Raw genomic sequence first — 57671 nt, forward strand, 5'->3', positions numbered from 1 at the left:
GGTTCTTCGTGACTCCAAATCGAGCGAGAAGACTGGTGTTTTTCCAGTCTGAAGCGTCCCCACAGCAGGCGGAATCCCTGGCAGCCGTAGTGCGTACAATTTAGATGAATTTAGCGGTGCGAATACTTATCAAGTACAGATATGCTTTCTTTCAACCGGTTGTTTATCTAGATAGAAAATATCCCCCAAGACATCGATCAGTCTTGGGGGATATTTTGGCGATTTTTTTAACACCTAGTTGGGTTATTGTGGCTTATTCCACGCCGTTCTTAATCTCATTAATCCGGTTAAACAGGATACCATCCCGCAAGCCGGCGTTAGAGAAGGTGATTTGTTGGGAATCGAGAAGTCGCATCAACAGTGTGACGGGGATGAGCCCGCCGATGATGATGTCAGCCCGGTCCTTGGACAATCCAGGGACCTTTTTGCGTCCCGCCAGATCAAGGCCCAGCAGTTGGACTAAGGTGGCGTAGACGTCTTCGGCAGAGAGCTTGTAGCCGTGAACATCCTCAAAGTTCAGGAAGTTCTTCTTCCGCCGATTAATCTTGGCTAGTGTCCGGTTGGCACCACCTAGGCCAATGATAGGCAGGTTGGTCGCTTCTCGGAGCCACCAGACGTCGTTGAAGACGCTGTTGACGAAGGTCATTGCGGCGAAGAGGGAGTCGGCCTTGACCACATCACTTTCCAGGTAGCTCTGTGACAGGGTCACGGAACCCAGGGGAATTGAGACGACTTGTTTCATCTGCTGGTTCTGCACCAGAATTAACTCGGATGAGGCGCCACCGGTATCGACCAAAAGGCCATTCACGATGGGCAGGGTGTTGACCACACCCAGGTAGTCATACCGCGCCTCAGTCGCACCCGAGATGACATTAAAGGTTAGCCCAAGCTTGTCCTTAACCAACTTCAGAAATTGCTTCTGATTGCTGGCCTGACGAACGGCGGCCGTTGCTACCGCTTGGATATCAGGATTGTCGAGCTGACTGTAAATCTTTTTAAACTCACCCAGTGCGGTGAGGGTACGGGCAATTGATTCGGGCTGGAGAACTTGTTCTTCACCCATGTTTTCTGAAAGACGTACGTAGCGTTTAACTTGCTCGATGGTCTTATGGTTACCAGCACCGTCAATTTCGCTGATAGTCATACGCACTGAGTTTGAACCTAAGTCGATAACGACTAAGTTTTCCATTACTGAGGACTCCGATCAATGGGGGATTTTGGTTGATTCTTGGGACTAAGCATCGGTTTGAATTGGCGCGGCGCATTGGCGGCGTCGAGGGGGTTATCCTCGCCGCGTTGCCGTTTATTGGTCGCCTCTTGCATGAAGGTCGACTGCGCGTCCAATGGATCGAGACCGCGCCGATCCACGCGGGTGAAGGTCCGATCTGGGAGAAGGACCCGTGTCTTGACGTTATCATGCCAGAGCGTGGCAAAAATGTCAAAGACCCGTTGCCGGAGGTTGGCCTGTAGGATTGGGAAGAGCAATTCCACCCGGCGGTTCAGGTTCCGTGTCATCAGGTCGGCACTGGACAGGTAGATCAGGGGATCGCCATTATTGGCGAAGCCGTAGATCCGGCTGTGTTCCAGAAAACGGCCGACAATCGAATGAACTTCGATATTTTCGCTGATATCGGGGATGCCCACGTTGAGGCAGCAGATCCCCCGAACGAGTAGCTTGATGTGAACACCGGCGTGAGAGGCTTCATACAGCTTGGCAATCATGTCGGAATCGGAGAGGGAGTTCATCTTCATCTCGATCCAGGCGGGGTGACCCGCCTTGGCGTTGGTGATTTCCTGGTCAATCTTGCTGACGATGAATTCACGAATGCCATCGGGGGACATGTGCAACTGGTGGAAGTAAGGCGGTTCGGAATAACCGGATAACATGTTAAAGATGTTGGAGGCGTCGATTCCCATATCGGTGTTGGTGGTCATCAAGCCCAGGTCGGTGTAGAAATGAGCGGTCACATCGTTGTAGTTCCCGGTTCCCATGTGCATGTACCGCCGAATACCGTCGGGTTCCCGCCGGACAATCAAGGTCAGCTTACAGTGCGTCTTTAGCCCAATCAGACCGTAGATCACGTGACAGCCCATTTTTTCCAGTTGTTGGGCCCAGTGAACGTTGTTTTCCTCGTCAAACCGCGCCTTAACTTCGACCAGCACCGTGACTTGCTTCCCGTTCTGTGCCGCCGATCCCAGGTACTTGATGATGGGGGAGTTGGCGGAGACCCGGTACAACGTCATCTTAATGGCCAATACCTCATCGTCATAAGCGGCTTGCCGGATGAGCTCCGTAACCGCCGAGAAGGAATCGAAGGGGTGGTGAACCAGGACATCACTGTGCCGAATGGTTTTGAAGATATCGTCTTCGGCAGTGACACCAGGTGTTTGTGCCGCCGTGAAAGCTGGATAAAGTTGGTCATTGTGGTTGCTGATTTGCTTGACCCATTTGCTCAGGAAGGTCAGATCAATTGGACCACCGATGTTGTAGACGGCATAGTCCGCAATCTTGATGGACGTTGCCAGACGCTTTTCCAGGGAATCAGAAATGCCGGCCTCGACTTCCATCCGTACGGCGCCCCCATGTTCCCGGCGCTTCAGCTGTTGTTCCACTTCCTTCAACAGGTCGGAGGTGTCCTCTTCAGCCACGTCGAGGTCCATGTCCCGGATAACCCGGTAATTGGCGGCTTCCTTGACTTCGTAGCCGATGAACAGGTTGCCGATAAAGGCCTTGATAATGTCTTCCAACATAATGAAGTCATTTTCAGCGCCCGGTAACCGTACCGTTCGAGGGAAGATGTCGGGTACCTGAACCGTCGCGAAACGCTTGTCCTTCTTGTTACCGTCCTTGAATAGGCGCAGGGCGATATTCAGGGTGTTGTTGCCGATAAACGGAAATGGCCGCGAGCTGTCGACCGCCATGGGTGTCAGTGCGGGTGAAATTTCATCATTAAAGTATTTCTGAATGAAGCGGAACTGCTGTGAGGAGAGTTCCTTCACGATCTTGAGGTGAATGTTGAGGTTGGCCAGTAAAGGTAAGAGCATCCGGTTGAGCGTTGAATACTGCTTCACCACTTGGTCATGCGCCTTGGCGTTAACCCCGAGCAGTTGATCTTCTGCCGTCATGCCGGAAGCATCGGGCTTGGGATAGTTCACGGCTGCCAATTTGGAAAGTGAGGCGACCCGCACCATGAAGAATTCATCAACGTTACTCTGCGTGATGCCGAGGAACCGAACCCGTTCTAACAAAGGATTGGCCTTGTCACGAGCTTCTTCCAAAACGCGGTCGTTGAAATCCAACCAGCTGAGTTCTCGGTTGGTGTAATACTGCGTGTCTCGATAATTCACTGTCATTTGTGTAACCTCCTTTGTTTAAACACCGGTTGCAGGCCGAAGACGTCGGTGAAAAATTGTGCTTTGTAGTTGAATGCCCAACGAATCAAGGAAAGGTCGTCGTCGCTAAAGGCGGTAATGACCACCTTATTGGTTCGCACGGAGACGGAGATCCGCTGAATGGTTTGCTGATGAGCATCGTCTAAGGCATCGGCCAGGCGCAGGATGGCTGCCAGTTTGGCCACGGTCAAGCGCTTTTCAGTCGTCAACTGTCGAAAATGAGTGATGTCTTCGGCTGGTGTGCGCGTGCTGTGATAGCGGGAGACGGCCGCGATGATCTGAGTCTCTTCCGCGGACAGTCCCAGCATCTCGGATTGTTTGAGCACGTAATCTGAGTGGAGGTAGTGCTCATGTGTATCGATGAACCCACCAATATCGTGAACGATAGCGGCAATCTGTAAGAGCAGCCGGTCTCGTGAGGTGAGATGGTGCAAGGTCTTGAGTTGATCAAAGAGGTGCAGCGCAAAGTGGCGAACCAGTTCCATGTGATGGGGTTCAACCCGGTAGCGTTGAGCCAGATCGTTGGCGGAGGCCAGAATCTGGTTCTCGAAGTGATACGTATGATTGCTGACCGCGATCTCTTCGTTGGTGGTTAAGCCGTCGAGCACGTTCAGGTTGACCAGGTGGAGTTTGTCCGCGTGAACCACGGTCAAGAGTTTTTGAATCAGCAGGACTTCGGGCAAGACTAATTCGACGTTTTCTTCCGTCAAATGAAGACGTTCCATCAGGTATTGGTCGGAAGCGCCAATCACCTCGCGACTGAACTCATTGAATTGTTTGAGCGGCAGGGTATAGCTGATGTCGTCTTCCGGGATAAAGTAGTTATTCAAAGGTGCCGCACCAATCAAGATGACTTGGTTATTAGCGGTCTGTAGTTGCTCAGGTAAGAAACGGTAGAAGTCATCAACCTTACTATTAATGTAGTCATCGAGGACATCAACGGGGTTGGGTGCCGTGGCACGCAGGCTTTGCAAGACCTCTTTGATTCGTACGGGACCTAACTTCATGTTGTGGGAGGAAACGAGGTTGTCGTGAGCGAAAAAGGACAACGTGGCACTCCCAGAGTTAAGCCCGATAATGGCGGCATGTTTTTTAACCAGGTGATGGTAACCGTCGAATTTCAAGGCGATGGCTTCGTTACGCACGAAGGACTCCTCCCCCAAGGAGAGCCAATTAATGCTTAGACCAGTTCGAACAAAAATCTGGTCCCGAATGAACTCGGCGTTAGGTGCCGTGGACAGTGCCTGCGACCCCCAGAGCTTGTAGTTGGTCACGCCGTAGTCCTTGATAATTTGCAAGAAGCCACGGAGGGCCTCAGCCGCCTCGGCGACCGTTTCAAAATCAATTTCTTCATGGTTGTAAATATTTTCCCCAATGGCGACGTTTGACTTCACCCGCTCGGTCTGAGCACCGGTTTTCAGGTTCACGATTGACAGTTCCATACTGGAAACATTAATGAGCATTGCGCCAAAATAATTATCAGCCATAAACTTCATCTACTTTCTATTAAAATTGTTTGCCGTTAGTGGTTGGCTAGTTGACGGCGGTGGATGCGGACGAGGTGAAACCGCCGCATTAAAAATGAATCGTGACCAGTGGCTGATGATTAGCTGTCGCCAAGCGACTTAGTTGGTTTCTCATCATTCCGTAAAGACCTGATTATCCATAATCACTTTGTCCAAGTGTTTTTCGGTTCGCTGGTTTTCCGGTGGTAGGGCCATGTAGTCACCGTACATACCCGTTAAAATGCTAGCATACATCTTGGGGACCTGAACCGTCAGATGCTCGAATGGCATTGGCGTTAGGTCGGATACTTCCGCAACGGTAAAGACTTCGCGATTATAACCGTATTGAGAGGCTAAGTTTTTGACTTGCAGGAGTGTATGATCATTCTGGTACGTGGTCATCAGTGCCTGGCGCTCGGCCTTTAAGACCTTGACGTCGGCCAGTTGCTCGGTGGACAAGGGACTCTGCAGTTTTCGCAGGGGATTATCGACCAAGTGGTATCGCAGTTGAAAGAGAATCCGCGTGTTGAGCAGTTGGAAACGGGTCATCTGTTCGCGCTGAAGGCTGGTATCCAAGGGAATCCGATCCAGCGGGAAGATGTCAATGAAAATTCCCTTGCGTGCCGCGTTCACGTTGTTCTTCTCCTCAATGTAAGTGTTGCGGTCTAGGAGTTTGGCATAGCTGAGACCATAATTTTCGTCGCTAGCCGGTGTCTGCAGGAAGTAGTGGGTATCCGCTAAGTATGCGGGTGCTGCGGCCAACAGACGATCGTAGTCGGCGCGAAGCAGGCCAACATCGACGTCGTCATCCCAGGGAATGAAGCCCTGGTGACGAATGGTTCCCAATAGTGAGCCGCCCATCATGAAGTAGGGCAGGTCAAGGTCGTTACACAAAGTGATGAATTGTGCCAGGTTGCCCAATTCTACTTGGTGAATCCGGTCAATTAATCGCGTCATAAAAGGTTCCTTTCTGAATACAAAATAAAGTCGAAGTTTCAATTGTTCTTAATGGCTATGGCGGGTCGCCTTGCCGGTTGGCAGAGATGGCCTGTATCAGCGTGGGCCCAACGTCGCTACAAGCTAACTAATGCTCGTTCAGATTGTAGTGGCTGGTGTGGACAAGCTGACCGTTGGTGTCCTTGAAGCTCACCGTGACGGGGTCCAGATTCTTGGGTTCAAATGTGGCCAAACCGGTCACTGACTTACCCGCTTTAACCGGCATAACGGTGTGATTTAACAGGTTGTTGTCTTTAGTCTGGTTCGTCGTGAAGGCCAGGTTGCCCGTGCCTAACGTTTTGCCGTCTTGCTTGGCACTCACCGAACTTTCCCACAGATCGGCAGGCACGATCGCCTTACTTTGCTGGTTAGATACGGTATAATAGATAACGAATAAATTGCGGTTCGCCGTAGCGCTGGCCGTCACTTCAGTACCGGTCAATTTGTAAGTCACCTGATTGATGGTGAATTGTGAATTGGCAAATGTCGCGGTTTTAGCCTGTGACTGACTGTGACTCGATTGGCGACGGCGTGAACGATTGGTGTTGCTGATTTTTTTAGCCGTTTGGCTAGTGTGCTGACTGCTACTCGACTGGGCTGCCTTTTGGTTTGAAGCACCACAGCCGCTCAGCAAGAGTAACAAGCTTAAAGCGGTTCCAATTTTTATTGATTGATTCATAGTTTTCCCCCCAAATGCTACTCCTTTATTTTAGCATAGGTTGGTCCAGACCACCTGCTAATTTGGATGAAAAAAACTGGTATTTGCTGGGCGTAAATGCTAAGATAAAAATCGTATTTTGAGAAATGTAGGTGGGTAATCATGGCTGAGCAGGAGCAGTCTCTATTGGACGCGTTTATTGACGTCTACATGAGTTCACTCAAGTATTTGGATGAATTTGTTTCGGAACCAGCAAAGGAGTTTCATCTTTCTTTCGAGCAATACTTGATTCTAAGGGAGATTACGCGGAACCATGACGTGACGTTGATGGATATTGCCAGTAAACGTCAGGTGACACGGAGCGCCATTTCACGACAGATCAAGGTGTTGTTGAAGCAGGGATACTTGCGCCAACAGTCGGATGAAAATGATCGTCGCCGGTTGTACTTAATCGCAACCGATGCTGGTAAGCGAGCCGAGCGTGTGATTCGTCAGCGCATCAATCAGCGGTTTCAAGGTTGGGTTGATGTCTATGGGAATGAACGGGCACACGATATTCTGGAATTCATTCAGGACTTTAGTCAGGTTACCCGCATGAAAAAGTAGTTAACGGCTACTGAGAGCCCCCACATATTAGGCGTGAGGGGTAAAAGGAGATTGAAGTCAATGAGCAAAAAGCGCATGAGTGACGAAGAGGCCAAGCGCTGGCGCAAGATTGTCTTCATGGATGATGACCACGCTGACAAGCGGTCGCCACGGTCCACGCGATCTTACGTTTATGGTGAAAGCACCGAGCGCAAGACGTGGTGGCACCGGCTAAAGGGACGGTTGACCCGTCGCTAATTTAAAATGGACCACACGACCCTCACGATATGTCAGGGAGTGTGGCCCATTTTTTGGTTTAGCTCTCGACTGGTGTTGCGGGAGAAAATTCAGAAACTAATTGGACGGTGACGTTGTCGCTACTTCCCAGCAACTTTGCGACGGGACAGCGCCGTTCGGCCAAGTCAACCATGGCCACAGCAGTGTCGTGGTCCACGCCCGGAATCTTGACTTCGGCGGTCAGATAGAATTGAAAGCCCCGGGTGTCGCGTGCCAACTCAACAATCGTGTGGACTTGCGCGGAATGAGGGAGATCACGTCGTTCCTCAATCGCTTCTAAGGTGGCATTGAGACAGGTGCTGAGGGCGAGCCCGATAAATTGTTCCGGGTTAGCGCCAGGCGCATCGTTGAGGGGATGACTGGTTAAAACATCGAGGCCACCGGGAATGTAAGAGTGACTTTCCAGGCCAGCATCGTTTGCGGCGACGGTTCGGTACAGTGGTGGAAATTTTTCGCGGTCAATTGCCACGGATGGCACCTTCTTTCGTGAATTTAATCACCTTAAGATTACGCTGTTTTCAGGTAAAAAACAATCGAAATGCAGCAAAATGGAAAGGCTTTCTAAATGAGGTAAACCACTGACCGTTAATATATTAAAATATTACGTTAAGACAAGACCTGATAGGCAAACAACCGCTTGCACATATAACTATACCAATTTATGAAAAAGCATCTCACATTTAACGGGTTTCGGCCATCACTATTCGCAGAAACCCGCAATTAGCAAGGCGAATTATCAAAATTGGTCTATGTAAAAGTTTTGTAATAATTTGCAATTAACACTAGACCGCTTGTCCAGAAATGCTATAATGGGGTCAACAGGTAGTAGAACACTGGCGCAATGTTTGGGGGAAGCCATATGTTAACAGAAGAACTGTTGGATGAACGCAAGAAGTTTCAGATGATGACGTGGCGCGCGCAGAAGCATGGGGCCCAAGTGATTGAACGGGACGTCATGCAACAATTTACGGCGACAATTGCGCAACAAGAGGCGATTGTTGCGGCTGCAAATCGGCGGGAAGCCTCGCCAGTTGGTTAGTCTACCGGGGATATTAAATCCCAGTTGGGGTAAACGTTATGGGTTAAAAGATGTCCTATGGTAAGCTGTGCCCAATAGAAGGGGGCAACATCATGAAGCATCCAGCAATGTATTACGTCTACTATGCATGTGGGTGGCTATTCGTGGGTACGATGGCCGTGGTGGTTTATCACATGCTGCTACTTTGGTTGATTGCCAGTCATGTCTAATGGAACCGAAAAAGACCGATCTGCTATGCGGAAGATCGGTCTTTTATGTTGTCAAAATAAATTTAGACACAAAAAAGCTAGTTACGAATGGACGCAACCAGCAGAATAGAAGTATGTGTACGGCTTCAACGGTGTTAATAATGGCTAAATGTCTAATTAACTCCTCCAACGATTGAAGATCCGTGGCAGGCTCTCACCTGAATATGTAAACTCATTATAACCTGCCGACTAACTTCTGTAAACCATATTTTAAAGATTCGTTTAAACTATTAAAGTTAGTAAAACGAGTAACGTCACGAGGGCTGGCATTCCCTGAATCCAAAAGATTTCTTTTTTGGCGGTGAAACTACCATAGATGGCAACAATGACAATGAAAATGAGTAAAACGGCAGTTGCAATCAAACTGGCATGGCCGGATAAGACCCATTGTAAAGCGATCAGACTGAGTCCCAACATGCCATTGTAGATGCCTTGGTTACCTAGGGCGGTCTGGGCTTCCGGACGCTGCACGAAGCTAGGCGACATGCCAAAGGCCTTTGATTGCGTGGCGGGACTGCCCCACATTTCCAAGCCCATGATACCTAAATGTTCAATAGCGACAATGTAAATTAGAGTAACAAGTAGAATGTGCATTAGTAATTCCTTCTTTCTGTTAGCGTAAGGTGGTAAAATTAATAGTGTCCAGGGGTCACCGGTTAAACATGAATTTGTTGAGACTTTAAGCTAATTTTTAGTTTGGCGTGTAGAATAATAATTAAGTAATATGTGCCAGGGGAGCTCAGACGTTTTGGGGAGACATGAATCGCTTCACATCAACCTTTATGGCAAATTTGAATGGAGGAATTATTTATGAGACTCCTAGACTTAAGTGGACAACAATTCGGCAGACTGACGGTTATCCGGCGGGATGGTACGGCAAAGAACGGGAACGCAACGTGGCTGTGTAAGTGTAGCTGTGGCAATTTAGTCACGGTTGACAGTTATCGGTTACGTCATGGGATTACCGTGAGTTGCGGGTGCTACCGGCGTGACATCAGTAAGGCTCGGCTCACCAAGGATCCCCGGACGCGCAAGCAGATTGGCAATGCCACAAACTTGCCATTAGTGAATGGGTCTAACGTTGCCGCACTGACCAAGATTAGCTCCCGTAATATTTCGGGGGTCATTGGGGTCAGTTTTGATAAGCGCTCAGGTAAGTGGGCAGCACGTTTATTTTACCATGGCCGTTACGTTTTGAACCAAACTTTTAGTGATTTTAACGATGCCGTCGCCGCAAGACGTCAGGCAGAACAACAGTTAAACCAACAAGAGAGTTTTAAGATTGAAGAATCCGCTGAAGGCTAATCAGCGCGTTTTACCAGTCAGCATAGAAGCCAAGCAGTCGGTCCGTTGTGGAGCGGCTTTTTTGGTGCTTCCGGGTGAGAATCATTGACGTTTTGCGGTTAGATTGGGTATGCTGGAACTAGTTGAGAATGTGAGAGGAAGGGTAACATGGAATATCGTGAAGAAGCGGATACCTTGGGGACGGTGCAGGTGCCAGCAACGGCCTTGTGGGGGGCACAGACGGAGCGTAGCCGCCATAATTTTACAACGGGACCGCTCATGCCACTCCCGATGATTCGGGCCTTGCTACAGATTAAGCGGGCCGCCGCGACGGCCAACCGTGATTTGGGCGAGATTCGCGAGGAAAAGGCCCAGCTGATTATCCGGGCCACCACGGACCTACTGGCTTTACCGGATGCCCAATTGCGGCCGGACTTCCCGCTTCACGTCTATCAGACGGGCTCGGGGACGCAGACCAATATGAACGTCAACGAGGTCATTGCCCACCAGACGGCGTCCTACGATCCCACGAGTGGCGTGTTACCTAATGACGACGTGAATCACGGGCAGAGTTCCAATGACGTGTTTCCCACGGCCATGGCAATCACGGCGAGAGTGGCGGTTCGCCAATTGGAGGGGGCCGTGCAACACCTCATGGATGAGTTGGCCGTGAAGCAGGCGGCCTACCAGAATGTGGTGAAGATTGGTCGGACTCACCTGCAGGACGCGACGCCACTGACGTTTGGTCAGGAGGTCAGCGGTTGGGTCAGCATGTTGGAACACGACTGGGATTATCTAAAATCCCTAGATGATTCATTGCTGGAATTGCCGATTGGTGGGACCGCCGTGGGCACGGGACTCAATGCCGCCCCGGGATTTGCAACGATGGTGGCTGAACAACTGAGTAAGGCCTACGATCAACCCTTTACGGCTAAGACCAATAAGTTCTTTGGTTTGGCCGCGCATTCTGGCCTGAACGTGGTCCACGGTGGTTTGAAGACGTTGGCGAGTGATCTCTTGAAGATTGCCAATGATGTGCGTTTTCTTGCCAGTGGTCCGCGAGCGGGATACAATGAGCTCAATATTCCCGCCAACGAGCCGGGTTCGTCAATCATGCCGGGGAAGGTCAATCCCACGCAGGCCGAGGCACTGACCATGGCGGCGACGCGCGTGATGGGAAATGACGTGACCCTAACGATTGCCGCCTCCCAGGGGAATTTTGAAATGAATGTCTATAAACCCGTCATTATTGAAACTTTCTTGGAATCGACAGACCTTTTGACGGGAACGGTGATGGGCTTCGCAGATAAAATGATTCATGGGTTAACCGTGAATGCCGATCATATGGCCGAGCTCGTCGATCAGTCGCTGATGACCGTGACCGCACTGTCACCTTATATTGGCTACCATGCGAGTGCCGAGATTGCGCAGTTAGCCGAGCGGGAAGGCCTGACGCTTCGCGATGCTGCCGTCCAATCGGGAAAGGTTTCGGCGGAACAGTTTGATCAGTGGGTTAAGCCGCTGGCGATGACGAATAGTAAACGACCGATGAACTAACTGATGAAAATATAATGAAAAGTTTGGCCGTAGCTCTTGAGAAAAATGTCTAGAGCTACGGCCTTTCATATGAGTTATGCGAATGAGAAGAAGGAAAATGGTTTATTGTGTATAATGCAGCTAAACGATGGATTGAAAAAGTTTGTTACCTTTTGATGTCGCCATACGTTGGTTAAGTGTAGGGGGGAGGAAAGTATGCGGCTAAACCAGTACGAGAACCAATTGGCGCAATTAACCGTTGATCTACGGCATTATTTGGTTCACAGGGGTGTACAACCGGAGACCGCTGAAGATATTTGCCAAGATGTTTTTATTAAACTACTGGAGATGGAGCTGGTGTTACCGATGAGTGAGCTACGACCCTATATTTATCGTGTTGCGTGGACGACCTATCTCGATCATTATCGCCGAACACGTCGATATCACGAATTGGTTGCAGCTTATTTACGGCCAGTCGAAGAAGGCTCGGAGACAGAACCTGAGTTGCCATTAGCTGACCAGTTAGAGGGCGTTTCGCCACAAGAGCTTCAGTTGTTGCTTTTACGTTACGATCAGGACTTACCACTTCGGGAAATAGCGGTCAGATTGGGGATTAAAACTACTGCAGCTAAAATGCGTTTACATCGGATTCATCGGAAACTAGAAAAGAAGATGCGGAGGCACAAAAATGAATGAGAGTAAAAAATTTCGACAATTAGCTTTAAGGATGAAGCTGCGTCGGTGGATAGTTACGGTGCTGATCGCCGTGATCGTAGTCCTGGTAGCTATTCCGGTGACCTACAAGTTGACGCAGATGCGAGCAGCTAAGGTATCAACTGAAATTATGCGAGATATGGAAATGAATGATCAGTTGATTTCGCCGAACATCGAAGTCAGCGATCAATACTTAGGAAATACTTCAGTGCTGGGGGGACAAGTGATTAGTCACAGGTATAAGGAAATTGAGGGGTATCGCGTGCCATGGTCTGCGGTCACTCGCGATTATTCGTGGTTGACTGGGGGGAGTCGTTCACTTAGTAATGCCACGGATCAGAATGAAGCAAGTTTATACGATCGTGAGACTGAACAAAAAATTCCAATGTTTTTTAATCAACGGGCTACGAGACCTAACTTAAAAGCAACTCATGATCTCACCAAGATTGCGCAGGCAAAAAATGCCGTGGTTGAGATTGCCCTGACTTTTGACCGGCCGTTAACGTATCAACAGGTGCAAGCAAAATTACCAGCTGGTTTGCATTCACAATGGTACTGGATTGGTGTAAGTGGCACAGCCGATCCAACAGCGATGGACAATAACTTGTTAGGACTTAGTGTTAAGGACAAAATAAAGCATCACCGTCTGCCAGAACGACTGACTCAAGATGACTACCGTAGCTTTTATCAGGGACTGAAGTATGCAGCCAGCCATACCTCAAATATTGTTTTCGATGACTTTAGTCTGTATAAGTATGCGGGGCAGTATGCCAGACGTTATTCTACCGCCAATCGAGCCAAATTCGCCGGTGTCATCGTCACGGGGAACAGCGAGGATTTCCGGTCCCTGAGCAAGGCCAACTGGATCTACGCGAGTTCGGCCGGGTTCTTTAAGCAGCGCACGGCGATAAAATGACAGAACGATGAGAAAACTCTTGACATTTTTCTCATCAAAGATTAATGTTAAGGGCAATCGCGTAACGTGAATCAAGTCACGAGTTCCCGCCAAGTGAGTTGCGCGTAAATTTAAGGAGCGAATGTTTATGCCAGAGAAAACTACCGATGCATTACGAACCGCCATTGACCAGGCCTTACAAGCCAATCGACCACGGTTAGCCAAATATTTAAGTATTGAAACGGTCGCTGCCAAGCACCTCGGGATCGAGGAAACGGTTAGCGTCATTGAACAATCCTTTCAAGAATTGGGTGCGGAGGTAACGGTCTGGCGGGACATTCCGGGAAGTAATCCTTTTGTATTTGCGACGCTGCCAGCGGGGCCTAACGGCAATGCCGATAAGACGCTGCTGTTCTACAACCACTACGATGTCCAACCGGCCGAACCGCTTGATGAATGGGAGAGTGATCCCTTTACCCTGACGGAGAAGAACGGCCAGTACGTGGCACGGGGTGTTTCCGATGACAAAGGGGAACTGATGGTGCGGCTGTCTGCGGTCAAGGCGTTACAGAACACGACGGGTCTGCCTTGCAACCTGAAATTCATCCTCGAAGGTGAGGAAGAAGTTGGGAGTCCCCACATCGCACCCATGACCAAGAAACATGGTGCCGATTTGGCTGCCGACGCGGTGGTCTGGGAGACCGGTGGCAAAGATGCCGATGAGAATTTTCAGGTGACCTGTGGTGTGAAGGGGACGGCGAGCTTTAACGTGACCGCCAAGTCGGCCGAAAGCGATCTGCATTCTTCACTCGCTGCCTTCGTGGACAACGCGGTATGGCGGCTCGTACAAGGCCTCGCAACCTTACGGGGGCCTAAAGGTGAGGTCCTGGTTGACGGCTTTTACGACGGGGTTAAGCCCCTGACGCCGACCGAGCAGGCAGCCATTGATCAGTTATCGTTTAATGAAGCTGCTACTCGGCAAAACTTTGGCCTAAAGTTACCGTTCATTTCGGATAAGCCAGCCGAGGCCCTGATCAATCGGTCAACAATTACCATTAACGGGATTTCCGGTGGCTATGAAGGTGACGGCCTGAAGACGGTTCTGCCCAAGCAGGCCCGGGCACAACTGGACTGTCGCTTAGTTCCAGGACAAGATCCCGAGCACATCTCGGAACTGGTTCAAGCGCAACTGGATAAGAATGGCTTTAGTGATCTCCACGTTTCCTATAACCAAGGGGAACCGGCCTTTCGTTCCGATCTGACGGACACCTTCGTTCAGACCGCGGTTGCCACGGCACACGAGGTCTATGGGGATGCGGTGAAATTAGTGCCGAATGCCGGTGGGAGTGGGCCAGAAGCCCCCTTTGCCGAGACAGTGGGCGCGCCGATTGTGTCGGTGGGCTCAACCTGGGCTGGTTCTGGTGCCCATGCGCCTAATGAAAACGTGCGGGTGAAGGACTTCACGCAAGCCGCACGTTATACGGCACAGCTATTACAGAATTTTGGACAAGCTTAACTTTCAATAAATCGATTGCAGAGAGAGTCGGTTGAACTCAAAAACTGGCGTTATCGGTCTCATCGTATGATGAGGACTGATAACGCCAGTTTTTTTGAGTTAAATATTAGTTAACGGTGATGTAGAAGCTGGCTGGCCAGTAGGTTTGACTAAAGACGCCAATACCATCGGATTCGTTTTGGGCGGCAACGTATTTACCGTTACCTAAAGAAATTCCGTCATGGTAGGGCGCACTGTCGGAACCCCAGAAGAGGATGGCACCGGCTGGGGCGTTGGCGACATCGTAGTGGTGCGTTCCCAGGTTCGTTTGTTGGTAAGTCGTCCGGGCACTTAAACCAAAGGCGTATTGAACCAAACCAGAACAGTCGAAGCCACTCATGGAGCTGCCACCGAAGACGTAAGGCACCCCGCTATTCGCCACGGCCAGGGCCTTCGCTACGGCGCCACTGGTGTTGGCAGTTGTGGTCGCGGTTGAAGTCGTCGTAGACGTGTTGGCTGTGGTATGGGCGTAGCTGGTATTTTGAACGCCAGTGCTCGTCGTCCGGTTCGTGGTTGGGGCTGGCGTGCTAACTTGCGTGGTTGGTGTGGTGTTGGTGCTGGTGGTCGTGCTCATGTGGGCAGAAGCCGTCGTGGTTCCGGCAAATAATAAGGCCGCCGCACCAAGCGTTGTTAATAAGACTTTAGTCGTTGTGGTATTGATAAAGGTCACTCGCAATCTTCTAAGTATTTGGTAGCCAATTAGCTGACTACAAAATTTAGTATAGCGAAGAAAAATTGCGGGGGCGTATCAGTCAAGTGACAAACCAAAACCGGTTAGATGACAGGATATGTCAGACGACTTGGACAATTGGTTAGGACAGTTGCTTAACGGGTGATGAATTTATTGGGTGTATTAAGAAGATATTTAATCAGCATCCTAATTGAGAAAGGGAAGGGTGATATACTAATGCCAATATGTGAATGAATTAACAATTGATTTGCGCGAAGTTAACCAGTTGTTACGAGCCTGAATTTTCCTGACGTGTTGGCAAGCGATGGTTGAAGATATGAGGAGGAAAGACCGATGACATGTCGAAGTGGCTGGGGGATCAAAGTCATATTAGCTGTAAGTTTGGCCGTGATTGGTGCCGGTGGAATCAGTATCGCTCGGGCTGATGTCTCCCCTGGACAAGTGCAGGTGGCGTCAGTAGCCGCCACTACAACGTTGAATGAGGCGTTGCCCGACGGCGGTGATTCGGAAATCGTGAAGGCAGCGATCCTTAAGAGCGATCAGGACAAGTATGCCGGCGATACCAGCCACCAAGGGCTTAGTGGGAGTAGCACGTTACAGGATGTTGCAGCAGAACAGCTCATCGTAAAGATCACGACGAACCTAGATTCATATGCCGCGTTAGAAAAGGTGGCCGATCAGTTTAGTGGATTAGTCGTTAACAACCAACAGAATTTTGATTCGGCAGAAATGACAGCGATTACACAGGCGTTCTTGGCAAACCGCACGACGGGAACCGAACTTGCCGCATTGGGTTTCTCTAACGATGGGGTGACCACAGCTGACTTGGCGACGTTGTTACAGACGATTGATGAGGCCAATTCTGCCGCTACGATTAAGTATCTCCTGCTTAATCGGAACCCAATCACGGATTTCTCATCATGGGTGACGTTTAAGAGCACAGCAGCCACCAAGGATAAAATTGCCGGTTTAAATGCGGATGTCTTAAAGAACCCGGATGGTCAGCCCATCTCAACGGGGATTACGTTGGCACCACAGATGCTAAAGGATGGTATTATCGAGTTGCCGTTTACTGAGCTTAACGAATTTAATGGTACCTTTTTAACCAGTAGCACGGACAATGTCGTCTCAGGGCTTAAATTCTATAATCAAGCCACTAATCATGATGATATTGATCAAGCAGCTCAGCTCGATAGTGAAAATGTTTCGGGTGTTGATCAAGCACTTCAGTCAGAAGTTATCTCTTCACAAAAAGATTTTCCATATTGGTCCAACATGGTAGGGATAGATGAGACTCATAAAAAAATTAATCTTAGCACGTACGATGTTCTTTTCTATGATCAAGAACAAATATATCAGACGAATACAAATGCGCCAGAGGTTAATTCATATGTAGAAGATTGTCAGAACCAAGGCTATACGTTCAAGTATCCTGATCTTCAGGAAAGGACAACGCCACCCAATGGCGAGCACCTCTTTATTGCGCACGTTCCAGCAGGCGCTAAGCAAGTGCAAATTCGGGTCTTAACGGAAGCACTTGGGAATACAGCAACTTATACCCAGATTTACACCATTCCCATCAAACTCGAACCAACGACACCGACCGCGTTCAATCATGCTGAGTCCAGTAGTAGTTCGGCCGACTCGGCAACAATCGATACCAAGCCGGTAGCCAAAGTAAAACTGGTTTACGCCACCAAGAAGATCGGTCTCTATCAACACCCTGATTTTACAAAGACTACGCGTCAGCGCTGGTATAGCCAACAACCGCGTGTTCACCGTCCCATGTTTAAGGTGACCGGCGAGGCGGCATCTAAACAGGGGACCCCGCGGTATCTGGTGAAGGATGTTAACCGGGAGTCTAAGACGTATGGCAAAACAGGATATATCACCAAGCGGGCGACATATGTGACACCGGCTTATTATGCTAAAGCGCCGGCTAAGGTCACGATCATTGCGCCCAAGGGCGTCAATGCTTATCGACGTGTTGCGTTAACCGGTAAGGTCAAACACTATCGTCAAGGACAGGTGCTGCCAATTGTCGGTATAACCCAGCATCACTTGACCACGCGTTTTCAACTGCAGGATGGCACTTACGTAACGGCTAACAAGAAGTTGGTACAATCCGGACGGCTACCAATGGTCAAAAAGGTTGCGGCGAAGACGAAAATTAATCGTTACCAAGACGTTAACCTCAAACGTCAGTCGAAAGTCTTCCGCAAAGGGACGCAGATCGCCGTCTTGGGCTATGATTTCAGCACACATGGCGCTCAGCGCTACCGGGTCGCCGGCGGCTATGTCACGGCTAATCCTAAATTGGTTAAAGTGATCAAGTAGCATTTGTAAACAGACCAGAACGGCCCCCAGCTGATGGTTATCACCAGTTGGGGGCCGTTTGTTGGTTAGAAAGGTACCAAATTTTGGGCAAAATAAAAACCCGTCAGTCGCGCAACTAACGGGTTAAATGATGGAGGCGGCGGGGATCGAACCCGCGTCCTAGCATATTGCCAACTTAACGTCTACACGCATAGGCAGACTATTTAAAGTTTCACTGAACAACTTGCCGCCTGTCAGGGCCAACATGTTCAGCTAACCTGATTTTTCTCTTCTACCGTACTTCAGGTGGGAGTCGTTAGCGTAAGTCTGTTAAATTTAGGACCCAGATCTAGACCACAGACAAACCTAGGAGGATCTACGTTAAGCGCCTATTAAGCAGCTAAAGCGTAAGAATTGTTATTATTTTTTGCAGTTATAATAAACTGGACCTTTTAACGTAGATGCCGCTACGGCGCGCAGTCAAGCTTCAACCTATACCAGTCGAATCCAGAACGCCCCCATAAATGATACTCATCTAGTTTAACATACCACTGGGGGAGTGCAAACAATTTTGACTAGGGGAACCTAATTTAAGGAAAAAAACGTGAAGCCGGTATAGTATAATGGGTAGGTAAGGAACCACACGGCACAGGCTCGCCGGTAAAAGTTACAGAAACTTCATCATTCTATCATGGAGATTTCTGATTGACCGAGTAGGTTTAGGACACTATGACTTACTAACCTTTTTGCCGGCTCCGAATACAGTAGCCCTAACCTTGGGAGGTAGCAATGAAGTTATTAATGATTGAAGATAACCATTCAGTTTCACAAATGATGTCGATGTTTTTTAAGAAGGAACAGTGGGATGCGGCGTTTGCCTACGATGGCAATGAGGCCGTCGAGATGTTTAAGGCCGCACCGAATGACTGGGATATGGTCACGCTCGATCTGAACCTGCCCGGCATGGACGGGATGCAGGTCAGCGCCGAGATTCGTAAGCTATCACCGACCGTGCCGATTATTATGTTAACGGCTCGCGATTCCGAAAGCGATCAGGTCTTGGGCCTGGAAATGGGTGCCGATGACTACGTGACCAAACCGTTTAGTCCGATCACGTTGATTGCTCGGATCAAGGCGCTCCATCGCCGGGCGGAATTGGGCCCCATTTCTAAGGGACCTGAGACTGCGCCGTTGGACGATACCGAGGCCTTTGATGTGGTCACGGAGAACTTCAAACTCAACACCAAGACGCGGGAAGCCTACCTTAACGGGCAGCAAATCCACGACTTGACGCCAAAGGAATTCGATCTACTGAAGACCTTAGCGCAGAAGCCGCGCCAGGTCTTCTCCCGGGAGCAACTCTTGCAGTTGGTTTGGGATTATGAATACTATGGTGACGAACGGACGGTGGATGCCCACATTAAAAAACTTCGACAGAAGATTGAAAAGGTTGGCCCTCAAGTTATTCAAACCGTTTGGGGGGTGGGTTATAAATTCGATGATAGTGGAGCAGATCAGCAATGAAGCTAATGTATCAACAAATGCTGGGATTCTTTGCGGCGATTATGATTATCCTGATTATCATGGGCGTTTCCTACTCCCAGATGACCCGGCACATGGTCTACAGCAACACCTGGAATTCGCTTGAAAAATACTCAAACAGTTTGATTGAACAGTCTTTACGAATCAGTTCACAAGATGCGCACACGGTTAATTTTGATACGACCTCGCTGGAAAGCAGTGAGCAATTGTTGCAAAACCAGGCGATTAGTACCACTATTTACAGTGCGAGCAACAAGGTTGTTTTCCCAGCGAGTGTCTATCAGCAGTCGATCAACCAGTCTGATTGGAAGAAACTCAAGAATAACCAGATCATTCACAAAGTTGTGGATCGCCGCGTGCGTAACAAGAACGGACGCGTCAGTCCGGCCATGACAGAAGTGATGAAGCCCTACTTCTACAATCATAGGCTGGTCGCGGTCGTGGTTATGGGGGCGTTTGTCTCCGATATTAATACCAGTGTCAATCAGATCAATCGCAACCTGATTCGAGCGTTGCTGGTGTCGATTGTCGTGGCCATCGTCGCCAGTTACATATTGGCGCGGTACTACACGTCGCGAATCAATCGGTTACGGAAGGCCACCAATCAGGTTGCCAAAGGGAACTATGACGTGGAAATGACCAGTAAAAATCGGGACGAGATTGATGACCTGATTAACGATTTCAATGGTATGGCCCATTCGTTAAAGGACTCACAAGAGGAAATTCAACGACAGGAACAACGCCGGCGTGAATTCATGGCCAATGCCTCGCATGAAATGCGGACGCCACTGACCACGATCAATGGTTTGCTGGAAGGCCTGGCTTACGACGCCATTCCGGAGGAGAGTAAGGAAGAAAGTATCGACCTGATGCGGAGCGAAACCAGTCGCCTGATTCGGTTAGTCAATGAGAATTTAGACTACGAAAAGATTCGGTCTAATCAGATTTCGCTCAATCTTCACGAATTCAATGCCGTGGATGCGCTCCATAATATAGTAGAACAATTAAAACAAAAAGCCGATGACAGCGGTGATTCCCTTGAATTACAGGCACCTAAAGAAATTCCGGTGTACGCCGATTATGATCGTTTTGTCCAGATTATGTTTAACATTGCACAAAATGCCATTCAGTTTACGCAGGATGGGACGATTACCTTATCCGCGCAACGGGGTTATGAGGAGACCATCGTCAAGGTAGCCGACACCGGGATGGGCATGACCGATGAACAGCTGCAAAACATCTGGGAACGCTACTACAAGGCCGATCCATCTCGAAAAAACACCAAGTATGGCGAATCGGGACTGGGCCTATCCATCGTGCATCAGCTGGTTCAATTACACCATGGTAAGATTAGCGTGACCAGTAAGGCTAACGTCGGCACAACCTTTACCATCATCTTCCCTGATCAACATCAGACCAATTCGGAGCGGGTGAAGATGGATTGAAGTCACCATCAATTTAATTCAAAGTAAACGGATTGCTGTGTTTCTGGCGCTCTCGTGATACAATGAGGGGAACCATTAAGGAGGAAACTTTTGAAACGAGTACAAATTACCGGGAAGTCCGTCCGTAAATTCGAGGACGGCTATCCCATCGTATCTTTAACTGACTTAGAAAATGCTCAAGACTTTGACAACGGGGCTTGGGTCCAATTAGAAAATCATGGTCATTTTGTTGCCACGGCTTACTTTGCCAAGCAACATCGCGGCATTGGCTTTGTGATGAGCCTGCGTGAAAACGAGGGCATTGATGAACGCTTCTTTACGAGTAAGTTCCGTGCGGCTGTCGCTAAGCGGGCCGCTTTTGCTGACAGTCCGGCCTACCGGTTATTTAACGGTACTGGTGATGGCTTGGGCGGCTTAATCGTTGACGTGTTCAACGGGCAATATGTGTTCCGTTGGCAGAACAGTGCGATTAAGCAACAAGCTAAACTCATCTATGCGGGTTTTGAACGCATTCTGGGAAAGGGCCAAACGATTCTGGCGGAAACACCAGGCCAAGAACACCTGCAGTTGATCAGTGGTCAGCTGGAAGATCAACCGACGACTATTCAAGAAGACGGGATCACGTATCCCATTGACTTGACGCTGAGTCGCCAACAATTAGCGTTAGAGTTCCGAGACATTCGGGCTTGGGCGAAAGCCACCAGTCAACAACGGCGGATCTTGAACCTGTTTAGTGCGGAGACGGGGCTGGTCACGGCAGCCATGCTGGGTGGCGCGACGGAAGCGGTCACGGTTGACCCTACCAATCGGGCCACGACGACCGTTCAGGCACAGTTGGCGGCCAACAACTTTGACCAAGCTGCCGTTGAAATGCGGACGATGGATGTGGCCAACTACTTGGATTATGCCGTCAAGCATGATCTGACGTTTGATACCATCTTCATCAATCCACCAGCCTTTATTCGGGGTAAGAAGCGCACCTTCACCTTGGAACAGGACTTGCAGGGAATGGTCGAACAAGCCCTACAGTTGGCGAAATCAGGGACACAACTGGTGATTACGACCACGACCCCCACGTATGGCATGAAGCGTCTGCGTGAGACGATTAATGACGCGGTACAAAATTATACCGGTCATGTAACAGTTTCCAATACGTACCTTTCACCAAATGACTTCTTGACCAACCGTGCGGACCGTCATAGCGAGTCGTTAAAGGGTGTTCAGCTAACCGTTGATTAGTTGAAAACACTTTGAAAATAATTATAATTAATCCCAACCGGTAAGATAGACCATTTACCGATTGGGGTTTTTCTTAAGTATTTATAGTTTACATTTAGAATCGAAACCAGTAGACTTACTATTGCTAAATAAAAAACGCTTACACGAAAAGAACTAGAATTGAAACGAGAGTTGAGGTTTACAAATGGGAATTTTACTAGCTTTAATCCCTACGGTTTGTTGGGGAAGTATTGGGTTAATCAGTGGGAAATTAGGTGGAACGTCTTACCAACAAACGTTGGGGATGACCGCCGGGGCTGTCTTATTCGGTCTATTCTCAGTCTTTTATTTCCACACAGCGATTTCTGGGATGGCGATGATTGTAGGGGTTGCTTCAGGTCTCTGCTGGTCAGTCGGTCAATTTGAACAATTTCAGTCGATGAAGTTCATTGGAATTTCGCGGACGGTACCTATCTCAACGGGTCTGCAATTAGTCGGGACGGCGTTGGCTGGGGTTCTGTTATTCCACGAATGGAAAACCACCCGGATGGTCACGATGGGAACCATCGCCGTGATCGTGCTGATTGCCGGAGCTGCTTTGACGTCATTGCGTGACTCTAAGGCGCAGGCTTCAGGTAGCAGTCAACCCATGCAAGCTGGTAAGGGTGCCACTGCAATTATTATCTCAACGATCGGTTACGTGCTGTACACGGTGATTGTGAACGCTTCGGGGTTACCTTCAAAGACGGTCATTTTCCCACAATCTCTGGGGATGATCTTAGGGGCCACGATTTTCGTCCTGTTCTCTCGGCAAAAAGTGATGCACAAGGCAACGGCCAAGAACATTATGACCGGGATTGTGTGGGGAATCGGGAACTTCTTTATGTTCATGGCAATTCCATCGATTGGTCTGGCCATCAGTTACTCACTGGCACAATGTGGAATTGTGATTTCAACCTTCGGGAGCATCTGGCTGTTAGGTGAAAAGAAGACTGGTCGTGAAATGGTCTATATCACAATTGGTTCACTACTAGTGGTCGTTGGTGGGGTCACCCTTGGATTAATGAAATAGTTTACATTTGGTTGGTAACTACGGTTATCGACCTTTTTCTTTACAAAAATAATTGGACTAGGCCATTTACTTTCCAGCCATTTGCGTTATAATGGACTAGTCAATAACAATAAAAGTGAGGTTTTCTTAATATGGCACATATCGCCTTTGATCTTTCGAAACTTGAACCATTTGTTCATGACAACGAATTAGGAGAAATGCAGGCAATGGTGACGGCGGCTGACGCCGAATTACGCCAAGGTACGGGTGCTGGGAGCGATTTCCGCGACTGGTTGACCTTACCTAAGGACTATGACAAGGAAGAATTTGCCCGTATCAAGGCAGCAGCTAAGAAGATTCAATCTGATTCTGCTGTGTTGGTTGTTATCGGTATCGGGGGCTCATACCTGGGTGCCAAGATGGCCGTTGACTTCTTAAACGACACGTTCTTTAATTACTTGCCAGCCGACAAACGAAATGCACCACAAGTCTTCTTTGCAGGTAACTCTGTCAGTGCTGACTACGTGCATGATCTGATCAATCTGATTGGCGATCGTGACTTCTCCGTCAACGTGATCTCGAAGTCAGGGACGACGACTGAACCTTCTATCGCCTTCCGGATCTTCAAGGACATGTTAGTTAAGAAATACGGTGAAGCCGGTGCTAAGGAACGGATCTATGCGACGACCGATAAGGCACGTGGTGCGCTGAAGACCGAAGCGAATGCAGCTGGTTACGAATCCTTCATCATTCCTGATGGCGTGGGTGGTCGTTACTCCGTCTTGAGTGCCGTTGGTTTATTACCAATTGCGGCTTCTGGCGCAAACATTGACGAATTGATGCAAGGGGCTGCGGACGCTCAAGACGCCTACACGAACCCTGATTTAACGAAGAACGAAGCTTACCAATATGCCGCTTTACGGAACATTTTGTACCGTAAGGGCTACACAACGGAATTGTTAGAAAACTACGAACCACGTCTGCAATACCTCGCAGAATGGTGGAAGCAGTTGACTGGTGAATCCGAAGGTAAGGATCAAAAGGGGATTTACCCATCTTCCGCTAACTTCAGTACCGACTTGCACTCCTTGGGTCAATACATCCAAGAAGGACAACGGACGTTGATGGAAACGGTCGTGATGATCGACAAGCCACGGACTGATGTTGACGTGCCAACGGCTAAGGATGACTTGGACGGCTTAGGTTACTTGCAAGGTAAGAACATGGGCTTTGTTAACCAAAAGGCCTTTGAAGGGGTTGTTTTGGCCCATACCGATGGTGGTGTTCCTAACATGAGCGTTCATATTCCAGATACGACGCCTTACACGTTAGGCTACCTGATTTACTTCTTTGAAGTAGCGATTGGCATTTCCGGTTACCTCAACGGGATTAACCCATTCAACCAACCTGGTGTTGAAGCCTACAAGACGAACATGTTTGCTCTGTTAGGCAAGCCTGGTTTCGAAAAGTTGGGTAAGGAATTAAACGCCCGTCTTTAATAAATGATGATTAATGGAGCTCTCAGCCTACAATGGGCTGGGAGCTTTTTTATGTGAGACGAAGGACGTTGAGCAGATAGAGGTGTTTTGGTGATAACCGGGTGCGTGTGTTAGAATGGTTTGACCAAACAGCGGTGTTAGATAGCTGCTAATAATTAGAGCGACAATTGGTTAAGTTAAAGAAAATGTTTTGGCCGTAATGTTACAGCAAGTGAAGATTTTGTTACAGATTAAGGTTACCCCTTGTGATGTGGGGAATGCCCCAGTATAGTTGTAAGAGGGAATATTAGAAAATTCGTAAAATACAGTCAATCGGAGGACTCGCATTTTTATAGGGGAGAGAAGATTAGTGAAGGTTTCAAAAAAGAATTATTGGCTTTACACGCTAATTTTTATGGGATTAGTCGTGTGTCTCTACGGGATATTTATTCTAACGGGCAAATCGTTCATCTGGGAAGGTGACGGTCTGGCCCAACATTATCCGGTACTTGAAAAGTTTTATACGTGGCTACATGGTGGTAGCCTATCAGGGTGGTCTTGGAATCTGGGCTTAGGTGCAGACAAGATGACGACCTTCTCTTACTATGTCCTGGGAGATCCATTCAGCTATCTGATCTGGTTCTTCCCCAAGCATAGTATTGAGTTGGGGTACAATCTGTTAATCTTGCTGCGGCTCTATGTGAGTGGACTGGCCTTCATGTTATTTGCGCGCCAGCGGCACTTCAAGCCTGGTAGTCAGATGTTGGGAACGTTAACCTACACGTTTACGGGCTACTCCTTGTACGTCAGCATTCGGCACCCGTTTTTCTTGTTACCGATGATTCTGTTTCCACTGTTGGCCTACGGAATTGACCACATTTATCAGGGAAAGACGTGGGTTCCCTTGGCAATCTTTACAGGATTGGCCTTGGTCAGCAACTTCTATTTTGCGTACATATTGGCGATTGGAAGCTTAGTCTACGCCGTATTACGGTACTTCAGCGTTCGCGACACGATTGTACAAAAGGGTTGGCCACTGATCTTTAAGCTGGTCGGCGCTGGTTTGGCAGGCTTCTTACTAGCAGGAATCATCTTTATCCCATCGCTGATCGGGGTCTTTACATCGACCCGGGCAACGGGGAACTTTGCAAACGGCTATTTGATTTATCCATTTAGCTATTACCTGCGCTTGCCCAATGCTTTGGTCACCACGGGGAATCCGATGCGCTTCTGGGCCAACTTGGGATTAGCAGGTTTAACTTTCTTAAGCCTGATGTACGTGGTTCGTCACGCCCGTCGTTATTTATGGTTTGACATTGGCTTGTTGATTCTGGTCATTGGTTCCTTACTGCCAGAGGTTGCGGCAGTGATGAACGGGGGAACAACGCCTTCCCAACGGTGGTTGCTACTCGGTTGCCTGGCCTTTAGCTTGGCCGTCATGTACTTTATCGATGCGTTGCCACGACTCGATCGCAGTGATATTTCTGCGATGATTGTCGGAACACTGGTTCTGCTGGGCTTAGTCTGGATGGCCAATGGATTTATCTTTAACAATAATCCGCATGACTTGGTAATCTATGGACTCTTACTCTTGACTCTAGGCGCCATTACGGTGGGGCACTTTTATCAATGGTCACGTCACCGGGTGATTTGGACCTTACTGACGCTGCTATTTTTGAACATTCTGGCAAACGGTTATGGTTACTTTAGTCCCAATGCCGGGGGTGCTAGCAATCAGTTGCTACACCGTGGCGTTGCAACGAAGTTCCAGAAGAACTTCTATGATGGGGCCGAGAGTTACGTTAAGGCCCAGCCCGGGTTTAAGCGAAGCAGTATTAGTAAATATTATTACTATAGCAATGAAGCCAAGACGAACATGGGCATGAATTTGGGTGCCCACGACATCATGTCTTACTTCTCGATTCAGGACGGTTCTGTGGGTGAGTTCAGTGAAGAACTGGCCAATTCCCAGTTTAAGATGAATAAACCCATCAACCAGGCTGATAGTCGGACGACCATGAATAACCTGTTAGGGGTTAACTACATCTTTGCGCGGAGTAACCAACTGAAGACCCAGGGCTTCCCCTATGGTTATAGCCCAGTCAAGAAGAATGGTAAGGTCCTGAAGTATAAGGATCAACCTGTCCATGACTTGGGGAACAATTATGATACGGTTATTTTGAAGTCAAAGTACGCCTTACCCTTGGCTTATTTGCAGACGAAGCAATTGAGCACCCAGCAGTTTAAACAACTGAACGGGAGTGATAAGGAACAGGCATTGACCTATGGCGCTTTGCCTGAAAAGAAGGTACAGGGTGTGGCCACGACCAAATATCAAAGTCACCATCAAAATCTGAGCTATCAGACTCGGGCAGATCGTAGTACTGTCTTAGATAACCTGAAACAGGTCATGACATTCCGGCAACAAGGGAATCAAATGGACCCAGAGAAGATTACCACGACGAAGTCATCGTTGATGCAGACCAACCAAGATCGGGCGGTTCATATCACAGATGATAAGGCCCGCTTGGAACAGTTGACTAAGCAAAACCGAACGGCGCTGAAGAAAAACCGCGTGGCTAATCGGCAGACCTTGCATAAAATGATGAGTGACAATCAGAACCTTCCCGTGACGTACCGGCTGCACCTTAAGCACCCTAAGCAAAACAAGGGAACCGAGATGTATCTGGAACTCGATGGTATTGATGCCCAACGGCTGACGGTTCATGATAAGTATTTGGCGGCTAAGAATACAAAGGCTTTCGGTAACCAGGCTTTCTCTGGTATCGAACGGATCAATCAAATTCGTTCCGGTTTGTGGAACCAAAGTGATGGTGCCTATTCTGTCACCGCAACAACGTCTAATAATGTGTCCAGTTTTAGCCAGTTTGGGCAATCGAATCTGTCAGATTATCAGGAAAAGCACCATGTTCTGTTAAATCTGGGGTACTCAACCAAGGCACGACACAATATTAAATTGACGTTCCAAGGCGTCAAGAGTCTGTCGTTCAAGTCAGCTAAGGTGATTGCGGTGCCATTTGGCAGCCAATACGGCAAGCGGATGACCCAGCTCAAGAAGCAAGGACTTCAGGACTTAAACGTTAAGGATAACCGGGTGACAGGGACTTCTCAGTCAACCCAAGCGAGTGTGTTGACGACCTCTATTCCGTATAATACGGGCTGGCATTTAACGGTGGACGGCAAACAACGGCCCATTACCAAGGTCAACGTTGGCTTTGTGGGCGCACGGTTGTCCGCGGGGACCCACAAGGTCGTGTTAACTTACCGGACACCAGGACAACGCCTGGGGCTAGTTATGACCGCACTGGGTGTACTGGTGATGATCGTGACCGGTGGTTACACTTACTGGTGGCGTCGACGGCATTTGAAGTAATAAAAAGCATCTCTCGTGCAATGATCGGGGGATGCTAGGTAGATGAAGGGACGACCGCGTAAAATTGCGTGGTGGTCCCTTTTTGTTTGCTTAATTGTAGTTGAAGAAGTCCCAAACGAGAACGGCTGTTAGGATAACGAGAAAGGTCACTTCCGCGAAGAGGTAGTGGTGGGGTGGTGTCTGCCGATGGCCCATCATCGTACAGAGCCTCTCAATAGCCTGTGTGACCAACTGAGGGTAATGAAAGCGTGGTAAATGACAGCTAACATGAACGGACTGATCCTCCTTAAGACATCTAATGGTATATCCCAATCTTAAGGGGAAACGAAGTGATTTGCAAGAAGTTTATCTATTTAATTATTCATAATGTATGATTAAAATCATACGGCAACCCGTAACCGCAGGCCAGTAGTGGCTGGACGACGTCTTTTCAGTTAAGAAGCCACCGTTTGCTGACTAGCGAGAACCGTAAATTTTTCGATAACGAATTGTTGTCGTGAATTGTAGTGACCATAAATGGCCACGCGTGAGCCAATATCAGCCTGGTATAAAAAGTTCAGGCCGTGCTGATGGATCAAACAGTTTAGGACATCACCGGTCGATGTTTCTAGTTTGGTAAACAGTAGTAGTGGCGATAGGTGGAGAACTTTGGGCGTGGTTAAGATTTTGCCATTGACTGCAAGTTGGATCATGGTTATCACCTCAGCTTTGATTATACGAACAAACGTTCGTGTAGTCAAGTGAGATGAGTCAACCAATTTAATCTTAGCTTGCGCCCAAGATCGGTGCCTGCTGTCGGAAGAAAATAGGCATTCCGACACTTTTAAGTTCGGTAGTGGTGGTGTATCGTAGTATGTAGAAAGCGGGGAAGCAAGATGACAAAATTAACGCACATTATGGCTATTAGTTCACTGGTCATGGCGATGGTGAGCCTAGTTTTAGCGATTCGTCGTTTGGTAGTGGTGTATCATGAGTAAGAAAGAGGTCTCTTACGAAAAGCGCACTAGAGTTGCGGTCAATGTTGGTATCATGCTGGTGATTATCCTGGTGATTATTCAGGCATTCTAGGGGGCGAGCTTATTAAGGAAAAGGCTGTAGATAAGCAAATCAAACGTTATCAGAAGTATTTAAGCATTGCGATCACTTTTGGTGTGTTGATAGCGGTAGCTAATATTTTAATTCATTAAGGGGATTCATTTCGTAAAGGGGGGCTTTAGGGCCCTTTTAATTTACAGTCGCGCACAGCACCATCGGGGAGGGGACACAGGGGCGATCATCACTAGCTAGCGTTTTTAACGCGATAGGCTTGCAGCAGGATACCTCGACATAACCATTGTCCTGCCAGAGTATTTGAGTTATTGGGAGGAATTATCATGGCTAGTATTAAGAAGTACCAGGACAAGAAAGGTCACACGCGGTACAAGGTTCAGGTATATTTAGGAATTGACCCGTTAACCGGCAAGCAGCACCGAACGACTCGACGCGGAATTAAGACCAAAAAGGAAGCCCGGTTAGTTATTTCACGACTACAAGTAGACGCAGACACTAACGGGGTTCCCTCTAAGCAAAACGATTCAACTTTCAGAGACGTTTACGACCTGTGGTTCACGCAGTACCAGAACACCGTTAAGGAAAGTACGTGGGCAACCACTAAACGGCTGTTCAGGCTCCACATTCTACCGGTGTTCGGTGAGTACCGTGTTAGTAAGATTACAATTGCGGTCTGTCAGAATGCGATTAACGACTGGTTCACAGCAGGGCTAATTAAGTATCATACGCTGCTAAACTACACGTCTAGTGTTTTGGACTTTGCAATTAATAGGCGACTCATTAAAGACAACCCAGCTAAACGGGTAATCATCCCCGTTAATAAAGACAATCGTTCCCGCAGCAATCTGGAAAACTATTTTGACCGGGCGGAACTGGAACACTTTTTTGAGTGTTTGAACGATGATGATAACGACCCACAAGCCAATGTGTTTTTCCGGTTGGCGGCTTTCAGTGGTATGCGTAAATCTGAAATGCTCTGTCTGCAATGGTCTGACATTGATTTCAGTAAAAACACAGTGACCGTCTCTAAAACACAATCACGGGGCGACAACGCGCGCTTGCTGGTGCAATCACCCAAGACCGCGCGCAGTAACCGAACCGTTTACCTTGACCCCAAGACGTGCCGTATTTTGCAGCAGTGGCAACTTGACCAGAGAAAGCGACTACTGCTATACGGATTCAACGCCAATCAGGGGCACAACCTTATCTTTGCCAATGAGAATAACGAAATGTGCCAACCGACTAAACCTAGAAAGTGGTTAGAGCACACTCTCAGGAAGTATGATTTGAAGCACGTCACCGTTCACGCTTTCCGGCACACGTATGCCACACTAGCATTTGAGGCAGGAGCCTCTATCAAGTCAGTGCAAGACCAGTTAGGGCATTCTAGCTACAAGACCACCTTAGATATTTACACAGCAGTCACGGATAAGGAAAAGAACGAGGCGACTCAGAAACTTGCCAGCTATTTAGACTTCTAGTTACCGTAGATCTACAGCTAACAGGGAAGTTGCCCTAAAAAGTGACTACGTTTCTGACTACGTTTTGACTACGATACGGTGGCTATCCACAAGTATCAATTTAAAGCCCAATGTACTAAAAAAGCCGCTATATCAACCCCCGTGAGGTCTAGTAGCGACTAATGTAAAACAACAATTGGGTATACTGGGCTCGAACCAGTAAATTACGGATTCAGAGTCCGCTGCCTTACCAATTTGGCGAATACCCAATAAGGCTCGTTGCTGAAACAACTATTTAATAGTAACTTGTTTGGATATTAGTGTCAACCGGTTTTCTGGAAAAAGTTCGGTAAACTGTATGAATTCCCAAATCAGTGTAATTTTATGCAGAAAAGATTGACAATTTTCGACGAATAGCGTACATTAGTAATTGCCTAGTTAATGACATTGCCCGCTGGTCAAACTGGTTTAAGACGTCGCCCTCTCAAGGCGGAGTTACGGGTTCGAGCCCCGTGCGGGTGATAATAAAGAAATCACAGCCAAATTAAAAGGTCCGAAACGTTGATATGTCAGCGTTTCGGACCTTTTTTATAGTCAGGACTTTCCAAAATCATGCCTGGCAGTAGCCGATAGTCTCATCATCCCAAAAGCGGCTCAGGGTTTCGACTTTTCCAGGGTTAAGTTGCCGATTGAATCAGGGTAAAAAATCAATGACGTTTCTGATGGAACCAAAGGCCACTAGCCGTGATAAGCAGTGCAATACCCGCGAAGGTCAAAACTAAACCGCTCGTCTTGCGTTCACCGGTCTGGGGCAGGGTACTGCCAACGTAAGGTTTCCCGCTCGCTGCACCACTTCCAGTCGTACCGTTACCGGGCTTGACCCCGTTACCAGTGTTGTAGGCAGGCGTCGTCGCTCCTGTTTGACCGGAAAGGTTACCACCAGCACCGCCAGTCGTGACGTTGCCACCAGTCTGATCGTGACCTGGTTTATTAATAGCTGGTGTCGTTGGTTTTACGGGCTTAACCGGCTTAACTGGTTTCACAGGTTTTGTTGGCTTAGGTGGCTTAACGGATGGCGTCGGTGTTGGAACCGTTGGGACCTCAGGATTAGGTGTGGTTGTCCCTGGTTCTTCGGGATGTGTCGGTGTTGTTGGTGGTGTCGTTGTGCCGGGATTCTCGGGTTCCGTTGGCGTCGTTGGTGGCGTTGTCGTACCAGGATTTTCGGGTTCCGTTGGTGTCGTTGGTGGCGTTGTGGTGCCGGGATTCTCAGGTTCCGTTGGTGTTGTCGGTGGCGTCGTGGTGCCAGGATTTTCGGGTTCCGTCACCTTGACGTCCGTGGCGTCCACCTTGACGGCAGCGGTAGCGCCCGCTACGATCTCAAATGGAATTGGCGTCGTGTTCAGGTCATAGCCTACTGGCGCCTTAGTTTCAACAAATTGGTATTTTCCGGCGGCGAGACCGCTATACGTGATTATTCCCTCGGCATTGGTGGTTAGATCAGCCGTGATGACCTTACCAGTGGCGTCTTGCAACTCATAAACGGCGCCCGCCAAGGCTTTACCAGAGGCTTTGTCGGTTTTCGTCAAAGTGACCGAACCCGTGGCTTGTTCGGTGCCACCGTCGTTATCACCATTACCAGTACCACTGCCGCCCCAAACGATCCGTGCCCCCACGTTTTGGCCATTTAAGTCCGCGCTGTTGCTCCAAGTACCATTAGTTCCAGAAACATCTGGTTTGGTGTTGTAGGTCATGTCGACGGCAGTTGTCACATTTTCAAAGCTGAAGATGAGGGTGTTGTTGGCCGCGTCAATGGAAGGCGTCAGTGAGCCGCCATCCCCAACAAAATTACCGGAAGCATCAAACTTACCAGTTTTGGCATGAACACTGCCGGGAACGTAGGTTTGACCAGGACCTAGGTTGTCCGTAATGACGGTTTGCCCAAGATTGGTACTATTGGGGTTGAATGCAATGTTCCAGGTGAGCAGGGCGGGGGTGCCATCTGGGTTATGTTCCGCAATCCAGCCATTCTTGTTGAGGCCCCAATCAAGGCCCACGGTACCATTATTTTCCGTTCCTTTGACGTAGAATTGCAAATTGCCACCACGGTTAGTCGCCGTGCCGGCTAAGACGTCGTTGAAGGTGATGGTTCCTGTGGTTTCGCCCTCTTTGATTGAAAATGTGCCAATTTCACGACCACTATCATCGTAGAGGGGGAAAGTCACATCTCGCTGACCAACAGCAGTGTGTGGGAGGTTGACCGTCGCCGTGTCACCATTCTGAATGGGAACACCATCAGGAATCCCCCATTGGTAATCAATCGTATAGTTATCCCACTTGCTGAGGTCACTTCCGTTGGGAATGACCTTTCCATTGGCATCCGTAATAACCGCATTATTTTCGCCCACTCCGGAGATTTCGATATTTGCAGCGTGAGCAGTGATCGAACCAACACCGGCGATGCCGATAAGACAGACGAAAATAGCTATTAGGATACCAATGACAATTTTGGCTCTTTTTCTTTGCATCGTAATCCTCCTCCAATCCGCTGATACTAGCAGTCTACAGGTTGTGTAAAGGTCAATCGTGATAACTGCTTGTGTCAGAAATACCTTGCTTCAGATACTTCGTCCACTGCTCTGTATTTACTATAATGACAATCGGATGGAGCGGGGGATTTGTGAGAAGAAAACAGTGACGTTGAAAAGGGGTCGTGGCGTAACCGGCATTTAATCCACCGATTTTATTGACCTAACGTTAGGTTTGTCGCCACTAACGTTGGTCCACAGCCATTTGTGAGCAACCTTGATTAGTGGGCAAGCTGCTTAATCAGCGTATGGTGGTGGTCCTGAACGACACCTCCAACGTTGAGAAGCACGATAGGGGGAAAGCGTGCGGTTATCTGTAGGCAAAGAAAAAAGCCATTCCGTAGAATGACTGGTGAAGGCACCGTTTAAAATTTATCGCCGTCCAACTTAAACAAGTGCGGCTTGCCATAAAACCATCCTTGGCAGAGGTCGATCTCCAAGCTATCGGCCATGTCGGCTTCTTCTTGGTTCTCCACGCCTTCGAGGATTAACCGTAGCTTGTACTGCTCGGCAATCTTTTTCCAAAATTTCAAACTCTCTGGAATCTCCGCTTCGCGACCTTCCTGACGAAAGTTCTGCATGGCAAATTTAATCTCACTGGCATAGGAGAGGATGGGTTCCAGATGCTCATATGTATTGATGCCAGTGCCGATATCATCGAGGCTTAACTGAATGCCACGTTCATCGAAATAGTGAACCTGATCGATGATCTGCTGATTCGAGACGTTTTGATCGGTGACTTCTTCGGTAACTTCCAAGACCAGATTAATCGGATAGATTTGCCGTTGTGCGGCCACAATCGCCTCGGCAATTGTTGGGTCAATGAACTGACTCTGATTCACATTGAATGAAACGGAACCAATCTTCAGCATGAGCTTTTTGGCAGTGCGGGTAATCAGGTCCGCTTGGATGTCAATAGGGATCGATTCGAAGTCTGTAGGGAGGACCCATTTGTCATTGACACGCTGACGAATCAGCATTTCGTAGCCAATAAGCGAGTTGTTCAATACGTCTAGCTGGGGTTGCAAAAAATAGCGATACATAGTCTCAAGATCCTCCTTCTTTAGGTTGTCTGCTACTATCATACTTTATTTTGGGTAATTAAAATAGGGTTTTCATTAAAAGAAATCACGAACTAATTTCGACTTTATTGTAACAGGTTAACCAATTCGAGTAATAAAGTGCTATAGTATTATAGGCTACATTGGATTATAGTTATAACAATGGATTAATTATGCTGACAATCTTATTTGTCGAGAAAAAAGGATTCATGCTTCCCAGCGTGGGAAAACTACTGAAAACAAGGAGATTGATCAGATGACTTGGTCAGTTTGGTTGGTACCACCGATGATTACCAGTATCTTTTTTGTTTTGGGTGTCATCACGCTTTATTGGTCAATCTTTAATTGGGCGACCTCTAAGGCCGAGTCACAGAATAAACCGGTAAATGTTAAAAGGGTTCAAACGATTGTGGGTCTCGTCTGTGCGATTGTTTCGGTATTTGCCTTGCAACTAATCGTGCGCGACAGTCACTTATCTTGGACCTTTACGAATTTTCAATTACTTCTGTTGATTTTTGTGGCCTACTTTTTGCAAGTTAAGATTCCTTATTGGGCGGTCTTCATCGCTGGAATTGCCTTCATGTTGCTGAATGGTAACATTAATCAGCCGTTGTCATGGGTGTACACTTGCTTATTCGTGCTCTTCTACGTCTTTTCCTACGTGCAGAGTACCCATCTCTGGCGCGCACCCTTTACGCGTTATGTGGTCGTTGCGATGGCTTTTGCCTTACCGCTCTGGTATCTGGTCAAGGTGCGTCTCCATTTGACTTGGTCAACCTACCTAGATGAAATGATCAACTATTTCATTTTGGTTGTGTTGATGTACGGGTACTTTAAGATTCAAGACAAAGATCGCCGGATTAAGGACCGGCTCTTTCAGTCTGCCAATTGGGATGCGTTGACTAAGGTTCAAAACTTCGCGGCCTATGACCGGGCGATTGGCTATGAGTTCCGACAAAGTGCGGCACATGGTCGGGATCTATCAATGGTCATGTTTGATATTGACCATTTCAAACGCGTGAATGATACCTACGGCCATCTGGCAGGGGACGAAGTGCTCAAGCAGGTGGCACGGACGGTCACGGCTGCGTTGAAAGACGCTGACCCTAAGATTATCTTATACCGGACGGGTGGCGAGGAGTTCAATATCATCTTCCCAAACTATACGGTGGAACAGACCAAAGAAGTGGCGCAAAAGGTTTTCGATGCGGTCAAGTCCCTAACAATTACGTACAACGATATTGAAATTAAGGTGACGATTTCCGTAGGTGTCTCTGCTCTAAGCCTAAAGGACAGCAATCCCTTGGACTTTTACAAGCGAGTTGATGCAAATCTGTATCATTCCAAGCAGAATGGACGCCAGCAGATTACGGTTGGCTAATTTTTAATTAAACTGAGCGCTAATTCGTGAAAATGTCAGGGCGATCGTGTAAAATAGTCTTCTAGTCATGGTCTAGCCATGACGGATTGGAGCGATCACCGTGATCTTATTATTACTATTGTTATTACTACTGTTTCCACTGTTACGGCTAACATTCGGCTTGGCAGGCTGGTTGTTAGGTATCGTGGGAACTGTGATTATCGGGGCCATCGTTCTCGTCGCGTTTGCGGCACTGTTTCGTTTCTTTATCGTGGCAGTGTTGGTTATTGGCGGAGGACTCTGGGCCTCACACGCGTTATTCAGTTAAAGGGTTCTTAAATTTGACAAAACAAAAAGCTTCGGCACTGGCCGGAGCTTTTTTGATGATACATTATTCAAAGGACATTTCTACGAGGTAGGTGTGCTCACTCGTGACGTAACCGGTGGTAATCCAGACCTGTTGGTAGTCTAACTTTGAACTGTTCGTGCGTTCAAAAAAGGTCTCCAGCAAGTCCCCATTTTTGGCTAAGAAGTCATCGCCCATCCGATTGACCAGTAGGTTGTTCTCCGGGAAGTAAATATCGGCGTTAGCCACTGGAACCGTGTCAGGGACGCCAACCGTTACCACGTTACTGTTTGGTTGGGGGATAAATTTCACTTTGTCTTGGTGTCGGTGAATATAGGATAGAACATTATAGATTGAATCAGAGTTGCTCGCCACAGTTGTCTTGCTCCCTTCGGTGTCTATATTGTAACAAATATTTTGGGGTTTACCAGTAGTTCGCTAGGAGATAATCAGTTATTGCAAACGAATTTCAGGCGAGTATAATTGTCGCATATGTAGTTTATACAGTTTCCAGAAAGTAAAGAGAAGAAAGAAGGCCAAAATTCAATGATGCGACTTGCCCGGAAACACTTGGACTGGTGGGCAGTGGTCCTTGCTGTGGGCTTTATGATCATTCAAGTTATTTGTGATCTTTCGTTGCCAACGTTAACTTCCGATATTATTGATAAAGGGATTGCGCAAAACGATATTGGTTACATCTGGCAGACCGGTGGGAAGATGCTCCTACTGAGTTTTATTGGTGTGTTGGGTTCCGCGGGAAACGTTTATTACGCGGCGACACAATCACAGAAGATGGGCCAACGAATTCGATCATCACTGTTTAAGAAAGTCACGTTCTCTTCGACCGAGGAATTTGAAACGGTGGGGAACGCGTCACTGATTACGCGGACGACTAACGATGTGGTTCAGATCCAAAACGTCATGGTACAGATGCTACGGATGATGTTGATGGCGCCAATCATGCTGATTGGGGCGGGGGTCTTAGCCTACGTTAAGAGTCCTAAATTAACGTTAGTCTTCTTGGTGGCTTTACCCGTATTGGCGATCTTTACGGGTGCCATCATGTACTTTGCTGTGCCCTTATTCAAGAGTCTCCAAAAGAAGATTGACCGCATTAACCTAACGTTCCGTGAAGGCTTGACTGGGGTCCGTGTCATTCGGGCATTCAATCAAGATAAATTTGAACAAGATCGTTTCGAGGGTGCTAACCAAGACTACACTCGAACCGGGATCAAGGTGTTTATGATTGTCTCGCTGATGTTCCCCGTGATCACGCTGATTATCAGTGGGACAAACATTGGCATCGTCTGGTATGGTGGGCAATTGATTGCTAGCCAATCCATGGCTGTTGGGAATCTGGTGGCGTTCATGACTTATGCTACGCAGATTCTGATTAGCTTTATGATGGTGTCAATGATCTTTGTCTTCGTGCCACGGGCACAAGCTTCCGCCGCCCGGATTAATGAAGTCATGGACTTAAAGTCTAAGATTAATGATGCAGATCAACCCATGAGTTTGGCAGACAACGCGGCCAGCCTGACGTTTGATCACGTTAACTTCCGGTACACGGGCGCCGAAGAACTAGCACTAGCCGACGTAAACTTTAGTGCAACGGCAGGGCAAACGGTGGCCATTATTGGGGGAACCGGTTCTGGGAAATCCACGCTGGTTAACCTAATTCCACGGTTGTTTGATCCCGAAAGTGGTCAGATCCGCTTGAATGGAACGGCCTTGACGGCGGTGAGTCAGCATGACTTGCACCGGGCCGTTTCAATCACGCAACAGAAGGCTGTGCTGTTCTCTGGAACCATTAAGAGCAATATGGTCTATGGAATGCCGGACGCGACGGACGATCAGATTTGGCACGCCTTAGACGTTGCGCAAGCCAGCGACTTCGTTAAGGAAGAGGGCGGCTTGGATGCCACCGTTGAACAAGACGGGGCTAACTTCTCTGGTGGTCAGCGACAACGGTTAGTGATTGCGCGGACGATTCTGAAGCGAGCCAGCGTTTATATCTTTGACGACTCGTTCTCCGCTTTGGACTTTAAGACGGATTCCTTGCTGCGCCAAGAGTTGCGTAAGGATGAACAGGTTCAAAAGGGCGTGACGGTCATCGTGGCTCAACGGGTTTCTACCGTGGCCGATGCCGATCTGATCTTAGTTATTGATGGGGGCAAGATCGTGGGTCAAGGAACTCATGAGGAACTCAAGGCCACGAATAAGACTTATCAAGAAATTCTGGACTCACAACTCCGAAAGGGGGATGTCGTCGATGCGTAATGGACGCGGATCCGTAACTAAACAGCGGCCACAAAGTTTCTGGGGCACGACGATTCGGCTCTTCCGTTACATGGGCCGGTGGATTCCAGGAATTGTGATTGTGCTTGCTTTTGCTGCAATTGCCGTTATTTTACAAATTAAGACCCCTAAGATTTTAGGGAAAGCAACTACTGAACTTTTTAAGGGTGTGATGAAGGGGCAGGCTGAATTAAAGGCCGGCATTCCTATCCACAGCCTACCTGTAGACTTTAGTAAGATTGGTCAAATCTTACTGGTTGTGGGGATTATGTACGCCGCAGCGGCGGTCTTCAATGTGATCCAACAGGTCATCATGAACTGGATTGCCCAAAAGGTGGTCTATCAATTACGGCGTGACCTCAAGCAAAAGATGCAACACCTGCCAATTGGGTATTACGATACCCATAGCAACGGGGACCTCATGTCCCGAATGGCGAACGATATGGATAACATTGGTGGAACGCTGCAACAGACGCTGTCGCAGTTAGTGACGAGTGTTCTGACATTCTTCGGGGTGCTGTACATGATGCTCACGATTAGTGGTTGGTTAACGTTAGTCGCGTTGATTTCCGTGCCACTGAGTCTGGTCGTTGTCATGGTTGTGGCGCCTAAGTCACAACGATTCTTCGCTAGTCAACAGAAGAACTTGGGACTACTGAATGACACGGTTGAAGAGACGTATGCCGGTCACACCGTGGTTAAGACGTTTAACCGGGAACAAGCGACCCAAGAGCAGTTTGAAAAGCACAACAAGAAGTATTATCAATCTGCTTGGAAGGCCCAGTTTGTCTCCAGTCTGATCTTCCCACTGATGAACTTCGTGAAGAACTTAGACTACCTGGCAGTCGCTGTGATTGGTGGGATTCAGGTGGCTAATGGTCAGGTTAGCTTGGGGAACGTGCAAGCCTTCCTGCAATATACCAACCAATTCTCACAACCTCTCACACAGATGGCCAACCTGACGAACACGATTCAGGCGACCATTGCTTCTGCTGAACGGGTCTTCGCGGTCCTGGATGAAAAAGAAATGGATGAATCCGCTGATGCTACTTTACCAACGCGCACAGCCGATGCGGGTAACGTGATTGAATTTGACAACGTTGCTTTCCAATATGATCCGGAGAACCCCTTAATCGAAGACTTTAATCTGAAAGTTAAGCCGGGTGAAATGGTGGCGATCGTCGGCCCAACTGGTGCCGGAAAGACCACGATCATTAACCTGCTGGAACGCTTCTACGATGTCGGCTCCGGTCAGATTAAGTATCGTGGTGAGAACACTACTAGTGTCTCGCGGCCTGAGTTGCGGAAGCATTTCGCCATGGTTTTGCAGGACACCTGGTTGTTTACCGGTTCCATCTTCGATAATATTCGGTATGGTCGGGAGAATGCCACGGAAGAGGAAGTCTATGCGGCGGCCAAGGCGGCGCATGCGGATACCTTCATTCGGCAATTACCTGAAGGCTACGATACCGTTCTGAACGAAGCGGCAACGAACATTTCTCAAGGGCAACGGCAATTGTTGACGATTGCGCGGGCCTTCGTGGCCGATCCAGATGTTCTGATTCTGGATGAAGCGACGAGTTCGGTCGATACCCGGACGGAAATGCTGATCCAGCACGCCATGGAACGCTTATTGGCGGGACGGACCAGCTTCGTTGTGGCACACCGGTTATCCACGATCCAAAACGCTGAAAACATTGTGGTCATGAATCATGGGCACATTGTGGAAACGGGGAATCACGATAGTCTGTTAGCGGCCAACGGCTTCTACGCGGACCTGTATAACAGTCAGTTTGCGGGGAATAATCTCGCTTAGAACTTGCATAGAACCTTTGAAGTAAATGATGGGGCGTCGGACTTTCTTGGTCTGGCGCCCTTTTTCGCGTTTAAATTTATCATAATCTAGTGGCCAGCAATTGGCGTTCCGGGGTAGAATGGGAGCAGAGAGAAAGTTGAGGCGGTAGGCATGTATCCACAAACACAGGCAGCATTGCGGCGGCTAATCACGGACGGTATTGTCCCCGGGGTCAGTTACGCTTTCATTGATCAAGATCGGGTTGAGACTGGGGAAATGGGGCGAGCGGCGCTGGTGCCGCATTCCGAGACGTTACGTCCGGGCATGGTCTATGACGTGGCTTCACTGACCAAGGTGGTAGGCACCCTGAGCGTTACCTTGCAGTTGTTGGCACAAGGTCGGTTGCGGTTGGAGGATGCCGTTAGCGACTGGTTGCCGGAGTGGCAGGATCGACGGGTGACCGTTCGCCATCTTTTGACGCACACCTCAGGTATCGTGGGGTATATTCCTAACCGTAATCAACTGGCAGCGCCCGATCTGACGGCAGCGCTGCTTAAGCTGCACGTGGGGCCAACCTTTAACCGAAAAATGGTTTATGCGGATGTGAACTACATTTTTATGGGGTGGATTGTGGAACGGATTTTGGGTGAACCGATTCAAGTGGCCGCTCAGCGACGCGTGCTGACCCCACTGGGCATGACCCACAGCACCTTTACCCCGCAGGATCCTAAGCAGTGTGTGCCCACGGCCGTGACGCGCGAGCGAGGATTGATTCGTGGTGCGGTCCATGACCCCAAGGGCTATGTCCTGCAACGGCGCTGCGGTTCGGCCGGCCTATTCAGCACCGCGCGGGACCTCGCCACGTTCTGTCAGGCCTACCTGTATCCCGAAAAGGTGGCAGGCGTCTTGCCGCCCACCTGGATTCATCAGTTGACGGCGGACTGGACACCCACTGGTCAGGCCAATCGTTCACTAGGGTGGGCGTTAACCGCCTCACAGTGGCCGACCGCGCACCGCGTCATCTGGCACTCCGGATTCACGGGAACCTACCTGGTGATTGACCAAGCGACTCAGCAGGCCATGGTTTTCCTAACCAATCGGGTTCATCCCGTAGCGCCTAATTTGCCGTATCTCGATCAGCGGAATGCGGTGATCGGGACGTATTTGGCAGAGAAATCAAACGGCTTGTGATGCTTTCTTAGCGATCCTTGTCACAGCTATTGGGCTGTTTAGCATTGACCACGCTGCCGCCTTACCGTTCGCCAAATTTGGACCGGAACGCGGTGGGTGGGCAGGACGGCCAAAGCCTGAGAAGCGGTCTTTGACCTCGCTTTGAGCCGAGAAATCATCGTCTCAAAGCCGCCATTTTTCAAGCAAACCACTTGAAAAATCCCACGGCTGGGTCCAAATTTTGCTCACTCACGGCTACTTAAATGATCGACAATTATGGTGGTAGAACACAGTTAACTTAGCGATGCTTGAGTAAATTTAATGGTCAAAATCAACGTAACCGGAGGAGGTCAGAGATGCAGGTAGCTGTGACGACGGTGTTGACCGAGGTTTTTCACTCGATCTACAGCGTGGGACGCGTTTGGAAACTGACGATCTTGGTCAGGTTTCAAACCGAGCCGGAGGACCGCACCTCAGGCCGCAGGTGTTCCCCACAGACGCCGGAATCTCTGGCAGCCGCAGGTGGCATGATTATCTAGTTGAATGGCATTTCGTCTGACTAGCGCAGGGATAGGGTGTACCCTTGGCTTTTCCGACTTTCAAATAGCAATGAAAAACGGTGTTGCCCTGACGTTAAACGTCGGGACAACACCGTTTTTGTAAACACGCTTAAATTTAGAAAGTTGCTGGAATCGGCAGGGCCGCCTGTTGACTGAAATCGTCCTCGGGGAACTTGCGTTGTAACGCAGCAACCAATAGGTGCTTGGCAATTTCGCCGTTCCGCGTCAGGATCGGGCCATGGAAGTAGGAGCAGTAGACGTTTTTGTAGATCGCGCCTTCCGTACCATCCTCACCATTATTGCCCTTGCCGCTAACCACGTTGCCAAGGGGCCGTTCGCCAGCGCCTAAGAAGGTCCGACCTTGATGATTTTCAAAGCCGTGATAGGTTTCACCGGTCTCCTGGTTTTTGATCACAATGTCCCCGATGAAGCGGTTGTGGTCTTGGGCCAACGTGTAGTGGTCCAAGGCGCCAATCCCGGGGAGCTTTTCACCGTTCGCACCAATGTAGTAGTGGCCGAGTAACTGGAACCCGCCACAGATGGCCAGAAGGGGACCACCGGATTCAATGAAGTCGGTCAGTTCGGCCTTCTTCGTCTGAATGTCTTGGGAGACAATCGTTTGTTCGAAGTCTTGGCCCCCACCAAAGAAGGCCAGATCATAATCAGCCGCCTTGAAGTCTTCTTCAAGACTTACAATCTTGACGTTCAAGTGGACGTCCATTTGCTTAGCATAGTAGTTTAATGCCAAGATATTCCCAACGTCACCGTAAGTGTTCATCAGGTTACCGTAAAGATGCGCCACATTTAATTCGTAGGTCATACGCCCAATCCCTCCTTAATGTAGCCCTTGGTGGCTAGAATCTTCCGCATCTGGAGCATCGCGGTGTAGGTGGCCAGAACGTAGACCCGTTCAGTCGGCACCTTCTTGATCTCGTCGACGACCTTCTCCAGGTCGGGTTCGACGATGTGCTTGTCATCGGGAATACCCGCAACCTTGAGGCGGAAGGTAATATCTTTATAGCGTTCACCACCGGTAATGACTGCCGGAATGTCTCGCTGCGTGAGTTGTTCGAAGTCACCGTCCCAGATCCAACTGGTATCAATGCCATCGGCGTAGTTGGCATTTAACAGGCCAACTAGGGAGAACTTTTCCTTGTCGGTACCGATCATGTGGAGTACCTGATCCAGACCAACGGGGTTTTTCACAAGAATGATCGTGACCTGTTTGCCATCAACGTCGATGACCTCTTGTCGGCCAAAGACTTGTTGGTTGCCGGTGAAGGCGCGCGCAATCTGAGCGGGCGCCACACCCATGAAGCGACCCACCGCGTAAGCTGCCAAGGCGTTGTAGATGTTGTAGGTACCACCCACACCGATCTTGAAGGCGTGACCATCAACTTCAAATTCAGAAGACGTGGGGGTCTGTTCGCCTAACTTAGTCAAACGGTAGGTTAGTTCGGGCCGTTCAAACCCACAGTTGGGACAGAAATACTTGCCTTGGTTACTGTAGGTCAAAGAATGGTAGTGAAGGATGTGCTCACAGACGGGGCACAGGACACCATCCGTGTTGGGCTTGGCCTTTAAATCCTGATCGGGTTGATCATCAAAGCCGTAGTATTCGATGGGGTTCGGCAGTTCCTTGGAATGGAAAATAGGAGAATCCCCATTGGCGATGATGGTGGCGTTAGGCGCCAGGGCCACGCCGTCTAGGATTTTTTGGTAGGTCGTGTAGATTTCACCGTAACGATCCATCTGATCACGGAAGATATTGGTGAAGACGAACGCCTTGGGTTCAATGTATTGCGTGACCTTAATCACGTTGGCTTCATCGACCTCCAAAACGGCCAAGGGACGGCCAGTCTTGGGATTCTTGGCGTTCAAAAAGGTGGTAACAATTCCCTGTTCCATGTTGGAACCAGTGGGATTGGTTAAAATGGCTGGGTATTTTTGGTGAAGGACGGAGACCGTCAGCGCCGTGGTCAGGGTCTTCCCGTTAGTCCCGGTAATGACGATGACATCGTACTTAGCGCCCAGCGTCCGTAAAATGTTGGGGTCCAGCTTCAGCGTAATCTTCCCGGGTAGAGAACTACCACCGTGAAGAAACGTGTGGAGAAACCAGTAAGAGGATTTCCCTGCGAAGGTGGCAAAGCCGCTTCTTAATGACATGGATATTTCGCTCCTTAATCGCGACAAATTTTTTAATGTCGGGTTCCTTAATATTCAAGCCTTAATTTTAGCATTTTTTCAACGTTTAGGGGAGCGGTATGCCCGAACTTTGACAAAATCCCAAGAACTTTGGTCGGCTCACGGTCGAATTTTCCGGGCTAATCAGCTATAATAGATGGAAACTGTCAAAAAGGTGGGAATAACGTGGCGCAGCTATTTTTTCGGTACGGTGCAATGAATAGTGGGAAGACCATTGAAATCTTGAAGGTCGCCCATAACTATGAGGAACAACATAAGCGGGTCATTATCATGACGAGTGGGCTGGATACCCGCGACGAGGTCGGTTACATCGCCAGTCGTATTGGGTTAAAGCGTGAAGCCCATCCAATCTTCGAAACGACCAACCTGTACGACGAAATCAAGCGGATTGACGCGCACGCCAACTGTGTTTTAATTGACGAAGCCCAGTTTTTAAAGAAGGCTCACGTGCTCCAACTAGCCAAAGTCGTTGACGAGTTAAAGATTCCAGTCATGACGTTTGGTTTGAAGAATGATTTCAGAAATGAATTGTTTGAGGGCTCAAAATACCTCATGCTTTACGCGGATAAGATCGAAGAGATGAAGACCATCTGCTGGTTCTGTACCAAGAAGGCCATCATGAATCTGCGGTTCCACGATGGCAAGCCCGTGTACGAGGGTGAACAGGTTCAGATTGGTGGTAACGAAGCCTACTATCCCGTCTGCCGGCGTCATTACTTCAATCCGCCATTGGATCAGATTGGCAAATAGGGTGTGCGAGCGTGAAAAAGCGTTGCGTGTCCCGTCAGATGTGGTAAGCTAGCTTAGCCAGTTGATCCTGGGATACACGCGTCTTGCTAGGCGAGGTGGCTGGTCCACTGCGCTGGCGAGAAGACTCAAGTAGCGGTCAGTGCGGATACTTTTGAGAGCACGACCGCTGCACTAAAATAATGAATGACAAATTGAAACGAGGTTAATCGAATGGACGAAATGTTTGACAAGCTCCAGGCCGTAGCCGATCGCTATGACGAGCTTAATGAATTGATCAGTGACCCCGAAGTTATTGCGGATACGCAACGCTTCATGGCGCTCTCCAAAGAAGAAGGGGAACTCCGGGAAACGGTCGACAAGTACCATCAATACCAAGAAGTCACCCAACAGATCAAGGATGACGATGAAATGTTGCGCGAAAAGCTTGACGATGACATGGATGCGATGGTCAAGGATGAGCTGAAGGATTTAAACGAGCAAAAAGAAAAGCTTGAAGAAGAAATTAAGGTTCTCTTGCTGCCTAAAGACCCCAACGATGATAAGAACATCATCATGGAAATCCACGGTGCTGCCGGTGGGGATGAAGCCAGCCTATTTGCTGCGGATCTCTTTAGCATGTATTCAAAGTACGCTGAACGCCAAGGCTGGAAGATCGAAATTGTTGATGAGAATGCTACCGAAGTCGGTGGGTTCAAGGAAATTGTCATGATGATTACGGGTGACAAGGTCTACTCCAAGCTGAAGTACGAAAACGGTGCGCACCGGGTTCAACGGGTACCGGTTACGGAATCCGCTGGTCGGGTACACACGAGTACCGCGACGGTTGGGGTGATGCCTGAAGAAGAAGACGTTGATATCGACATCGATCCTAAGGATATTCGGACTGACGTTTACCGGTCCTCTGGTGCCGGTGGTCAGCATATTAACAAGACTTCCTCTGCCGTTCGGATGACCCACTTGCCAACGGGGATTGTGGTCGCCATGCAAGACGAACGGTCACAACAACAAAACCGGGCGAAGGCCATGCAGATTTTGCGGGCCCGGGTCTACGATTACTACAAGCAACAAGAAGAAAGTGCCTACAATGCGGAACGAAAGTCTGCTGTGGGGACGGGGGATCGTTCGGAACGGATTCGGACGTACAACTACCCACAAAACCGGGTGACCGATCACCGGATTGGGTTGACGTTAAACAAGCTCGATCGGATTATGAACGGGGAACTCGATGATATTATCGATGCTCTGATTCTGTCCGATCAAGCGGCTAAGCTTGAAGACTTAAAGAATAATGGCTAATCAACGCAATTATTTAGCCGTGTTACGGCAAGGCCAAGCGCAGCTAACCGCAGCTGATCAGGACCCGAGTGCGGCGCAATACCTATTGACGGCAGCTTACGGGTGGACGTTTACTCAGTTGGTGATGCACTACCGTGAGAGCATGCCGGAGACGGACTATCAGACGTATCAACAACAATTGAGCCGGGTCGCAAATGGTGAACCCGCTCAGTACGTTTTAGGTTGGGCTAATTTCTATGGTCGGGACTTTCAGGTGACCTCGGCGACACTGATTCCGCGACAGGAAACTGAAGAATTGGTCGGCTGGATTCTGGCGGCAACGACGACGGCACCCATACGTGTGTTGGACGTGGGAACTGGTAGTGGTGCCATTGCGGTCACGCTAAAGGCGGAACGGCCAGACTGGACGGTCACGGCCAGCGACATTTCAGCGGCAGCCATTACCGTGGCACAAGCCAATGCACAAGCGTTGGCGGCGCCGGTTACGTTTGTCACGGGTGACCTATTCGCACCGGTTGCGGGTCAGCACTTCGATGTCATTGTGTCGAATCCTCCCTATATTGACCGGTCGGAGACGACAGTCATGGATGAATCGGTCAAACGCTATGAGCCGGATCAAGCGCTGTTTGCGGCGAATCACGGCCTAGCCTTCTACCAACGTTTCGCCACGGAACTGGCAACCTATTTGCGACCTGGGGGCCAGTTTTTTGCCGAAATTGGGTATCGGCAGGGGGCGGCAGTTAAGGCGCTATTTACGGCGGCCCTGCCTGCTGCGACCGTGACGATTCGAGCGGACATCAACGGTCACGACCGAATGGTACACGTGCAACTCTAGTTTTTGCGATGGGAGAGAAGAGAATTTATGGAAACGAAGATTTTTCAACCAAATCAAATTAACGAGGCGGCAGCTGCCATTCAGGCCGGTGAACTCGTGGCTTTTCCCACGGAAACCGTCTATGGTTTGGGTGCGGATGCCACCAATGAGGCGGCGGTTAAACAGGTCTACCTCGCGAAGGGGCGGCCAAGTGACAATCCGCTGATTGTGCACGTCACGGGGGAAGATACCGTGAAGCAGTATGCGCAACCCTTGTCGGCCAAGGCAGAGGCTTTGATCAAAGCCTTTTGGCCGGGACCACTGACCTTGATCTTTAAGCTGCAACCGGGTAAGTTGTCCAAAGCGGTGACGGGTGGCTTGGCGACCGCGGCCTTTCGTAACCCAGCTAACCAAGTGACGTTGGACCTGATTAAGGCTGCCGGGGTACCGTTGGTGGGACCATCTGCGAACACCTCGGGTAAGCCAAGTCCCACGCTGGCCAAGCACGTTTATCACGACTTGAATGGCAAAATTGCCGGAATTTTGGATGACGGTCCTACTAAGGTCGGTGTGGAGTCGACCGTGTTGGATATGTCGACAGAAGTTCCCACGATTCTGCGGCCGGGTGGTGTGACCGAAGAACAGCTGGAAGCCGTGATTGGGACGGTACAGTCCAACCACCATAAGGTCGGCAAGGGTGAAATTCCCAAGGCGCCAGGGATGAAGTACAAACATTATGCGCCCAACGCCCAGGTAACCATTGTGGATGATGAGGCCGATTGGCCAGCTGCCTTGGCCTGGGCCGCCCAGCAGTCGGAAACGATCGGTGTGATGGCTTTGGACCACACCTTAGCCCAGGAAACCTTACCAACCAACACGGAGGCCTTCTCATTGGGTGCCGACCTGGCCAGTGCCAGTCACCGGCTGTTCGCGGGGCTACGGCACTATGATCTGGAGTCGCCAGTGACGGGAATTTTGGCACAAGGCTTTGCGCCAGAGGGCCTCGGTGCGGCTTACATGAATCGGTTAAACAAGTCGGCGGGTCAACAACACTTTGCCAAATAGGCAGGGTGGTCTAAACGGAACTGTCGGCGTAATTTAATTAAAGATGAAGTTGTGTCCAGTCTGATGGCTGGGCACTTTTTTTGGCTACAGGTACAGACGGCGGTTTACAAAAAGATAAATAATCCAAACTTTACCCGTAGCCCAACGAAATTTGGTAAAATGAAAACAACTACAGTTCAGGAGGGATCGCCATTGAATTTTAAAGAACAAGATCCAGCGTTATGGGATGCCATTGCTAACGAGGAACGTCGGCAAGAGGACACCATTGAGTTGATTGCCTCGGAAAACATTGTGAGTCACGCCGTACGTACTGCGCAGGGTTCCGTGTTGACGAACAAATACGCTGAAGGTTATCCAGGCAAGCGGTATTACGGGGGCACCCAGTACATTGACGTGGTTGAACAGCTGGCCATTGACCGTGCTAAGAAGCTGTTTAACGCCGAATACGCGAATGTCCAACCCCACTCTGGCTCACAGGCTAATCAGGCCGTTTACGCGGCATTTTTGAAGCCTGGCGACACCATTCTGGGGATGGGCCTGGATGCCGGGGGCCATTTGACCCATGGTGCCAAGGTGAACTTCTCAGGTAAGCTCTATGAAGCTTACAGCTATGGCTTGAATCCGGAAACGGAACTCCTGGACTACGACATGATTCGTGATCTGGCTTTGAAGGTGAAGCCTCAAATGATCGTGGCCGGTGCCTCAGCTTACTCACGGACCATTGACTGGCACGCATTCCGGGCAATTGCCGACGAAGTGGGGGCCTACCTGATGGTGGACATGGCCCACATTGCGGGCTTGGTCGCAGCTGGTCTTCATCCTAGTCCCGTTGGCATTGCCGATGTGGTGACGACCACGACGCATAAAACGCTTCGCGGGCCGCGTGGTGGGTTGATTCTGTCACAGGCTGAGAACGCTAAACGACTTAATTCCGCAGTCTTCCCTGGGACACAGGGGGGACCTTTGGAACACGTCATTGCCGGCAAGGCGGCCGCATTCTTTGAAGATCTCCAACCCGACTTTAAGGACTACGCCCAACAAATCATCACGAATGCCGCGGCGATGGCCGATGAATTCAATAAATTGCCAACGGTTCGAGTCGTGTCTGGTGGGACGGACAATCATCTGATGACCTTGGATCTGTCCGCAACCGATCTGAATGGGAAGCAGGCGCAAGAATTATTAGATAGCGTCTTAATCACGACGAATAAAGAGTCAATTCCAAATGAAACGCTCAGTCCGTTCAAGACGTCCGGCATTCGGCTGGGAACGCCAGCAATCACGACCCGCGGTTTTAACGCCGACGAGTGTCGTGAGGTGGCCCGCCTGATTGTGAAGGCGGTCTTGAATCCCAATGATGACGCGGTCTTGGCGGAGGTTAAGGCACAAGTGCACGAGTTAACTCAGGCGCATCCTTTAACCGCATTGCCATAAAGTTTTTGAAAAAACGTTTTCATTCAAAATTTATCCGTTTTGATAGCGTAGATAATGGTACAATTGTAAGAAATCATAAAGGAGCGTTTATTCATGGGGAAGTTTCAAGTACTCGACCACCCGTTGATTCAACACAAATTAACTATTATTCGGAACAAAAACTGTGGGACCCGCAGTTTCCGCGAGGTAGTTAACGAAATCTCGACTTTGATGGCATACGAAGTGTCACGTGACATGCCATTACAGGACAAGGTTATTGAAACGCCAGTGGCCAAGATGACCGCCAAAGAACTTGCCGGCAAGAAAGTGGCCATTGTGCCAATCTTACGAGCAGGTATTGGGATGGTTGATGGGATCTTAGAGTTGATCCCCGCTGCAAAGGTTGGACACATCGGCATGTACCGCGATGAAGAAACCCTGCAGCCCCATGAATACTTTGTTAAAATGCCTTCTGATATCGATCAACGGCAAATCTTCATTGTTGATCCGATGTTAGCGACCGGTGGTTCCGCCATCATGGCCATCGATGCCCTGAAGAAGCGTGGTGCTAGCGAAAAGAACATGAAGTTCGTTTGCTTAGTATCTGCGCCAGAAGGGGTTAAAGCGCTGCGTGCAGCCCATCCTGATGTTGACATTTTCACGGCAGCCTTGGATGATCACTTGAACGAAGATGGCTACATCGTGCCTGGTTTGGGCGATGCTGGTGATCGTTTGTTTGGGACGAAGTAAACTTTAAAGAGATTCAGCCTTGGGCTGAGTCTCTTATTTGTTTGCTAAACCAGCGTGAACAAGGCCTTTTGGGGGCGTATGGGTCGTATTTATCCGGCAGACATTGCCGCTGATGGCCTTAACCGGACCTATTTACAGAAAAGGTGCTTGACAAGTCACGGTAATTATGAAGCTAATTGCGCGCGCAAACAGGATGTGAAACCGGTTACTATCCTTTTCAGCCCTAAGTTTATCCAAGTTGTGAATAATGTTTAGACTGTGAAAAATTGTTTTGTTTTTTAGCTGAATTGGTGGTATCATTTCCAGTGTATTTGAATGGAGCGCTCGCTTCGTTCACTATTCCGCATTTCTCGAAAGAAAACTTAATGAAAATATTAGGTGAAACCTTCGAGAAACCGCGTCCATATAGTGTTGAAAAGAGGTGATATTCGGTGAATGATGGTCCAGTTTCGACCTTCCAATTTCTGGGATTGACGTTTAGCACGGCCAACATTGTGTCCGCTTCGGTGGTCTTTGTCCTTGTTGTTGCTTTGGTATACTTCACTTCCAGACATTTGGCCATGAAGCCAACTTCAGGACAAAACTTCCTGGAATGGCTGATTGATTTTACCAACGGAATTTTGAAGGGGTCCATTCCTGCTAAGGAAATTGGCGGTTTTGGATTGTACGGTTTCACTTTATTTATCTTCCTGTTCCTGTCTAACGAATTGGGGTTGTTTATCAACCTCGCGTTGCCGAACGGTGCCACCATCGTCCGTAGTCCAACGTCTGATCCAGTGACGACGTTGACTTTCTCATTAATGACGTTGATGCTTGCGCAGTTTGCAGGGGTAAGTAAATTGGGTTACAAAGCCCACTTCGGGAATTACTTGAAGCCTTTTAAGGTCTGGATAGTTATCAGTATCTTTGAAGAGTTCACGAACTTCCTAACGTTGGGTCTCCGTATCTTCGGGGTTATCTTCTCTGGTGAAATGCTACTGGGAATAATCTGGAAGCTTGCGGTTTCACATGGCATCGCAACGATGATTGTCGCTGTACCACTTGAGATGGCTTGGCAAGGATTCTCTGCTTTCTTAGGGGCAATCCAAGCCTTCGTCTTCGTTACGTTGTCTTCAGTTTACATTTCTCAAAAACTTGAAATTGAGGAATAAAGTTTTTATATAATTTAAGGAGGAAACAAAGATTATGGGAGCTATTGCAGCTGGTATCGCTATGGCCGGAGCCGCTATTGGTGGTGGTGTAGGTGACGGTCTTCTTATCGCCAAAATGCTAGAAGGTATGGCCCGTCAACCTGAACTGTCAGGTCAATTACGGACGAACATGTTTATCGGGGTTGGGCTTGTTGAAGCCATGCCTATCATTGCCTTCGTTGTTGCTTTGATGGTTATGAACAAGTAGTTTTTTTACCACGATGATGTTTATATCTGATAGTAGAAGGAGGTGTCAATAGATGCTCTCACATTTAGTGATTGGTTCAGGGCTTTACTTTGGTGATTCTATTTTCTACGTCGTTTGTTTCTTGCTTTTGATGTGGATTGTTAAGGTTTTGGCTTGGAAGCCAGTAACCAAGATGATGCAGGATCGGGCTGACAAGATCAGCAATGATATTGACTCAGCTGAAAACTCACGGAATGAGGCTGCTGACTTAGTTCAGAAGCGCCAAGCCGCGTTAGCTAGTTCACGGTCTGAAGCACAAACGATTGTTAACGATGCCAAGACCAATGGTCAACAGCAACGTGAACAAATCGTGACGCAAGCACAAACCGATGCACAGACGTTAAAGCAAAATGCCCAAAAGGACATTGAGCAAGAACGCCAAGATGCCCTGGTCAACGCCCGCAATGATGTGGCGGACCTATCTATTGAGATTGCTTCCAAGATCATTCAACGAGAATTGAAAGCTGACGATCAAAAGGCATTAATTGATTCTTATATCGAAGGGTTGGGGAAGCAACATGAGTCTTAATAGGGCAACTGTAGCTAAGCGCTACGCAAAAGCATTATATGAACTGTTGTCCGAAAAAGACCAACTGGAGTCAGGCTTCACAGAACTCAAAGAACTTCGAAGTATCTTCCAGGACAACCCGCAACTGAGCACTTTGCTCTCAGACGCTAGCCTGCAGGTTGCTGAACGTGAAGCTTTAGTGCAACCGTTACTGAAAGACGCATCACCATATATCAAGAACTTTGTTCAAATGGTATATGATTATGGCCGGATGGAAAATGTGGTTGACATCGTTGACCAATTCCAGGCCATGTATGATGAGGCTAATCATACGGTTTACGCTAAAGTGACCACGGCGGTTCCTTTAACGGATGACCAAAAGACACAAATCGAGAATTCCTACGCACAACGTGTAGGCGCCGACAAGGTGATCTTGACGAGTCAAGTCGATCCTTCTGTGATCGGTGGGGTTATCGTTAAAGCTGCTGACACGGTTCTTGATGGTAGCTTACGAACAAAAATCAATCGTTTACGGCAGCAACTGCTAGCATAACGAATTCGGTAATAAAGAGGTGAAACTTTCATGAGCATTAAAGCTGAGGAAATCAGTGCTCTAATTAAACAACAATTAGAAAGCTATAAGGATGAAATCTCAGTTGAAGAAACTGGTACGGTTACTTACGTTGGGGATGGTGTTGCTCGGGCCCACGGTCTGAACAACGCTTTGCAAGGTGAGTTACTGTTGTTTGATAACGGGGTTTATGGGATGGTCCAAAACCTCGAATCCAGTGACGTTGGTATCGTTATCTTGGGTGATTTTACTGGAATCACTGAAGGCGATTCTGTTAAGCGGACTGGACGGATCATGGAAGTTCCCGTTGGCGATCAATTAATCGGTCGGGTTGTAAACCCATTGGGCCGGCCAATTGACGGTAAAGGGGACATTTCCACGGACAAGACGCGGCCAATCGAACACAAAGCACCTGGTGTTATGGAACGGCAAGGGGTTAACGAACCTCTGCAAACCGGGATTAAAGCCATTGATGCCTTGGTTCCAATTGGACGTGGTCAGCGTGAATTGATCATCGGTGACCGGAAGACTGGGAAGTCCTCTATTGCCATCGATACGATCATTAACCAAAAAGACCAAAACATGATCTGTATCTACGTTGCCATTGGTCAGAAGGCTTCTACGGTGCGTGCACAAGTCTCAACGTTGGAGAAATTCGGCGCCATGGACTACACGATTGTCGTTACCGCTAGTCCTTCCGAACCAGCGCCAATGCTATACATCGCGCCATATGCCGGTGCTGCCATGGGTGAAGAATTCATGCACAACGGCAAGCACGTTTTGATCGTTTATGATGATTTAACCAAGCAAGCCGATGCTTACCGTGAACTCTCCTTGATTTTACGGCGTGCACCAGGTCGTGAAGCATATCCTGGTGATATCTTCTACACCCACTCACGTTTGCTGGAACGGGCTGCTAAGTTGAGTGACGAGCTCGGTGGTGGTTCGATGACGGCGTTGCCTGTCATTGAAACCAAGGCCGGGGACGTTTCTGCTTACATCCCAACCAACGTTATTTCAATCACCGATGGTCAAATCTTCCTGAACAGTGACTCATTCTATTCTGGTATTCGACCAGCTATGGATGCCGGGACTTCTGTTTCCCGGGTTGGTGGTGACGCTCAGATCAAAGCCATGAAGAAGGTTGCCGGGACGTTGCGGTTGGACTTATCTGCCTACCGTGAACTTGAATCCTTTGCCCAATTCGGTTCTGATTTGGATGCCGCTACTAAGGCTCGACTAGACCGTGGTGCACGGACCGTGGAAGTCTTAAAGCAAGGCTTGCATGAATCTGTACCAGTTGCCAAGGAAGTTATTATCTTGTTTGCGTTGACTCATGGTCACTTGGACAAGCTCGAAATTGAGGACGTTTTACGTTACCAAAACGAGTTGTTCGATTACATGGATGCCAGCCATCAAGATCTCGAAGACACCATTACAACGACCGGGAACTTGCCTGAAGGCAGTGCCCTGGAAGATGCAATTGCTGAATTCGATGCAACTTTCCAACCAACTGCTAAGGCCGACAATCAGGCGGCTGACACGGCTAATTAAGATTACTTGAAGGAAGGATGGTGAGAAATAATGGCTGAATCAATTCATGACGTTCAACGTCGGATTAATTCCACGAAAGCAACCCGTCAAATTACGGCGGCAATGCACATGGTTTCGACCGCGAAGTTAAATAAGATTCAGAAACACGCAGTCGGCTACCAAGACTATGTTTCGAAAGTTAAGGCTGTCGTTATGCATCTTTCACAGTCTCATCTGTTAGATAATTCCTCAAGTAGCCTACAGTCGAACCGTCCAGTAAAGAAAACCGCATATTTAGTGATCACCTCCGATCGTGGAATGGTGGGTAGCTATAATAGTAGCGTGCTCCGAGAAGCCAATACGTTCATTAAAGAACGGACACCCAATCCTGACGACTACATGGTGTTAGCCGTTGGGGGAACCGGTGCCGACTTCTATCGGAACCGCGGAATCAATGTGGCTTATGAATACCGTGGGGTCAGCGATGTGCCTGAATTTAACGAAGTTCGGGAAATTGTCAAGACCGTTACCACGATGTTTGATAACGAAGTGTTCGATGAACTCTTCGTGTGCTACAACCACTTTGTGAACCGGATTTCATCCCGTTTTCGGGCTGAAAAAATGTTACCAGTCGACAAGGAAACCTTGTCTTCTGATGCGGCAAACGATACGCAAGCTGCACCATTAACGGCTGAGTACGATACTGAACCTTCTGAAGAAGAAGTGTTGCAGGTCGTTCTGCCACAATACGCAGAAAGCTTAGTTTATGGTGCGATCTTGGACGCGAAGACTTCCGAACATGCATCAAGTTCTAATGCGATGCAATCAGCCACTGATAATGCCGATGATTTAATTGGGACGTTGCAACTGCACTATAACCGTGCACGTCAAGCAGCGATCACCACTGAAATCACCGAAATTACTGGTGGTCAGGAAGCCTTAAATAATTAATGACGGGAGGAATTAACGAATAATGAGTGCTGGTAAAATTGTTCAAGTTATCGGACCTGTTGTTGACGTTGAATTCCCACTGAATGATGAATTACCTGACATCAACACCGCCCTTAACATCAAAAAAGATGATGGTAGTATCCTTGTAACCGAAGTTGCCTTGGAATTAGGTGACGGGGTTATGCGGACGATCGCCATGGACGGTACCGATGGTCTTCGCCGGGGGATGGAAGTAGAAAACACTAAGGCTTCTATTTCAGTTCCTGTTGGTGATGACACACTTGGTCGGGTCTTCAACGTTTTGGGGAATCCAATTGACGGCGGTGCCGAATTTGGACCAGACGCAGAACGGATGCCAATTCACCGTGATGCACCTAAATATGACGAATTAAACCCTACGACTGAAATCCTGGAAACGGGTATCAAGGTTATTGACTTACTCGAACCTTACGTTCGTGGTGGGAAGATTGGGTTGTTCGGTGGTGCCGGTGTTGGTAAGACCGTTTTAATTCAAGAATTAATCCATAACATTGCTCAAGGCCATAACGGGATTTCCGTCTTCACCGGTGTTGGTGAACGGACTCGTGAAGGTAACGATATGTACTGGGAAATGAAAGGTTCCGGGGTTCTGAAGCAAACGGCCATGGTTTATGGTCAAATGAACGAACCTCCTGGTGCCCGGATGCGGGTTGCATTGACTGGTTTGACGATTGCGGAATACTTCCGTGATGTTAAGGGCCAAGATGTGCTGCTCTTCATTGATAACATCTTCCGGTTCACGCAAGCCGGTTCTGAAGTTTCTGCCCTCTTGGGTCGGATTCCTTCAGCCGTTGGTTACCAACCAACGTTGGCTACTGAAATGGGTCAGTTACAGGAACGGATCACGTCGACGAAGAAGGGGTCTATCACCTCTATCCAAGCCGTTTACGTGCCTGCCGATGACTATACCGACCCTGCTCCTGCCACGACTTTCGCCCATTTGGATGCCACGACTAACTTGGAACGTGCTTTAACGCAACAAGGGATTTACCCAGCCGTGGACCCATTGGCTTCAACGTCAACTGCCTTGGCCCCTGAAATCATCGGTCAAGAACACTACGACGTTGCTACGGAAGTTCAACACGTCTTGCAACGGTACCATGAATTGCAAGATATCATCTCTATCTTAGGGATGGATGAACTTTCCGAAGAAGAACAAACGATTGTTAACCGTGCTCGGCGGATTCAATTCTTCTTGTCACAACCATTCTCTGTGGCTTCACAGTTTACGGGTATGGACGGGAAGTATGTTAAGTTGGATGATACCATCCGGAGTTTCAAGGATATCTTAGACGGTAAGTATGATGACCTACCTGAAGATGCCTTCCGGAACTGTGGTGCTATCGAAGATGCCGTTGAAAAGGCTAAGCAAATGAACGCTGCCGTTGCCAACAACTAGGGAGGGATTCTAATTGGCTGATAATCGATCAGTATTATCCGTTAGTATCGTAACCCCAGATGGCCGGGTCTATGAACACGATGGTGAACTCTTGGTCATTAAGACTAAGTTGGGTCAACTCGGGATCATGCCCAATCACGTGCCCGTCATTTCTTCTTTGGAAGTTGATGAAGTGCGGATCAAACATGATGGTGAAGAAGATGAAGTTGCCGTTAACGGTGGTTTTCTCGAATTCTCCGACAATGTTGCCACTATTGTTGCTGACAGTGCGGAACGTCAAGACGATATTGACGTCGGTCGTGCTGAAAGTGCGCGTGATCGTGCTCAAGCTGCCATTAAAAAGGCACAAGACGAACACGATGCTGACACTTTGGCGCGGGCAGAAGTCGCTTTGCGGCGGGCCATTAACCGAATTAACGTCGCCAATCATTAAGCACAATCATAGATGTTTAGAAAAGACCATTCTCACTAACGGGAATGGTCTTTTTGTGTGGAAATAGTTAATTGGTTGTGCGGGTATAACCCGATACTGTCGGCATTCTAATTGCACATTTCCGGATTGGTCTAAGAATGATGACGATTAAAGTTCGGAAATTGCCTGAGTCCCTTGAAGGGGGAGCGGGCGGGCCAACGAAGCACAAAACCCGTTTACTCTGTATTTTTAAATGAAAGTCACGCGGAAAACGTCTTTTTCATAAATAACTTATAGTTTGTTCAGTTATACCTATTAATAAAGCCAAATGTAATATTACAAACGCCGATTTTGCTGGAATTTGAAGGACAAGGACGAAAAACTATGCTATAGTTGGTGAGAATGTTTAGAAGGGATTGAGTTAATGAAACTTATCGGGTTGCAGGGAATTTTAACGATTGTTAGTCATTTAACCTTTATTGCTCTCGCTTTTTGGGCAATCTCGGCGTTACACATTGAACGGCTAATGTCGGTGTACCCCCGTCAGGCACGTGTCGTAATCGTGATGTTATCGGTTGCGATTGGGTACGGCTGTAGCTCGTTCTTTCTGGACTTCATCAATAATGTTCGTAATCTGGGCTATTTACTTTAAGCAAGCCCGAAAATTTTTTGGAGGTATCCCATGGAAAAAATTGTCGTTCATGGTGGGAACCGCTTAACTGGTGAGGTTAATATCGAAGGTGCTAAGAACGCCGTGTTGCCAATTCTGGCAGCCTCCATTCTTGCACAAGACGGGCTCACCCATTTAGCAAATGTTCCAGTTTTGTCTGATGTTTATACGATGAATAAGGTCCTTCGTTTCCTGAACCTACGCGTTGATTTTAACGAGGAGCGGCGGGAAGTTACCATCGATGCGACCCACCAAGTTTCAAGTGAAGCACCATTTGAATACGTTTCCAAGATGCGTGCATCTATCGTTGTGATGGGGCCACTGTTGGCACGC

The 57671-nt window shown here is 48.7% G+C and carries 51 protein-coding genes, 2 tRNA genes and 1 other RNA gene (1 of these 54 running past the window's edge); 38 read left to right on the forward strand and 16 right to left on the reverse strand.

The annotated features are described in order from the left end of the window. Positions 1-253 precede the first annotated feature (253 nt). The 5 genes from FD28_RS04895 to FD28_RS04915 all read right to left on the reverse strand — a co-directional run bounded on the left by FD28_RS04895 (position 254) and on the right by FD28_RS04915 (position 6573). Positions 254-1189, reverse strand: coding sequence for a Ppx/GppA family phosphatase (locus tag FD28_RS04895; protein WP_057733174.1), 936 nt, complete (start codon positions 1187-1189; stop codon positions 254-256). Then, positions 1189-3348: an RNA degradosome polyphosphate kinase gene (locus FD28_RS04900; protein WP_420806195.1), complete on the reverse strand. Its 2160-nt coding sequence runs from the start codon at positions 3346-3348 to the stop codon at positions 1189-1191. The genes FD28_RS04895 and FD28_RS04900 overlap by 1 nt, the downstream gene beginning before the upstream one ends. Positions 3349-3350: 2 nt before the next feature. Further along, positions 3351-4880 (reverse strand): Ppx/GppA phosphatase family protein, encoded by a 1530-nt coding sequence (locus tag FD28_RS04905; protein WP_057733178.1) that lies wholly within the window; start codon positions 4878-4880, stop codon positions 3351-3353. A 153-nt stretch (positions 4881-5033) separates the two neighbouring features. Continuing rightward, positions 5034-5855 (reverse strand): LicD family protein, encoded by an 822-nt coding sequence (locus FD28_RS04910; RefSeq protein ID WP_057733181.1) that lies wholly within the window; start codon positions 5853-5855, stop codon positions 5034-5036. A 127-nt stretch (positions 5856-5982) separates the two neighbouring features. Then, on the reverse strand, positions 5983-6573 hold the full coding sequence (locus FD28_RS04915) for a DUF5067 domain-containing protein (RefSeq protein ID WP_057733183.1): 591 nt from the start codon (positions 6571-6573) through the stop codon (positions 5983-5985). A 141-nt stretch (positions 6574-6714) separates the two neighbouring features. On the opposite strand from FD28_RS04915, the gene FD28_RS04920 reads away from it, so the two are divergent. Beyond that, positions 6715-7158, forward strand: a complete 444-nt coding sequence (locus FD28_RS04920) for a MarR family winged helix-turn-helix transcriptional regulator (protein WP_057733185.1) — start codon at positions 6715-6717, stop codon at positions 7156-7158. Positions 7159-7218: 60 nt separating this feature from the next. Then, positions 7219-7395 (forward strand): hypothetical protein, encoded by a 177-nt coding sequence (locus FD28_RS13340; protein ID WP_169788490.1) that lies wholly within the window; start codon positions 7219-7221, stop codon positions 7393-7395. 58 nt (positions 7396-7453) lie between these two features. On the opposite strand, the gene FD28_RS04925 is transcribed toward FD28_RS13340, so the two are convergent. After that, entirely contained in the window at positions 7454-7903 is a 450-nt protein-coding gene (locus FD28_RS04925) for an OsmC family protein (RefSeq protein WP_057733187.1), read from the reverse strand. 390 nt (positions 7904-8293) lie between these two features. Here FD28_RS04925 and FD28_RS04930 point away from each other — a divergent pair, with 390 nt between their 5' ends. After that, a complete protein-coding gene (locus FD28_RS04930; RefSeq protein WP_057733189.1) occupies positions 8294-8473 on the forward strand; it encodes a hypothetical protein in 180 nt (59 codons plus the stop codon). A gap of 470 nt (positions 8474-8943) precedes the next feature. On the opposite strand, the gene FD28_RS04935 is transcribed toward FD28_RS04930, so the two are convergent. Further along, positions 8944-9315: a DUF1304 domain-containing protein gene (locus tag FD28_RS04935; RefSeq protein WP_057733191.1), complete on the reverse strand. Its 372-nt coding sequence runs from the start codon at positions 9313-9315 to the stop codon at positions 8944-8946. A 216-nt stretch (positions 9316-9531) separates the two neighbouring features. Between FD28_RS04935 and FD28_RS04940 the strand changes: the two genes are divergently transcribed. The 5 genes from FD28_RS04940 to FD28_RS04960 all read left to right on the forward strand — a co-directional run bounded on the left by FD28_RS04940 (position 9532) and on the right by FD28_RS04960 (position 14666). Next, positions 9532-10026, forward strand: coding sequence for an alcohol dehydrogenase (locus FD28_RS04940; RefSeq protein WP_057733193.1), 495 nt, complete (start codon positions 9532-9534; stop codon positions 10024-10026). A gap of 147 nt (positions 10027-10173) precedes the next feature. After that, positions 10174-11562: a class II fumarate hydratase gene (locus FD28_RS04945; RefSeq protein WP_057733195.1), complete on the forward strand. Its 1389-nt coding sequence runs from the start codon at positions 10174-10176 to the stop codon at positions 11560-11562. Positions 11563-11757: 195 nt separating this feature from the next. Next, entirely contained in the window at positions 11758-12237 is a 480-nt protein-coding gene (locus tag FD28_RS04950) for an RNA polymerase sigma factor (RefSeq protein ID WP_057733198.1), read from the forward strand. Further along, complete coding sequence (locus FD28_RS04955; RefSeq protein ID WP_057733200.1) at positions 12230-13171, forward strand: anti sigma factor C-terminal domain-containing protein; 942 nt, start codon at positions 12230-12232, stop codon at positions 13169-13171. The genes FD28_RS04950 and FD28_RS04955 overlap by 8 nt, the downstream gene beginning before the upstream one ends. Before the next feature lie 127 nt (positions 13172-13298). Continuing rightward, on the forward strand, positions 13299-14666 hold the full coding sequence (locus FD28_RS04960) for a M20/M25/M40 family metallo-hydrolase (RefSeq protein WP_083478120.1): 1368 nt from the start codon (positions 13299-13301) through the stop codon (positions 14664-14666). Between the two features lie 106 nt (positions 14667-14772). Here FD28_RS04960 and FD28_RS04965 read toward each other — a convergent pair whose 3' ends face one another. Continuing rightward, entirely contained in the window at positions 14773-15375 is a 603-nt protein-coding gene (locus FD28_RS04965; RefSeq protein ID WP_057733202.1) for a C40 family peptidase, read from the reverse strand. Between the two features lie 354 nt (positions 15376-15729). Here FD28_RS04965 and FD28_RS04970 point away from each other — a divergent pair, with 354 nt between their 5' ends. Further along, positions 15730-17733 carry a DUF5776 domain-containing protein gene (locus tag FD28_RS04970; protein ID WP_057733204.1) on the forward strand — a complete coding sequence of 668 codons (2004 nt, stop codon included), beginning with the start codon at positions 15730-15732 and terminating at the stop codon, positions 17731-17733. A gap of 128 nt (positions 17734-17861) precedes the next feature. Here the strand turns inward: FD28_RS04970 and ssrA are convergent. Beyond that, positions 17862-18232: a transfer-messenger RNA gene (gene ssrA, locus FD28_RS13055) on the reverse strand. A gap of 269 nt (positions 18233-18501) precedes the next feature. On the opposite strand from ssrA, the gene FD28_RS04975 reads away from it, so the two are divergent. From FD28_RS04975 to FD28_RS05000, 6 genes are all read left to right on the forward strand, one after another. Next, entirely contained in the window at positions 18502-19236 is a 735-nt protein-coding gene (locus FD28_RS04975; RefSeq protein WP_057733206.1) for a response regulator transcription factor, read from the forward strand. Then, a complete protein-coding gene (locus FD28_RS04980; RefSeq protein WP_057733210.1) occupies positions 19233-20699 on the forward strand; it encodes a sensor histidine kinase in 1467 nt (488 codons plus the stop codon). Before FD28_RS04975 ends, FD28_RS04980 begins: the two co-directional genes overlap by 4 nt. A 90-nt stretch (positions 20700-20789) precedes the next feature. Beyond that, positions 20790-21938, forward strand: coding sequence for a class I SAM-dependent methyltransferase (locus tag FD28_RS04985; RefSeq protein ID WP_057733212.1), 1149 nt, complete (start codon positions 20790-20792; stop codon positions 21936-21938). Between the two features lie 184 nt (positions 21939-22122). After that, the gene (locus FD28_RS04990; RefSeq protein ID WP_057733213.1) at positions 22123-22989 is read left to right on the forward strand and encodes a GRP family sugar transporter; all 867 of its coding nucleotides are present in this window, start codon (positions 22123-22125) and stop codon (positions 22987-22989) included. A gap of 131 nt (positions 22990-23120) precedes the next feature. Then, entirely contained in the window at positions 23121-24467 is a 1347-nt protein-coding gene (locus FD28_RS04995; RefSeq protein ID WP_057733216.1) for a glucose-6-phosphate isomerase, read from the forward strand. A 394-nt stretch (positions 24468-24861) separates the two neighbouring features. Further along, positions 24862-27840 (forward strand): YfhO family protein, encoded by a 2979-nt coding sequence (locus FD28_RS05000; RefSeq protein ID WP_235806849.1) that lies wholly within the window; start codon positions 24862-24864, stop codon positions 27838-27840. A 434-nt stretch (positions 27841-28274) separates the two neighbouring features. Here FD28_RS05000 and FD28_RS05005 read toward each other — a convergent pair whose 3' ends face one another. After that, the gene (locus tag FD28_RS05005) at positions 28275-28532 is read right to left on the reverse strand and encodes a hypothetical protein (protein ID WP_057733220.1); all 258 of its coding nucleotides are present in this window, start codon (positions 28530-28532) and stop codon (positions 28275-28277) included. Positions 28533-29213: 681 nt separating this feature from the next. Here FD28_RS05005 and FD28_RS05010 point away from each other — a divergent pair. Further along, entirely contained in the window at positions 29214-30371 is a 1158-nt protein-coding gene (locus FD28_RS05010; protein ID WP_057733223.1) for a site-specific integrase, read from the forward strand. Between the two features lie 175 nt (positions 30372-30546). On the opposite strand, the gene FD28_RS05015 is transcribed toward FD28_RS05010, so the two are convergent. After that, positions 30547-30619: transfer RNA gene (locus tag FD28_RS05015), tRNA-Gln, on the reverse strand. A 179-nt stretch (positions 30620-30798) separates the two neighbouring features. Between FD28_RS05015 and FD28_RS05020 the strand changes: the two genes are divergently transcribed. Then, positions 30799-30872, forward strand: a tRNA-Glu gene (locus FD28_RS05020). Positions 30873-31057: 185 nt separating this feature from the next. Here FD28_RS05020 and FD28_RS05025 read toward each other — a convergent pair. Both FD28_RS05025 and FD28_RS05030 read right to left on the reverse strand, forming a co-directional pair. Beyond that, positions 31058-32875: a SpaA isopeptide-forming pilin-related protein gene (locus FD28_RS05025; RefSeq protein ID WP_057733225.1), complete on the reverse strand. Its 1818-nt coding sequence runs from the start codon at positions 32873-32875 to the stop codon at positions 31058-31060. A gap of 425 nt (positions 32876-33300) precedes the next feature. Beyond that, on the reverse strand, positions 33301-33978 hold the full coding sequence (locus FD28_RS05030) for an EAL domain-containing protein (protein WP_057733227.1): 678 nt from the start codon (positions 33976-33978) through the stop codon (positions 33301-33303). Positions 33979-34252: 274 nt separating this feature from the next. Between FD28_RS05030 and FD28_RS05035 the strand changes: the two genes are divergently transcribed. Then, on the forward strand, positions 34253-35377 hold the full coding sequence (locus tag FD28_RS05035; protein WP_235806850.1) for a GGDEF domain-containing protein: 1125 nt from the start codon (positions 34253-34255) through the stop codon (positions 35375-35377). A gap of 100 nt (positions 35378-35477) precedes the next feature. Further along, positions 35478-35684 (forward strand): hypothetical protein, encoded by a 207-nt coding sequence (locus FD28_RS05040; protein ID WP_057733229.1) that lies wholly within the window; start codon positions 35478-35480, stop codon positions 35682-35684. Positions 35685-35747: 63 nt separating this feature from the next. Here FD28_RS05040 and FD28_RS05045 read toward each other — a convergent pair whose 3' ends face one another. Next, positions 35748-36077 carry a hypothetical protein gene (locus tag FD28_RS05045; protein WP_057733231.1) on the reverse strand — a complete coding sequence of 110 codons (330 nt, stop codon included), beginning with the start codon at positions 36075-36077 and terminating at the stop codon, positions 35748-35750. A 171-nt stretch (positions 36078-36248) separates the two neighbouring features. On the opposite strand from FD28_RS05045, the gene FD28_RS05050 reads away from it, so the two are divergent. The 3 genes from FD28_RS05050 (at position 36249) to FD28_RS05060 (ending at position 40986) form a co-directional block, all read left to right on the forward strand. Then, a complete protein-coding gene (locus FD28_RS05050) occupies positions 36249-37982 on the forward strand; it encodes an ABC transporter ATP-binding protein (protein ID WP_057733233.1) in 1734 nt (577 codons plus the stop codon). Next, positions 37975-39816, forward strand: coding sequence for an ABC transporter ATP-binding protein (locus FD28_RS05055; protein ID WP_057733235.1), 1842 nt, complete (start codon positions 37975-37977; stop codon positions 39814-39816). The genes FD28_RS05050 and FD28_RS05055 overlap by 8 nt, the downstream gene beginning before the upstream one ends. A gap of 150 nt (positions 39817-39966) precedes the next feature. Beyond that, entirely contained in the window at positions 39967-40986 is a 1020-nt protein-coding gene (locus tag FD28_RS05060) for a serine hydrolase domain-containing protein (RefSeq protein ID WP_057733237.1), read from the forward strand. Between the two features lie 654 nt (positions 40987-41640). Here FD28_RS05060 and FD28_RS05070 read toward each other — a convergent pair. Then, a complete protein-coding gene (locus tag FD28_RS05070) occupies positions 41641-42345 on the reverse strand; it encodes a type 1 glutamine amidotransferase (protein WP_057733241.1) in 705 nt (234 codons plus the stop codon). Further along, on the reverse strand, positions 42342-43691 hold the full coding sequence (locus FD28_RS05075; RefSeq protein WP_057733243.1) for a Mur ligase family protein: 1350 nt from the start codon (positions 43689-43691) through the stop codon (positions 42342-42344). Before FD28_RS05075 ends, FD28_RS05070 begins: the two co-directional genes overlap by 4 nt. A 204-nt stretch (positions 43692-43895) precedes the next feature. On the opposite strand from FD28_RS05075, the gene FD28_RS05080 reads away from it, so the two are divergent. The 16 genes from FD28_RS05080 to murA form a co-directional block, all read left to right on the forward strand. Further along, complete coding sequence (locus FD28_RS05080) at positions 43896-44480, forward strand: thymidine kinase (RefSeq protein WP_057733245.1); 585 nt, start codon at positions 43896-43898, stop codon at positions 44478-44480. 210 nt (positions 44481-44690) lie between these two features. Next, positions 44691-45776, forward strand: a complete 1086-nt coding sequence (gene prfA, locus FD28_RS05085; RefSeq protein WP_057733247.1) for a peptide chain release factor 1 — start codon at positions 44691-44693, stop codon at positions 45774-45776. Beyond that, on the forward strand, positions 45769-46611 hold the full coding sequence (gene prmC, locus FD28_RS05090) for a peptide chain release factor N(5)-glutamine methyltransferase (protein WP_057733249.1): 843 nt from the start codon (positions 45769-45771) through the stop codon (positions 46609-46611). Before prfA ends, prmC begins: the two co-directional genes overlap by 8 nt. A 27-nt stretch (positions 46612-46638) precedes the next feature. Further along, entirely contained in the window at positions 46639-47655 is a 1017-nt protein-coding gene (locus tag FD28_RS05095) for an L-threonylcarbamoyladenylate synthase (RefSeq protein WP_057733251.1), read from the forward strand. Positions 47656-47847: 192 nt separating this feature from the next. Then, positions 47848-49089, forward strand: coding sequence for a serine hydroxymethyltransferase (gene glyA, locus FD28_RS05100; protein ID WP_057733253.1), 1242 nt, complete (start codon positions 47848-47850; stop codon positions 49087-49089). 93 nt (positions 49090-49182) lie between these two features. Continuing rightward, the gene (upp, locus tag FD28_RS05105) at positions 49183-49818 is read left to right on the forward strand and encodes a uracil phosphoribosyltransferase (protein WP_057733255.1); all 636 of its coding nucleotides are present in this window, start codon (positions 49183-49185) and stop codon (positions 49816-49818) included. A gap of 431 nt (positions 49819-50249) precedes the next feature. Further along, positions 50250-50969: a F0F1 ATP synthase subunit A gene (atpB, locus tag FD28_RS05110; protein ID WP_057733257.1), complete on the forward strand. Its 720-nt coding sequence runs from the start codon at positions 50250-50252 to the stop codon at positions 50967-50969. Between the two features lie 34 nt (positions 50970-51003). Then, a complete protein-coding gene (atpE, locus tag FD28_RS05115) occupies positions 51004-51216 on the forward strand; it encodes a F0F1 ATP synthase subunit C (protein WP_057733259.1) in 213 nt (70 codons plus the stop codon). Positions 51217-51268: 52 nt separating this feature from the next. After that, a complete protein-coding gene (atpF, locus tag FD28_RS05120; RefSeq protein WP_057733261.1) occupies positions 51269-51784 on the forward strand; it encodes a F0F1 ATP synthase subunit B in 516 nt (171 codons plus the stop codon). Continuing rightward, positions 51774-52316 (forward strand): ATP synthase F1 subunit delta, encoded by a 543-nt coding sequence (gene atpH, locus FD28_RS05125; RefSeq protein ID WP_057733262.1) that lies wholly within the window; start codon positions 51774-51776, stop codon positions 52314-52316. Before atpF ends, atpH begins: the two co-directional genes overlap by 11 nt. A 30-nt stretch (positions 52317-52346) precedes the next feature. Further along, positions 52347-53888, forward strand: coding sequence for a F0F1 ATP synthase subunit alpha (atpA, locus tag FD28_RS05130; protein WP_057733263.1), 1542 nt, complete (start codon positions 52347-52349; stop codon positions 53886-53888). Between the two features lie 30 nt (positions 53889-53918). Further along, positions 53919-54818, forward strand: coding sequence for a F0F1 ATP synthase subunit gamma (locus tag FD28_RS05135; RefSeq protein ID WP_057733264.1), 900 nt, complete (start codon positions 53919-53921; stop codon positions 54816-54818). Between the two features lie 22 nt (positions 54819-54840). Beyond that, positions 54841-56256, forward strand: coding sequence for a F0F1 ATP synthase subunit beta (gene atpD / locus FD28_RS05140; RefSeq protein WP_057733265.1), 1416 nt, complete (start codon positions 54841-54843; stop codon positions 56254-56256). A 13-nt stretch (positions 56257-56269) separates the two neighbouring features. After that, a complete protein-coding gene (locus FD28_RS05145) occupies positions 56270-56689 on the forward strand; it encodes a F0F1 ATP synthase subunit epsilon (RefSeq protein WP_057733266.1) in 420 nt (139 codons plus the stop codon). A 403-nt stretch (positions 56690-57092) separates the two neighbouring features. Continuing rightward, complete coding sequence (locus FD28_RS05150; protein ID WP_057733267.1) at positions 57093-57320, forward strand: DUF1146 family protein; 228 nt, start codon at positions 57093-57095, stop codon at positions 57318-57320. 30 nt (positions 57321-57350) lie between these two features. After that, positions 57351-57671 carry the 5' portion of a UDP-N-acetylglucosamine 1-carboxyvinyltransferase gene (gene murA / locus FD28_RS05155; protein WP_057733268.1) on the forward strand. It continues 987 nt past the right edge of the window, so the window shows 321 of its 1308 coding nt (coding positions 1-321); its start codon is at positions 57351-57353; the stop codon falls past the right edge of the window.

The organism is Levilactobacillus hammesii DSM 16381 (assembly GCF_001434395.1).
GTDB classification, from domain to species: Bacteria; Bacillota; Bacilli; order Lactobacillales; family Lactobacillaceae; genus Levilactobacillus; species Levilactobacillus hammesii.

What these genes read in the sequence shown, in the direction of transcription:
- FD28_RS05000 (WP_235806849.1), top strand. Translation starts at nt 24,862, where the DNA reads ATGGGATTAGTCGTGTGTCTCTACGGGATATTTATTCTAACGGGCAAA.
- FD28_RS04930 (WP_057733189.1), top strand. Translation starts at nt 8,294, where the DNA reads ATGTTAACAGAAGAACTGTTGGATGAACGCAAGAAGTTTCAGATGATG.
- FD28_RS05025 (WP_057733225.1), bottom strand. Translation starts at nt 32,875, where the DNA reads ATGCAAAGAAAAAGAGCCAAAATTGTCATTGGTATCCTAATAGCTATT.
- FD28_RS04940 (WP_057733193.1), top strand. Translation starts at nt 9,532, where the DNA reads ATGAGACTCCTAGACTTAAGTGGACAACAATTCGGCAGACTGACGGTT.
- FD28_RS05005 (WP_057733220.1), bottom strand. Translation starts at nt 28,532, where the DNA reads ATGATCCAACTTGCAGTCAATGGCAAAATCTTAACCACGCCCAAAGTT.
- FD28_RS05075 (WP_057733243.1), bottom strand. Translation starts at nt 43,691, where the DNA reads ATGTCATTAAGAAGCGGCTTTGCCACCTTCGCAGGGAAATCCTCTTAC.
- atpD (WP_057733265.1), top strand. Translation starts at nt 54,841, where the DNA reads ATGAGTGCTGGTAAAATTGTTCAAGTTATCGGACCTGTTGTTGACGTT.
- FD28_RS04915 (WP_057733183.1), bottom strand. Translation starts at nt 6,573, where the DNA reads ATGAATCAATCAATAAAAATTGGAACCGCTTTAAGCTTGTTACTCTTG.
- FD28_RS04970 (WP_057733204.1), top strand. Translation starts at nt 15,730, where the DNA reads ATGACATGTCGAAGTGGCTGGGGGATCAAAGTCATATTAGCTGTAAGT.
- FD28_RS04935 (WP_057733191.1), bottom strand. Translation starts at nt 9,315, where the DNA reads ATGCACATTCTACTTGTTACTCTAATTTACATTGTCGCTATTGAACAT.
- FD28_RS04910 (WP_057733181.1), bottom strand. Translation starts at nt 5,855, where the DNA reads ATGACGCGATTAATTGACCGGATTCACCAAGTAGAATTGGGCAACCTG.
- FD28_RS04920 (WP_057733185.1), top strand. Translation starts at nt 6,715, where the DNA reads ATGGCTGAGCAGGAGCAGTCTCTATTGGACGCGTTTATTGACGTCTAC.
- atpE (WP_057733259.1), top strand. Translation starts at nt 51,004, where the DNA reads ATGGGAGCTATTGCAGCTGGTATCGCTATGGCCGGAGCCGCTATTGGT.
- atpH (WP_057733262.1), top strand. Translation starts at nt 51,774, where the DNA reads ATGAGTCTTAATAGGGCAACTGTAGCTAAGCGCTACGCAAAAGCATTA.
- FD28_RS05055 (WP_057733235.1), top strand. Translation starts at nt 37,975, where the DNA reads ATGCGTAATGGACGCGGATCCGTAACTAAACAGCGGCCACAAAGTTTC.
- FD28_RS05050 (WP_057733233.1), top strand. Translation starts at nt 36,249, where the DNA reads ATGATGCGACTTGCCCGGAAACACTTGGACTGGTGGGCAGTGGTCCTT.
- FD28_RS04905 (WP_057733178.1), bottom strand. Translation starts at nt 4,880, where the DNA reads ATGGCTGATAATTATTTTGGCGCAATGCTCATTAATGTTTCCAGTATG.
- FD28_RS04955 (WP_057733200.1), top strand. Translation starts at nt 12,230, where the DNA reads ATGAATGAGAGTAAAAAATTTCGACAATTAGCTTTAAGGATGAAGCTG.
- FD28_RS05030 (WP_057733227.1), bottom strand. Translation starts at nt 33,978, where the DNA reads ATGTATCGCTATTTTTTGCAACCCCAGCTAGACGTATTGAACAACTCG.
- FD28_RS04990 (WP_057733213.1), top strand. Translation starts at nt 22,123, where the DNA reads ATGGGAATTTTACTAGCTTTAATCCCTACGGTTTGTTGGGGAAGTATT.
- FD28_RS13340 (WP_169788490.1), top strand. Translation starts at nt 7,219, where the DNA reads ATGAGCAAAAAGCGCATGAGTGACGAAGAGGCCAAGCGCTGGCGCAAG.
- FD28_RS05010 (WP_057733223.1), top strand. Translation starts at nt 29,214, where the DNA reads ATGGCTAGTATTAAGAAGTACCAGGACAAGAAAGGTCACACGCGGTAC.
- FD28_RS05150 (WP_057733267.1), top strand. Translation starts at nt 57,093, where the DNA reads ATGAAACTTATCGGGTTGCAGGGAATTTTAACGATTGTTAGTCATTTA.
- FD28_RS05070 (WP_057733241.1), bottom strand. Translation starts at nt 42,345, where the DNA reads ATGACCTACGAATTAAATGTGGCGCATCTTTACGGTAACCTGATGAAC.
- FD28_RS04960 (WP_083478120.1), top strand. Translation starts at nt 13,299, where the DNA reads ATGCCAGAGAAAACTACCGATGCATTACGAACCGCCATTGACCAGGCC.
- FD28_RS04995 (WP_057733216.1), top strand. Translation starts at nt 23,121, where the DNA reads ATGGCACATATCGCCTTTGATCTTTCGAAACTTGAACCATTTGTTCAT.
- FD28_RS05095 (WP_057733251.1), top strand. Translation starts at nt 46,639, where the DNA reads ATGGAAACGAAGATTTTTCAACCAAATCAAATTAACGAGGCGGCAGCT.
- upp (WP_057733255.1), top strand. Translation starts at nt 49,183, where the DNA reads ATGGGGAAGTTTCAAGTACTCGACCACCCGTTGATTCAACACAAATTA.
- FD28_RS05060 (WP_057733237.1), top strand. Translation starts at nt 39,967, where the DNA reads ATGTATCCACAAACACAGGCAGCATTGCGGCGGCTAATCACGGACGGT.
- FD28_RS04980 (WP_057733210.1), top strand. Translation starts at nt 19,233, where the DNA reads ATGAAGCTAATGTATCAACAAATGCTGGGATTCTTTGCGGCGATTATG.
- prfA (WP_057733247.1), top strand. Translation starts at nt 44,691, where the DNA reads ATGGACGAAATGTTTGACAAGCTCCAGGCCGTAGCCGATCGCTATGAC.
- atpF (WP_057733261.1), top strand. Translation starts at nt 51,269, where the DNA reads ATGCTCTCACATTTAGTGATTGGTTCAGGGCTTTACTTTGGTGATTCT.
- FD28_RS05135 (WP_057733264.1), top strand. Translation starts at nt 53,919, where the DNA reads ATGGCTGAATCAATTCATGACGTTCAACGTCGGATTAATTCCACGAAA.
- prmC (WP_057733249.1), top strand. Translation starts at nt 45,769, where the DNA reads ATGGCTAATCAACGCAATTATTTAGCCGTGTTACGGCAAGGCCAAGCG.
- FD28_RS04945 (WP_057733195.1), top strand. Translation starts at nt 10,174, where the DNA reads ATGGAATATCGTGAAGAAGCGGATACCTTGGGGACGGTGCAGGTGCCA.
- atpA (WP_057733263.1), top strand. Translation starts at nt 52,347, where the DNA reads ATGAGCATTAAAGCTGAGGAAATCAGTGCTCTAATTAAACAACAATTA.
- FD28_RS04950 (WP_057733198.1), top strand. Translation starts at nt 11,758, where the DNA reads ATGCGGCTAAACCAGTACGAGAACCAATTGGCGCAATTAACCGTTGAT.
- FD28_RS05035 (WP_235806850.1), top strand. Translation starts at nt 34,253, where the DNA reads ATGACTTGGTCAGTTTGGTTGGTACCACCGATGATTACCAGTATCTTT.
- FD28_RS04895 (WP_057733174.1), bottom strand. Translation starts at nt 1,189, where the DNA reads ATGGAAAACTTAGTCGTTATCGACTTAGGTTCAAACTCAGTGCGTATG.
- FD28_RS04975 (WP_057733206.1), top strand. Translation starts at nt 18,502, where the DNA reads ATGAAGTTATTAATGATTGAAGATAACCATTCAGTTTCACAAATGATG.